Annotated in this window: 51 protein-coding genes and 1 pseudogene (2 of these 52 running past the window's edge); 30 read left to right on the top strand and 22 right to left on the bottom strand. The window is 73.8% G+C overall.

Annotated features, from left to right (window positions below):
* Positions 1 to 345, top strand: partial view of a YkvA family protein gene (locus KPL59_RS23620; RefSeq protein WP_020624642.1) — the 3' portion only. It extends 51 nt beyond the left edge of the window; 345 of the gene's 396 nt are visible here — the last part of the coding sequence; its start codon lies off the left edge, out of view; the stop codon is at positions 343 to 345.
* Here the strand turns inward: KPL59_RS23620 and KPL59_RS23615 are convergent.
* Positions 321 to 788, bottom strand: a complete 468-nt coding sequence (locus KPL59_RS23615; protein WP_043279148.1) for a hypothetical protein — start codon at positions 786 to 788, stop codon at positions 321 to 323. The genes KPL59_RS23620 and KPL59_RS23615 overlap by 25 nt on opposite strands.
* A 177-nt stretch (positions 789 to 965) precedes the next feature.
* Here KPL59_RS23615 and KPL59_RS23610 point away from each other — a divergent pair, with 177 nt between their 5' ends.
* Positions 966 to 2171 (top strand): RtcB family protein, encoded by a 1206-nt coding sequence (locus tag KPL59_RS23610; RefSeq protein WP_226361987.1) that lies wholly within the window; start codon positions 966 to 968, stop codon positions 2169 to 2171.
* A 100-nt stretch (positions 2172 to 2271) separates the two neighbouring features.
* Here KPL59_RS23610 and KPL59_RS23605 read toward each other — a convergent pair whose 3' ends face one another.
* From KPL59_RS23605 to KPL59_RS23580, 6 genes are all read right to left on the bottom strand, one after another.
* Positions 2272 to 3618, bottom strand: coding sequence for a hypothetical protein (locus tag KPL59_RS23605; RefSeq protein ID WP_226361986.1), 1347 nt, complete (start codon positions 3616 to 3618; stop codon positions 2272 to 2274).
* Positions 3615 to 4343, bottom strand: a complete 729-nt coding sequence (locus tag KPL59_RS23600; RefSeq protein WP_226352352.1) for an ATP-binding cassette domain-containing protein — start codon at positions 4341 to 4343, stop codon at positions 3615 to 3617. The genes KPL59_RS23605 and KPL59_RS23600 overlap by 4 nt, the downstream gene beginning before the upstream one ends.
* 88 nt (positions 4344 to 4431) lie before the next feature.
* Positions 4432 to 5079, bottom strand: coding sequence for a response regulator transcription factor (locus KPL59_RS23595; RefSeq protein ID WP_226352351.1), 648 nt, complete (start codon positions 5077 to 5079; stop codon positions 4432 to 4434).
* Entirely contained in the window at positions 5076 to 6317 is a 1242-nt protein-coding gene (locus tag KPL59_RS23590) for a histidine kinase (protein WP_226352350.1), read from the bottom strand. Before KPL59_RS23590 ends, KPL59_RS23595 begins: the two co-directional genes overlap by 4 nt.
* Before the next feature lie 59 nt (positions 6318 to 6376).
* Positions 6377 to 7204 carry a glycerophosphodiester phosphodiesterase family protein gene (locus KPL59_RS23585; protein ID WP_226361985.1) on the bottom strand — a complete coding sequence of 276 codons (828 nt, stop codon included), beginning with the start codon at positions 7202 to 7204 and terminating at the stop codon, positions 6377 to 6379.
* Between the two features lie 111 nt (positions 7205 to 7315).
* Complete coding sequence (locus KPL59_RS23580) at positions 7316 to 8134, bottom strand: SGNH/GDSL hydrolase family protein (protein WP_226361984.1); 819 nt, start codon at positions 8132 to 8134, stop codon at positions 7316 to 7318.
* 492 nt (positions 8135 to 8626) lie between these two features.
* Here KPL59_RS23580 and KPL59_RS23575 point away from each other — a divergent pair, with 492 nt between their 5' ends.
* Positions 8627 to 9610 (top strand): M23 family metallopeptidase, encoded by a 984-nt coding sequence (locus KPL59_RS23575; protein ID WP_226361983.1) that lies wholly within the window; start codon positions 8627 to 8629, stop codon positions 9608 to 9610.
* A 1-nt stretch (position 9611) separates the two neighbouring features.
* Here the strand turns inward: KPL59_RS23575 and sthA are convergent, their stop codons facing one another.
* Together sthA and KPL59_RS23565 are read right to left on the bottom strand one after the other, a co-directional pair.
* The gene (sthA, locus tag KPL59_RS23570; protein WP_226361982.1) at positions 9612 to 11042 is read right to left on the bottom strand and encodes a Si-specific NAD(P)(+) transhydrogenase; all 1431 of its coding nucleotides are present in this window, start codon (positions 11040 to 11042) and stop codon (positions 9612 to 9614) included.
* A gap of 57 nt (positions 11043 to 11099) precedes the next feature.
* The gene (locus tag KPL59_RS23565) at positions 11100 to 12593 is read right to left on the bottom strand and encodes an FGGY-family carbohydrate kinase (RefSeq protein WP_226361981.1); all 1494 of its coding nucleotides are present in this window, start codon (positions 12591 to 12593) and stop codon (positions 11100 to 11102) included.
* Between the two features lie 195 nt (positions 12594 to 12788).
* Here KPL59_RS23565 and KPL59_RS23560 point away from each other — a divergent pair, with 195 nt between their 5' ends.
* Positions 12789 to 13922 (top strand): DUF4192 domain-containing protein, encoded by a 1134-nt coding sequence (locus tag KPL59_RS23560; protein WP_226361980.1) that lies wholly within the window; start codon positions 12789 to 12791, stop codon positions 13920 to 13922.
* A gap of 104 nt (positions 13923 to 14026) precedes the next feature.
* Here KPL59_RS23560 and galE read toward each other — a convergent pair whose 3' ends face one another.
* Positions 14027 to 14995 carry a UDP-glucose 4-epimerase GalE gene (gene galE / locus KPL59_RS23555; RefSeq protein ID WP_020623755.1) on the bottom strand — a complete coding sequence of 323 codons (969 nt, stop codon included), beginning with the start codon at positions 14993 to 14995 and terminating at the stop codon, positions 14027 to 14029.
* Positions 14996 to 15010: 15 nt separating this feature from the next.
* The gene (locus KPL59_RS23550) at positions 15011 to 15727 is read right to left on the bottom strand and encodes a metal-dependent transcriptional regulator (RefSeq protein ID WP_075333573.1); all 717 of its coding nucleotides are present in this window, start codon (positions 15725 to 15727) and stop codon (positions 15011 to 15013) included.
* Between the two features lie 93 nt (positions 15728 to 15820).
* Between KPL59_RS23550 and KPL59_RS23545 the strand changes: the two genes are divergently transcribed.
* The 3 genes from KPL59_RS23545 to KPL59_RS23535 are packed head-to-tail and all read left to right on the top strand — an operon-like array spanning position 15821 to position 20680.
* Complete coding sequence (locus KPL59_RS23545; protein WP_226361979.1) at positions 15821 to 16738, top strand: sulfurtransferase; 918 nt, start codon at positions 15821 to 15823, stop codon at positions 16736 to 16738.
* 34 nt (positions 16739 to 16772) lie between these two features.
* A complete protein-coding gene (locus tag KPL59_RS23540) occupies positions 16773 to 17945 on the top strand; it encodes an acetoin utilization protein AcuC (RefSeq protein ID WP_226361978.1) in 1173 nt (390 codons plus the stop codon).
* 8 nt (positions 17946 to 17953) lie between these two features.
* Positions 17954 to 20680, top strand: a complete 2727-nt coding sequence (locus KPL59_RS23535; protein ID WP_226352099.1) for a bifunctional GNAT family N-acetyltransferase/acetate--CoA ligase family protein — start codon at positions 17954 to 17956, stop codon at positions 20678 to 20680.
* 134 nt (positions 20681 to 20814) lie between these two features.
* On the opposite strand, the gene KPL59_RS23530 is transcribed toward KPL59_RS23535, so the two are convergent.
* Positions 20815 to 22464, bottom strand: a complete 1650-nt coding sequence (locus tag KPL59_RS23530; protein WP_226352098.1) for a fumarate hydratase — start codon at positions 22462 to 22464, stop codon at positions 20815 to 20817.
* A 111-nt stretch (positions 22465 to 22575) separates the two neighbouring features.
* On the opposite strand from KPL59_RS23530, the gene KPL59_RS23525 reads away from it, so the two are divergent.
* The 3 genes from KPL59_RS23525 to KPL59_RS23515 all read left to right on the top strand — a co-directional run bounded on the left by KPL59_RS23525 (position 22576) and on the right by KPL59_RS23515 (position 26927).
* Positions 22576 to 24951 (top strand): xanthine dehydrogenase family protein molybdopterin-binding subunit, encoded by a 2376-nt coding sequence (locus tag KPL59_RS23525; RefSeq protein ID WP_226362133.1) that lies wholly within the window; start codon positions 22576 to 22578, stop codon positions 24949 to 24951.
* A 354-nt stretch (positions 24952 to 25305) separates the two neighbouring features.
* Complete coding sequence (locus KPL59_RS23520) at positions 25306 to 26145, top strand: fumarylacetoacetate hydrolase family protein (RefSeq protein ID WP_075307109.1); 840 nt, start codon at positions 25306 to 25308, stop codon at positions 26143 to 26145.
* Positions 26146 to 26192: 47 nt separating this feature from the next.
* On the top strand, positions 26193 to 26927 hold the full coding sequence (locus KPL59_RS23515; protein WP_226352095.1) for a maleylpyruvate isomerase family mycothiol-dependent enzyme: 735 nt from the start codon (positions 26193 to 26195) through the stop codon (positions 26925 to 26927).
* On the opposite strand, the gene KPL59_RS23510 is transcribed toward KPL59_RS23515, so the two are convergent.
* Together KPL59_RS23510 and KPL59_RS23505 are read right to left on the bottom strand one after the other, a co-directional pair.
* Complete coding sequence (locus KPL59_RS23510; protein ID WP_226361977.1) at positions 26910 to 27710, bottom strand: hypothetical protein; 801 nt, start codon at positions 27708 to 27710, stop codon at positions 26910 to 26912. The genes KPL59_RS23515 and KPL59_RS23510 overlap by 18 nt on opposite strands.
* 4 nt (positions 27711 to 27714) lie before the next feature.
* On the bottom strand, positions 27715 to 27882 hold the full coding sequence (locus KPL59_RS23505) for a hypothetical protein (protein WP_226352093.1): 168 nt from the start codon (positions 27880 to 27882) through the stop codon (positions 27715 to 27717).
* 182 nt (positions 27883 to 28064) lie between these two features.
* On the opposite strand from KPL59_RS23505, the gene KPL59_RS23500 reads away from it, so the two are divergent.
* Entirely contained in the window at positions 28065 to 29222 is a 1158-nt protein-coding gene (locus tag KPL59_RS23500) for a glutamate-cysteine ligase family protein (RefSeq protein ID WP_226352092.1), read from the top strand.
* 221 nt (positions 29223 to 29443) lie between these two features.
* Here the strand turns inward: KPL59_RS23500 and panB are convergent, their stop codons facing one another.
* The gene (gene panB, locus KPL59_RS23495) at positions 29444 to 30298 is read right to left on the bottom strand and encodes a 3-methyl-2-oxobutanoate hydroxymethyltransferase (RefSeq protein ID WP_226361976.1); all 855 of its coding nucleotides are present in this window, start codon (positions 30296 to 30298) and stop codon (positions 29444 to 29446) included.
* Between the two features lie 165 nt (positions 30299 to 30463).
* On the opposite strand from panB, the gene KPL59_RS23490 reads away from it, so the two are divergent.
* The 3 genes from KPL59_RS23490 to KPL59_RS23480 all read left to right on the top strand — a co-directional run bounded on the left by KPL59_RS23490 (position 30464) and on the right by KPL59_RS23480 (position 34026).
* Positions 30464 to 32104, top strand: coding sequence for an alpha/beta hydrolase (locus KPL59_RS23490; RefSeq protein WP_226361975.1), 1641 nt, complete (start codon positions 30464 to 30466; stop codon positions 32102 to 32104).
* 93 nt (positions 32105 to 32197) lie between these two features.
* A complete protein-coding gene (locus KPL59_RS23485; RefSeq protein ID WP_075307103.1) occupies positions 32198 to 33541 on the top strand; it encodes a glutamine synthetase family protein in 1344 nt (447 codons plus the stop codon).
* A complete protein-coding gene (locus KPL59_RS23480; protein WP_020626665.1) occupies positions 33538 to 34026 on the top strand; it encodes a cupin domain-containing protein in 489 nt (162 codons plus the stop codon). The genes KPL59_RS23485 and KPL59_RS23480 overlap by 4 nt, the downstream gene beginning before the upstream one ends.
* Here KPL59_RS23480 and KPL59_RS23475 read toward each other — a convergent pair whose 3' ends face one another.
* Positions 34027 to 35241: a flavin-dependent oxidoreductase gene (locus tag KPL59_RS23475; RefSeq protein WP_226361974.1), complete on the bottom strand. Its 1215-nt coding sequence runs from the start codon at positions 35239 to 35241 to the stop codon at positions 34027 to 34029.
* Between the two features lie 67 nt (positions 35242 to 35308).
* On the opposite strand from KPL59_RS23475, the gene KPL59_RS23470 reads away from it, so the two are divergent.
* Positions 35309 to 38344 (top strand): bifunctional [glutamine synthetase] adenylyltransferase/[glutamine synthetase]-adenylyl-L-tyrosine phosphorylase, encoded by a 3036-nt coding sequence (locus KPL59_RS23470; protein ID WP_226361973.1) that lies wholly within the window; start codon positions 35309 to 35311, stop codon positions 38342 to 38344.
* Here the strand turns inward: KPL59_RS23470 and KPL59_RS23465 are convergent.
* Positions 38323 to 39288 (bottom strand): MerR family transcriptional regulator, encoded by a 966-nt coding sequence (locus KPL59_RS23465; RefSeq protein WP_226361972.1) that lies wholly within the window; start codon positions 39286 to 39288, stop codon positions 38323 to 38325. The two genes, KPL59_RS23470 and KPL59_RS23465, sit on opposite strands and share 22 nt — an antisense overlap.
* Before the next feature lie 86 nt (positions 39289 to 39374).
* Here KPL59_RS23465 and KPL59_RS23460 point away from each other — a divergent pair, with 86 nt between their 5' ends.
* The 7 genes and pseudogenes from KPL59_RS23460 to KPL59_RS23425 all read left to right on the top strand — a co-directional run bounded on the left by KPL59_RS23460 (position 39375) and on the right by KPL59_RS23425 (position 44768).
* Entirely contained in the window at positions 39375 to 40220 is an 846-nt protein-coding gene (locus tag KPL59_RS23460; RefSeq protein WP_308187934.1) for a TIGR03619 family F420-dependent LLM class oxidoreductase, read from the top strand.
* A gap of 26 nt (positions 40221 to 40246) precedes the next feature.
* Positions 40247 to 40960 (top strand): M50 family metallopeptidase, encoded by a 714-nt coding sequence (locus tag KPL59_RS23455; RefSeq protein WP_226361971.1) that lies wholly within the window; start codon positions 40247 to 40249, stop codon positions 40958 to 40960.
* Positions 40961 to 40972: 12 nt separating this feature from the next.
* A complete protein-coding gene (locus KPL59_RS23450) occupies positions 40973 to 41395 on the top strand; it encodes a nitroreductase/quinone reductase family protein (RefSeq protein ID WP_226361970.1) in 423 nt (140 codons plus the stop codon).
* A gap of 32 nt (positions 41396 to 41427) precedes the next feature.
* Complete coding sequence (locus tag KPL59_RS23445) at positions 41428 to 41862, top strand: heme-binding protein (protein ID WP_226361969.1); 435 nt, start codon at positions 41428 to 41430, stop codon at positions 41860 to 41862.
* Positions 41863 to 42610: 748 nt separating this feature from the next.
* Entirely contained in the window at positions 42611 to 42892 is a 282-nt protein-coding gene (locus KPL59_RS23440) for a GlsB/YeaQ/YmgE family stress response membrane protein (protein ID WP_020626169.1), read from the top strand.
* A gap of 925 nt (positions 42893 to 43817) precedes the next feature.
* Positions 43818 to 44015 (top strand): annotated as a pseudogene (locus KPL59_RS23435) (cold-shock protein); the annotation flags it as partial.
* Positions 44016 to 44045: 30 nt separating this feature from the next.
* Positions 44046 to 44768: a cold shock domain-containing protein gene (locus tag KPL59_RS23425; RefSeq protein ID WP_308187942.1), complete on the top strand. Its 723-nt coding sequence runs from the start codon at positions 44046 to 44048 to the stop codon at positions 44766 to 44768.
* Positions 44769 to 44956: 188 nt separating this feature from the next.
* Here KPL59_RS23425 and KPL59_RS23420 read toward each other — a convergent pair whose 3' ends face one another.
* Complete coding sequence (locus KPL59_RS23420; RefSeq protein WP_226352087.1) at positions 44957 to 45823, bottom strand: aldo/keto reductase family oxidoreductase; 867 nt, start codon at positions 45821 to 45823, stop codon at positions 44957 to 44959.
* Positions 45824 to 46045: 222 nt separating this feature from the next.
* Between KPL59_RS23420 and KPL59_RS23415 the strand changes: the two genes are divergently transcribed.
* Positions 46046 to 46477 (top strand): helix-turn-helix domain-containing protein, encoded by a 432-nt coding sequence (locus KPL59_RS23415; RefSeq protein WP_226361968.1) that lies wholly within the window; start codon positions 46046 to 46048, stop codon positions 46475 to 46477.
* Between the two features lie 148 nt (positions 46478 to 46625).
* Here KPL59_RS23415 and KPL59_RS23410 read toward each other — a convergent pair whose 3' ends face one another.
* On the bottom strand, positions 46626 to 47711 hold the full coding sequence (locus KPL59_RS23410; protein WP_226361967.1) for an alcohol dehydrogenase catalytic domain-containing protein: 1086 nt from the start codon (positions 47709 to 47711) through the stop codon (positions 46626 to 46628).
* A gap of 88 nt (positions 47712 to 47799) precedes the next feature.
* Between KPL59_RS23410 and KPL59_RS23405 the strand changes: the two genes are divergently transcribed.
* Positions 47800 to 48693, top strand: a complete 894-nt coding sequence (locus KPL59_RS23405; protein WP_226361966.1) for a LysR family transcriptional regulator — start codon at positions 47800 to 47802, stop codon at positions 48691 to 48693.
* Here the strand turns inward: KPL59_RS23405 and KPL59_RS23400 are convergent.
* On the bottom strand, positions 48690 to 48833 hold the full coding sequence (locus KPL59_RS23400) for a hypothetical protein (protein WP_226352083.1): 144 nt from the start codon (positions 48831 to 48833) through the stop codon (positions 48690 to 48692). The two genes, KPL59_RS23405 and KPL59_RS23400, sit on opposite strands and share 4 nt — an antisense overlap.
* 41 nt (positions 48834 to 48874) lie before the next feature.
* Positions 48875 to 50296: a type I glutamate--ammonia ligase gene (glnA, locus tag KPL59_RS23395; RefSeq protein WP_020626170.1), complete on the bottom strand. Its 1422-nt coding sequence runs from the start codon at positions 50294 to 50296 to the stop codon at positions 48875 to 48877.
* A 184-nt stretch (positions 50297 to 50480) separates the two neighbouring features.
* On the opposite strand from glnA, the gene KPL59_RS23390 reads away from it, so the two are divergent.
* Positions 50481 to 50951 (top strand): RDD family protein, encoded by a 471-nt coding sequence (locus tag KPL59_RS23390; protein ID WP_226352082.1) that lies wholly within the window; start codon positions 50481 to 50483, stop codon positions 50949 to 50951.
* Between the two features lie 10 nt (positions 50952 to 50961).
* Here the strand turns inward: KPL59_RS23390 and KPL59_RS23385 are convergent, their stop codons facing one another.
* Complete coding sequence (locus KPL59_RS23385; RefSeq protein WP_226361965.1) at positions 50962 to 51639, bottom strand: GntR family transcriptional regulator; 678 nt, start codon at positions 51637 to 51639, stop codon at positions 50962 to 50964.
* A 122-nt stretch (positions 51640 to 51761) separates the two neighbouring features.
* On the opposite strand from KPL59_RS23385, the gene KPL59_RS23380 reads away from it, so the two are divergent.
* The 5 genes from KPL59_RS23380 to KPL59_RS23360 form a co-directional block, all read left to right on the top strand.
* Positions 51762 to 52805, top strand: a complete 1044-nt coding sequence (locus KPL59_RS23380; RefSeq protein ID WP_226352080.1) for a LuxR C-terminal-related transcriptional regulator — start codon at positions 51762 to 51764, stop codon at positions 52803 to 52805.
* Positions 52806 to 53063: 258 nt separating this feature from the next.
* The gene (locus KPL59_RS23375; RefSeq protein ID WP_149666046.1) at positions 53064 to 53465 is read left to right on the top strand and encodes a heme-binding protein; all 402 of its coding nucleotides are present in this window, start codon (positions 53064 to 53066) and stop codon (positions 53463 to 53465) included.
* Entirely contained in the window at positions 53462 to 54322 is an 861-nt protein-coding gene (locus KPL59_RS23370) for an MIP/aquaporin family protein (RefSeq protein WP_020626175.1), read from the top strand. The genes KPL59_RS23375 and KPL59_RS23370 overlap by 4 nt, the downstream gene beginning before the upstream one ends.
* A complete protein-coding gene (locus KPL59_RS23365) occupies positions 54319 to 54744 on the top strand; it encodes a diol dehydratase small subunit (RefSeq protein WP_020626176.1) in 426 nt (141 codons plus the stop codon). The genes KPL59_RS23370 and KPL59_RS23365 overlap by 4 nt, the downstream gene beginning before the upstream one ends.
* A 3-nt stretch (positions 54745 to 54747) precedes the next feature.
* Positions 54748 to 56405: the 5' portion of a propanediol/glycerol family dehydratase large subunit gene (locus KPL59_RS23360; RefSeq protein ID WP_226361964.1), read on the top strand. Its footprint extends 64 nt past the window's final position; only the first 1658 of its 1722 coding nucleotides appear in the window; it begins with the start codon at positions 54748 to 54750; its stop codon lies off the right edge, out of view.

The raw sequence follows: 56405 nt of genomic DNA, 5'->3' as shown, positions 1-56405 counted from the left end.
TTCGCGACGCTCTTCCGTGCCCTCACCCGTCGCGGCCGCCCCGGCGAGCCCGGACCCGTCGAACGGTTCCGGGCGCTGCCCGCCATGGTCGGCGACGCCTGGCGCGGCACCTACCCGCACCTGGGCAGGGGCCGGGTCGCCCTGTTCCTCGCCGCGCTGGCCTACCTGGTGTCGCCGGTCGACCTGGTGCCCGAGGCGTTCCTGACCGTGTTCGGCCTCGGCGACGACGCGATCGTCGCGATGTGGCTGGGTGGGGCGCTGCTGGTCGAGGCCGACCGCTACCTCGGGTGGCGGCGGACCGCACCGGCGGTCGTCGACGGTCAGGTGCAGGTCGACCGGACGTAGTCCCGGATCCGCTGTGCGGCGGCCTGGTACTCCGGGTCCGTCCGTTCCTGGGCGATCCCCGGGTCGCGGGCGACGGCGAGGGTGTCCCCGCCGTTGGCCTCCAGCAGCGCCAGCTGACGCTCGACGAGCTGGTCCACCCGTTCGAAGTCCGCGCGGATCTCCTGCGGTGCGAGCGAGGTGACCTGCTGGTTCGCCCGCCGCACGTTCGCGGTGACCTCGCCGACGTCGGAGATCGAACGGCCGATGCCCACCCCGCTGAACGGCTGGGTCGCGGTGCGGCTGGCCTCGACGGCGTCGCAGAACGGGCTGGAGGGACGGTTCTGGGTCGTGGTGACCGGGCGGGACGAGCTCGGCTGGGTCGCCAGCGAGCTGCCGCAGCCCGCCACCAGGAGCAGGGCCAGTACCGCCGGGACGAGCAGTCCTGGCCGCCGTACAGCCGTCATCCCCGATCCTCCGCTCACCGGCCGGGACGGTGCCCGATCCGTGAGTGAAGTCTAGGTCGCGGGGTGTGAGGTGGATGTCGTGGCCTGCGAAACCGGCTCGCCGGGGACACCCTCGGTCGGCGATCCTCGTTCCTCCCGTGGCACACGGCCGCGGGACGAACGAGAAGGAGACGAGGCGTGTACACCCTCACCGGCACCGCGGCGCCGGTTCGTCTGTGGACGGACCCGGAGACCGTCGAGCCGGGCGCACTGACCCAGCTGCGCAACTGCGCGGCACTGCCGTGGACCCACGGGGTCGCGGTCATGCCCGACGTCCACCAGGGCTACGGCGCGACCGTCGGCTCGGTGGTGGCGATGCGCGACGCCGTGTCGCCGGGAGCGGTCGGCGTCGACATCGGCTGCGGCATGTCCGCGGTGCGGACCGACCTGACCGCCTCCGACCTGCCGGACTCGCTGTCGCGGGTCCGCGCCCAGATCGAGCGCGACGTCCCGGTCGGCCGGGCCGGGCACCGCGAGGGCCCGGATCTGGCCCGCCTCGGGATGGACGACGAGCTCGACTGGGCCGGGTTCTGGCGCGGCTTCGACCAACTGCACCATCTGCGCGACGCGTCCTGGACGAGTGAGGACAAGCTGCGCGGCAAGGCGCACCAGCAGCTCGGCTCACTCGGGGGCGGAAATCACTTTGTAGAACTCTGCCTCGACGGCGACGACCGGGTCTGGCTGATGCTGCACTCCGGGTCGCGGGGGATCGGCAACATCCTGGCCAATCTGCACATCGAGAAGGCCAAGGCGCTGCCGCACAACCAGGAGCTGCCCGACCGCGACCTGGCCGTGTTCCTCGCCGGCACCCCGCAGATGGCCGCCTACCGGGCCGATCTGCACTGGGCGCAGGAGTACGCGCGGCTCAACCGCAGGGTGATGATCGAGTTGTTCAAGGCCGCACTGGTCCGGTCGCTGGGCCGCCCGATCGGCTTCGAGCCGGAGGTGTCCTGCCACCACAACTACGTGTCCGAGGAGATCTACGACGGCGTCGAGCTCATCGTGACCCGCAAGGGCGCCATCTCCACCGAGGGCGGCCGCAAGGGGATCATCCCCGGCTCGATGGGCACCGGGTCGTTCATCGTGTCCGGGCTGGGGAACGAGCAGGCTTACCGGTCGGCCTCGCACGGGGCCGGGCGCCGGATGTCGCGGGGCGCGGCGCGCCGGCAGTTCTCGGTCGCCGACCTGCAGGCCCAGACCGAGGGCGTCGAGTGCCGCAAGGACGCCGGTGTGATCGACGAGATCCCCGGCGCGTACAAGGACCTCGACACGGTCATGGCGCAGCAGACCGATCTGGTCCGGGTGGAGCACCGGCTGCGCACGGTGCTGTGCGTGAAGGGCTGACGACGGCCCTGAGACGGTGCTGACGACGGCGGCGGGGCCATCCGGTCCCGCCGCCGCCACCGTCGTGGGTGACCTGGGACCGTGACGGCCCGCCGCGGTCTCATCCGCGCGATGCGGTCCGGACGAAGCCGGTGCCCGTCACGACGGCGACCGCCAGCGACACCGCCACCGCGAGGACGGCCCGGTCCGGCGTCGCGGCGGAGAGGGTCCAGGCCATGGGCCCGGCCAGCCACAACGGCGTCGCGGCCAGGACGCTCCCGCCGAACAGCAGCCCACCGGTGATGCCGAGCAGCCCGGCCACCGCCGCGACCGCGACGTGCAGCCGCACCTGTAACCACAACGTCACCGCCAGCACCGCCCACCCGAGCGGAACGGCGACGGCCAGATGCAGCGCCGCGTCCCCGACCGGGGCGCCGGCCACGACGAGCAGACCTGCCACCACCACCGTCACGACGACCACCACCGCTCCCAGCACGGCGAGCAGGTCCCGCGGTGCGCGGGCGCCGCGGGTGAGCACCACCCGCCACGCCGGTTCCTGTGCCTGCCACGCCAGGATCGCCAGCGCGGCCGAGCCACCGGGCAGGACGGCGAGCCCGAAGACCGCCACCACCCGCTGCACCGGGTACACCACCGCCACCGCGACCAGCACGAGCAACACTGCCCCGGCCAGCGGGCCGATCGCGGTGCGGCGCAGTGACGTCGCGATCCCGGTGACCGGGCCGGTCCGGACCGGGCCTGCCACCGCCGCCGGAACGAGGACCGCCGCCAGCAGCGCCGAGGCGAGCACCGGCGGCCACCACGGCAGCGACCACACCGGCGAGCCCGGTTCCAGCGGGACTCCGTTGAAGTGGACGCCGATCAGCGGCAGCACCGGGCGCACCGCCCAGGCCGGCGGCACGAGCCACCATGTGTCGGACTCCGCGGACACGGTCCCCACCACCTGCCAGACGACACCCAGCCCGACGACCGGCCACGGCCCGAGCAGGCGGGCCGCCGCCGTCGCCGCGACCAGCCAGCACAGGCCCCCCGCCCACACCAGCAACGCCGCCGAGGCGAGCACCCCCACCGGTGCGGCGCCGAACCCGAGCAGCATCCCGGCGGGTGCGTAGGGCAGGAACACCAGCAGCGACGTCACCAGCGACAGCCCCGCCAGGACGACGAGCCGGGCCGCCCGCGTCGCCGACGGCCGGGTTGCCCGCCACCCGGTCCCGCCGCCGCGTGAGCGCCGCTCCCGCCGCTCGACGAACGCCACCAGCAGCGCGACCAGGACCGCCGCGAACGCGGTGACGTACCCGACGTGCCACATCAGCAGCGACGACCAGCTCCGCTGTCGTGACACCAGCAGCTGTCCGGCGACCGACAGCAGCGCGACGACCGGCCCCACCCACAGCAGGTACGCGGGGGTGCTGCGCCGGGTCCGCAGCAGCTCCGCCTGCAGCACGCTCACGCCGGCACCTCCGGCCCGGTCCCGCGGGTCAGGGCGAAGTAGGCGCGTTCCAGCTCGCCGTCGGGCGCGAGGCGGGCCAGCGGCCCCTCGTGCACGAGCCGCCCGCCGGACAGGACGCCCACGTCGTCGGCGGTGCGGGCCACCTCGCCGAGCTGGTGGGAGGACAGCAGCACGGTCCGGCCCCGCGCGGCGAGACCGCGGATCAGCTCCCGCAGCTCGACGACGCCCTCCGGGTCCAGCCCGTTCTGCGGTTCGTCGAGCAGTAGCAGCTCGGGGTCGGTGAGCAGGGCGACCCCGACGGCGAGCCGGGTCCGCATCCCGGTGGAGAACCGTGACGTCCGACGACGGCCGGTGCCGGAGAGCCCGACGAGGTCGAGCACCTCCTCGACCCGGCTCCGGGAGGTGCCGGTGAGCAGGGCGTGCACCCGCAGGTTCTCCGCGGCGGACAGATGGCCGTAGAGCGCCGGACCGTCGAGGGTCGCCCCGACCCGCGCCAGCATCGTGCGCCGCCACGGCTCGCCGAACAGCGCGACCGAGCCCGACCGCGGCCGGCGCAGACCGAGCAGCACCCGGAACGTGGTGGACTTGCCGGCGCCGTTGCGGCCGAGCAACGCGTAGACGGTGCCCGGCCGGACCTGCAGCGACAGCCCGTCCAGCACCCGTCGGCGGCCGAGGACGACCGACACGTCGTCACAGCGGACGGCGGGCGTGACGTGGATTCCCATGGCGCGCAGTGTCATCGCCGGCTGCGGGCCGCCGCCTCCTCCCGTGGGACGGTCCAGGGCCCCCGGCTCCTCCCGGGGGAGGACGGGGTCAGCGCGCCGTGGTGTGGGCGAGCACGACGAGCGCCACCCGGTCGCGACAGCCGAGCTTGGTGAGCAGGTTCCCGACGTGGGTCTTCACCGTCGTCTCCGCGATGTGCAGGCGCTCGGCGATCTCGGCGTTGCTGGCACCGGCGGCGATCTCCCCGAGCACCTCCTGCTCGCGCGCGGACAGCGGCGCCAGCGGGTCCGGCCCGGGTGCCGGCGCGCCCCGGGGCGCGCCGAGCCGGGCGCGGAGCAGCTCCGAGGGCTCGGTCCCACCGCCCAGCACAGCCCGGCCCTCGTGGACCGCCCGCACCGCGGCGACCAGCTCGGCCGGCTCGGCGTCCTTGAGCAGGTAACCCCGTGCCCCGGCCCGGGCCGCCGCGACGACGAACTCGTCGACGTCGAACGTGGTCAGCACCAGCACCCGTGGCCGTTCCCCGCGGGAGGTCAGCCGTCGGGTCGCCTCGACGCCGTCGAGCACCGGCATCCGCAGGTCCATCAGCACGACGTCGACATCGTGCTGCCGGCACAGCTCGAGGGCCTGGGCGCCGTCGTGCGCGGTGCCGACGACGGTGATGCCCGGTCGCCGGTCGAGGAAGGCGGCGAACGCCGAGGCCAGCAGCGGCTGGTCGTCGACGACGGCGACCCGGATCATCGGGTGCCGCTCGCGACCGGTGCGTCGGGCCCGGCCGGCGCCGCGTGGGGTGTGCCGGCCGGGGGCAGCCACACCGCGAGGACGTGCTCGTGGTCGTCGGCGTGCACGGTGACCCGGCCACCGACCGCGGCGACCCGTTGGCGCATCCCGGCGAGACCGTGCCCCGAGCCTCCCACCGCCGTGCCCGGGCGGTTGCGGACCTCCACCCGCACTCCGCCGCCACCGCCGTCGGCGTACAGGGCGGCGGTCACCGGCCGGGCACGGTCACCGTGCTTGACCGCGTTGGTCAGTCCCTCCTGCAGGACCCGCACCGCGACGAGCGAGGTGGCCGGGCCGAGCAGCGCGTCGACGTGGGCGAGTCCCTCGTCGTCGGGCACGTCGGCGTCGAGGAGGAGGCCGGTGTCCCGGATCCGGTCGAGCAGGGCCGGGACGGCGGTCCGTGTCCCGCCCGGGACGAGGTCGGCGGCGGCGGGGGAACGGAGCAGGCCGACCAGCGTGCGCAGCTCGGCCATCGCCTCCCCGGCGGCGTCCTTGATCGTGGCCAGGGCCCGGACGGCGTGCTCCGGCTCGTCCTCGGCGATGCACAGGCCGGTCGCGGCCTCGACCCGGATCAACGCGACGGTGTGGGCGACGATGTCGTGCACGTCGGCCGCGATCCGGTTCCGGTCGTGGGCGGCGACGAGCTCTGCGTGGGCCAGCGCCCGCGCCCGGACCTCGGCGAGCTCGGCGGTGTGCCGGTCGGCGACCTCACGTTGGCGCAGCGCCCACAGGTAGGCCACCGCGATCACCAGCACGTGCACGGCGATCATCGGCGCGAGCTCCCCGAGCCGCTCGAAGGGCTGCAGCCCCTGCCCCGCCCTGAACAACTGCAGCGCCGGGCTGACCGGGATCCCGGCCAGTGCCACGGCGACGGCGACCACGCCCCACCCGCGCCGGCGGCAGTAGCGGGTCACCGCGACGACGGTCAGCGGCGCGCAGAGCAGCAGCGGCGACACCCCCATGCCGACCGGTGCGGACCAGAAGTTCAGGGCCAGCACTCCCAGCAGCACCGCGGTGGCCACCGCGGAACCGGTGAGGTGCCGCCGGCGCACCGCGAGGGCGGCGGTCAGACCGGTCGCGACGAGCGCCTGGACGAGGTAGGCGGTCGCCCCCCACGTCCACCACTGGGCCCACTCGGCCAGCGTGCACACCAGTCCGGCCGCGGCCAGGCCGACGTCCAGCAGCGGGATCCTTCGCACCGGCCACCTCCTCCCGGGATCGCGTCAGTGCACCACGGGACACCGACGATCACCAGGATTCAGCCGGCGAGGACCTTCCGCAGCACCCGGGGCCGGTCGGTGATGATCCGGTCCACCCCGGTGGCCGCGACCTGCCGCATGTCGTCGGTGTCGTTGACCGTGTAGACCCCGGTCTGCATCCCGCGGGCCCGGACCTCGGCGACCAGGGCGGCGTCGACGACCCGGAACGACGGGTTGATCTGGGTGACCCCGTGCGCGGCGGCGTCGTCGAGCTGCGCCGTGGTCGGGCGCCCGCCGAACAGCCATCCGGCCGGGATCTCCGGGGCGGCCTCGGCGAAGCGGCGCATCGCGTCGTGGTCGAAGGACTGCACGACGACGCCGGAGCGGAGGCCGTCGACCTCGTAGGCGACCTCCTTCTCCACACCCGGGTACCGCGCCGGGTCCTTCAGCTCGACCAGCAGGTCCGCGCGGCCGCGGAGCCGGTCGGCGAACTCGGCGAGGGTCGGCACGCGCTCCCCGGCGAAGGCGGGGGAGAACCACGACCCGGCGTCGAGGCGGCGCAGCTCGGCGAGGGTGAACGTGCCGACGGGCGCCAGGGCGCGGGTGGGGAAGACCCGTTCGACGTCGGTGGTGCGGGCGAGCGTGGCGTCGTGGACGAGCACGAGGTGGCCGTCGGCGGTGCGCTGGACGTCGACCTCGACGGCGTCGGCCCGCTGGGCCAGCGCCTCGTCGGCGGCGGCGAGGGTGTTCTCCGGGGCGTCGGCGGAGGCGCCGCGGTGCGCGACGACCTCCGGGCCGGTCCGGGGACGGTCGGTGTCGGCGAGGGCGACCGTGGCTGTCGCGAGGAGGGCGGCGGGGACGAGAAGGGTACCGAGCAGGCGTCGCACGAGGTGAGTCCTCAGGATCGGGGGCGGTACCTGGGAACCATCGTGGCGCGGCCGGTCCGGCCGGTGTCGCGCGAGTGTCCTCCGGTGGACGACCCGGCGAGGACCTGGTGGTCAGGGTCGGGTGACGGCCGCCTCGAACGCGGGCAGGTAACCGTCGCGGTAACCCTGGGGGGTCGGGTGGTAAATCGCCGGGGCCGACGCCGGCGGGGGAGTGATCCACGGGTCGGCGGAGCAGACCCCGTGTCCGGCGAACGCGGCGCGGACGTCGACGAACTGGCCCCGGAAGCGTCCGGCCGCGTCGGCGAGGGCGGCGTCGAGGGTGTCGGCGGCCCGGTTCAGCGCCTCCCGGCGGACGGCGTTCGGGACGCCGGGGACGTCGCAGTCGGGGCCCGGCTCGAACAGTCGCGGGTAGCCCAGGACCAGGATCTTCGCCCCGGGGGCCTGCAGCCGGACACCGACGATCGTCGAGATCAGCCCGCCGGGAGCGATCCAGCGGGCGGCGCGCTCCCCGCCCCGGATGGCGCGCAGGCAGGTCTCGTCGTCGCGGGCGGTGCTGCAGACGGCCAGGATCGGCCCGAACCCGGTGTCGTTGCCGCCGACGGTGATCGTCACCAGGGTGGTGTCGGCGGAGACCGTGCGCACCTGCCGGGCGATCACCTCGCCGCTGGTGGCGCCGCTGCACGCGACGCTGACGAACGACGCCGGGTCGTGGCGGGCCGCCCACAGCGCCGGGTAGGACGCGGCGCTGCGCCGGCAGTCGCCGGTGGCCGGGTCCGGCCGGGCCCCGACCCCCGCGGCGTAGGAGTCGCCGAGCGCGACGTACCGGACGGGGGCCGCGGTCGCGACGGCCGGTGCCGGGTCGGCGAGTGCCGCCGGCGCCAGGACGACCAGCAACGCGCACGTCAGCAGGGGGACCAGGAGGCGGCGCACCCGTTCAGACAACCCCGGCGGCACCCCTGCGGCAATCCGGGCACCGGGTGAGGGGGTGCACGCGCCGTCGACGACGAGGTGCGCCGAACGGGTCCCGGCCGGGCCGCGTCCGCGGACGACACGCCGCGGAGCCGCCGCGCACGCGTCATCACTGTGGGTGAGTGCGCCCAAGGCGCCATGCCCGGCCACGACCACTCGACCCCGGCGCACTACAGGCGGAAAATCCAGCTCAGGGCCCTGTCCGAGGTGGACCGACCGGATCGGCGGCACGGTGAACGGCAGGTGGCCGGGGCGAGTGGCCGGCCTCGTCCGCTCACCGCCCGCAACGTCCCGTCGGTCTCGTGATCACCCGTTCGGGTTTGTCCGTCCGGTGCGTCCGGCTAGCGTCGGAATCAGATCACGGAACGGTCACGAACCGGACGCGGCTTCTCCCCAGGGGGCCGCCCGCTCCCCACGGGTTGTCCGCCGTTCCGCGATCCGGAAGGAATCGTCGTGGCACGGCATCGCTCCCCCCGGAGCCGTCGGACGAGCCTCGCGATCCCGGCCCCGCAGCTCGCGGTGGCCGGGATCGGGGCCCCGGTCGGCTCGTTCCCCGCAGGTCCCTACGTCCGGCGTGCCCGTGACATCCGGACCGAGGACGGTTCGCGCTGGTCGGCGTCCACCCGGATCGCCGCCGCCGTCGTCGCGGTGGGCGGCATCGCGGCCACCGCCCATGCGACCGTCGGCTCCGGCGACCTGCCCGGGACCGTGACGTCCTGGTTCGACGCGGCGGGATCGTCGTCCGTGTCGAACCAGGACGCCGCCCTTGCCGCCGCGGTGCCCGCGCCCCGGCCCGCCGCGGACACCGCGACCTCCCCGATCGCGGACCCGGCCACCATCGCCTCGCTCGCCGCCCCGGCCGCCGCCCCCTCCGCGGCCGCGCGCACCGTCGCCGCCGCGGACGCAGGCCGTGCCAGGGCCGCCTCCGCGGTCCAGGCCGCCACCGCCTCGGTCGACCAGGTCCGCAAGGCCGCCGAGGAGCGCGCCCGGGCGGTGGAGGCCGCCCGCGCCGCGGTCGCCACCGGCGCGCTGCAGTCCGCGTCCGCGGGCGGTGCGGTGTCGATCGTGACCGGCCGGGTCACCTCGGGCTTCGGATCCCGCTGGGGCACCCAGCACATGGGGCTCGACATCGCCGCGCCGATCGGTACCCCGATCCACGTGCCGCTCGCCGGCACCGTCATCAGCTCCGGCCCGGCCAGCGGGTTCGGCATGTGGGTCCGGGTCCGGCACGCCGACGGCACGGTCACCGTCTACGGCCACATCAACCGCTCGCTGGTCTCGGTCGGCCAGAAGGTGGCGGCGGGCCAGCAGATCGCCGAGGTCGGCAACCGCGGCCAGTCCACCGGCCCGCACCTGCACATCGAGGTCATGGACCCGAGCGGAACCAAGATCAACCCCAAGCCGTGGCTCGACGCGAACGGGTTCCGCTACACCTGAGTCACGAGCTCTGGACCGCCTCCAGCGCCCGGATCTTGTTCGTCGCGTCCAGCGCGGCGACCTTGTAGGCCTCCGACAGCGTCGGGTAGTTCAGGACGGTGTCGACGAGGTAGTCCACCGTCCCGCCGCAGCCCATGATGGCCTGCCCGATGTGCACGAGGTCGGTGGCGTTGGTGCCGAACACGTGCACCCCGAGCAGCCGGCGGTCCTCGGGCGACACCAGCAGCTTGAGCATGCCGTAGGAGTCGCCGACGATCGCGCCGCGGGCGAGCTCGCGGTAGCGGGACAGCCCGGTCTCGTACGGGATCGCCGCCGCGGTCAGCTCGGCCTCGGTCCGCCCGCAGAACGAGATCTCCGGGATCGTGTAGATGCCGATCGGCTGCAGCTCGTGCAGCTCGCGGACCGGCTCGTCGAACAGGTGGTAGGCCGCCAGGCGGCCCTGGTCCATGCTCGTCGACGCCAGCGCCGGGAACCCGATCACGTCGCCGACCGCCGCGATGTGCTCGACCGAGGTCCGGTACTGCTTGTCGACCTCGATGCGGCCCCGGTCGTCGGCCTGGATGCCCGCGGCGTCCAGGCCCAGCTCCTCGGTCATGCCCTGCCGGCCCGCCGAGTACATGACCATGTCGGCCGGGATCTTCTTGCCGCTGGCCAGGCTGGTCACCGTGCCGCGGCCGTTCACCTCGACCGAGGACACCTCCTCGCCGAACCGGAAGGTGACCGCCGAGTCCCGCAGGTGGAACTTCAGCGACTCCACGACCTCCGGGTCACAGAAGCCGAGCATCGAGTCCCGCTTCTCCACCACGGTCACCCGGGTGCCGAGCGCGGCGAACATCGAGGCGTACTCGATGCCGATGACCCCCGCCCCGACGACGACCATCGAGCCCGGCACCCGGCCGAGCTGCAGCACCTGGTCGGAGTCGACGACCCGCTCGCCGTCGAACGCGACGGTGTCCGGCCGGGCCGGGCGGGTCCCGGTCGCGACCACGAAGTGCGAGGCGGTGACCTGGTTGTGGTCACCCCGCCCCGACCCCTCGACGACGACGGTGTGCGGGTCGGCGAAGCGCGCCGTCCCGGTCAGGATGTCGACGTGGTTGCGCAGCAGCTGGTTGCGGACGATCTCGGTCTCCCGGCCGATCACGTGCCGGGTGCGGGCCAGCAGGTCGTCGATGGTGATCTCGGACTTGACCCGGTAGCTGGCGCCGTACATCTCGCGCTGGCTGAACCCGGACAGGTACAGCACCGCCTCGCGCAGCGTCTTCGACGGGATGGTGCCGGTGTTGACGCAGACGCCACCCATCATGTGGCCGCGGTCGGCGATCGCCACCCGCTTCCCCAGCTTCGCCGCGGCGATCGCGGCCTTCTGCCCGCCGGGACCGGAGCCGATCACCAGCAGGTCGTAGTCGTGGGCGGGTGACTCGTCGGCACTCACCCGCACAGCGTGGTGGTCGGGGTGCCGCGCGGCAACCGTGCGGGTGTGAACAGCGTGTCACGGCCGGTAGGAGCGTCTCCGCTCGTCGGCGAGGAAGTGCGCGGTCTCCCGGGTGGCGGTGTAGAGCGAGCGGTAGTGCGGGTGGAAGCGGTCGTACACCTCGCGGGCCGCCGGGTCCGGCTCGATCGTGCGGGCGACCGGGTTCCAGTCGCGCAGCCGCGGCTCGGCCCCGGTCGCGACGGCGGCCAGCCACGCGTCGCCGAGCGCGGCGCCGACGGTCTGCTCCGGCACGTCCTGCGGGACCCCGGTCACGTCGGTGACGATCCGGGTCCACAGCCCGCCCTGCACCCCGCCGCCCACGGCGACCAGGCGCTTCGTGCCGCCGCCCGCGGACCGCATGACCTCCAGGTTGTGCCGCACGCCGTGCGCGATGCCCTCCAGCGCGGCCCGGTAGACCTCGCCGCGGGTGTGCCCGGTGGTCAGCCCGGCGAGGACGCCGCGGGCGTCCGGGTCGAACAGCGGGGTCCGTTCCCCGGCGAAGTAGGGGAGCAGCAGCAGCCCGCCGCTGCCCGGGGGCACCTCGGCGGCCTCGGCGACGAGCTCGGTGAACCCCTCCCCGGTGAGGTCGCGCAGCCAGTTCGTGATCGCCCCGGAGGTCGCCATCCCGGCGGCCAGGGTGAACGACCCCGGTTCGACGCCGCGGGTCGTCCACATCGCCGGGTGCGGGTGCGGACGGTCGATGACCTCGATGAGGAACATCGTCGTCCCGTACATGACCATCACCTCCCCGGCGCCGGTGACGCCGGCGCTGGTGGCCTCGGCCCACGCGTCGACGGTGCCGGCGGTGACCGGCAGCCCCTCCGGCAGACCGGTCGCGGCGGCCGCCGCCGCGGTCACCCGCCCGGCGACCTCGGTCGGCCACAGCAGCCGGGGCAGCGTGATGCCCGGGGCGGTGCGCTCGGCCCAGTCGGGCGCCCAGTCCGCGGCGGTCAGGTCGTACATCGGGTCGCACTGGCTGGCCGAGTGGTGGTCGAGCACGTACTCGCCGGTGAGCCGGTGCACCAGGTACGACGAGCACATCAGGAACATCTCGGTGCGCGCGAACACCTCCGGTTCGTGCCGGGCCAGCCACCGCCACTTCGGCCCCACCGCCTGCGACGAGAGCGGTGTCCCGGCCCGGGCCAGGATCGCGTCGACGCCCAGCTCCGCGTTCAGCTCGTCGATCTCGGCGCCGGCGCGGGTGTCGACGCCGTAGAGGATGGCCGGGCGCAGCGGGCGGCCGTCGCCGTCGGCGGGGAGCAGGGTCGGCCCGATCCCCGACACCCCCAGCCCGGCGAGCTCGGCGCCGTCGTCGAGGGCGGGCAGCAGCTCCCGCACGATCGCGACGAAGTCGCCCCACCAGACGGCCTCGGCGTCGTGCTCGACGTGGCCGGGCACCGGCTGCGCGGTGTCGTGTGCCCGGTCGGTCCGGGCCAGCACCCGGCCGCCGGCGTCGACGAGGACGCCCTTCGAACCCGACGTGCCGATGTCGACGCCCAGATGCACGCGCATGGGACGTTCCTACCTCCCCCGGCCCGTGGTGCACACAGTGCGGGTGCAGAACGTTCGTGCAGGTCGACCTGCCGACCGACGCGCCACCCCGAACCATCCACGACACCCCCTCAGGAAGGGGTGTGACGCCCGGCTGTCCACAGCCGGGCGGGTGACGGTGTTCCGCACGCCCCGGCCCGGGCCGACCGTGGTGCCATGACCGCCTGCCCCCAGCCCGAACCCGCCCCGCCGCCGCCCGGGACGGCGGACCCGCCCGACCCCGGTCCACCGGAGCCGTTCGGCCCGCCGCCCCCGCTGGAGAGCCCCGCCGAGCTGATCGCCGCGATCCCGGTGCTGCTCGGGTTCCACCCCCGGGACTCGCTGGTCCTCGTCTCGCTCACCGGCTCGCGTCACGGGGGCGGGGTCGGGCTCACCGTGCGGGTCGACCTCCCGCGCTCGTCGGCCTCGGCACGCCGGGTGTGCCAGGAGGCGGTCGGGGTGCTCGTCGGCGAACGGCCGGCCCGGGCACTGGCACTGGTCGTGCGCGACCCGGGCCCGGGCGGGCCGAGCCCGCGCCGGAGCCGCCGGGACATGGGGTCCGCCGCGCGGCGGGCGCTGCTCGACGCCGGGATCGAGCCCGTCGCGGTGCTCTGGGCGACGGGCACCGGGGCGGGGGACCGCTGGGGCTGTTTCGACCAGCCCTGCACCTGCGGCGGCATCCTGCCCGACCCGGCGTCGACCGCCCTGGGGGTCACGGCCGCGGTCCGCGACGGCCGGGCCGTCCTGCCCGACCGCGCTGCGGTGCTCGCCCCGCTCGACGGCGACGCCGGCGCCCGCCGCCGCCGGGCCCGGCTGCGCGACACCGGCGCCGCGCCCGCCAGGGTCTCCGCCGCGGTCGGCACCGCGCTGCTCGACGCCTGCCTGGACGAGGCCGCCGCGAGCCGGCTCGTCGTCGACGACCGGCTGGCGCTGGCGCTGTGCGGCGCCCTCGACGTCGGTGACGTGCGCGACGAGGCGCTGCGCCGCTGCCTGGGCGGCCGCGCGGCGGACGCCGAACAGCTGTGGGCGGTACTGGCCGCAGCCCTGCCGTCACCGCAGCGGGCGCACCCGCTGGCGCTGCTCGCGGTGTGCGCCCTGCTGCGCGGTGACGGCGCCCTCGCGGCCGGGGCGGTGCAGCGGGCGCTGGCCGAGCGGCCCGACCACGTGCTCGCCGGGGTGGTGGCGAGCAGCCTGCACGGCACGCGTGACCCGAGCTCACCCTCCGCGCGGTGGGCGGGCCCGCGCGGACTGCGGCGGCTGCTCACCGCGATGCTCGACCCGGACGCGACCGACGACCCGGCCGCCCGGTGAGCCCGTCGGTCGAGGCGGCGGGCCGCTGCTCGGCCGGCCGGCACCCCGGTCGACCGACACCCCGCCGACCGGCACCCCGGCCGGGACACCGACGGCGGTCCGGGTCACCGGGACCGGGCGAACTCCCAGGCGTCGGCGACGATCTCGGCGATCGCGGTGCGCGAGGGCTTCCAGCCCAGCTGCTGCGCGGCCTGCTCGCTCGAGGCCACCAGCACCGCCGGGTCCCCGGCCCGGCGTGGCGCGACGACGGCCGGGATCGGGTGCCCGGTCACCGTGCGGCAGGCCTGCACGACCTCGAGCACGGAGAACCCCTGACCGCTGCCGAGGTTGTAGATGTCGTGCCGGCCCGCGACGGCGTGGGTCAGCGCGAGCAGGTGGGCCTCGGCGAGGTCGTCCACGTGGATGTAGTCGCGCACGCAGGAGCCGTCGGGGGTGGGCCAGTCGTCGCCGTAGACCGAGATCGACTCCCGGGTGCCCGCGGCGACCTGCAGGACCAGTGGGATCAGGTGGGTCTCGACCGCGTGCCGCTCCCCGAGCGGGGTGTCACCGGACAGGTGCGCCCCGGCCACGTTGAAGTACCGCAGGCTCGTCGCGGCCAGGCCGTGCGCCCGCGCATAGGAGGTGATCATGTGGTCGATCGCGAGCTTGCTCGCCCCGTAGGGGTTGGTCGGCCGGGTCGGCGCGGTCTCCGGGATCGGGACCTGCTCCGGCTCGCCGTAGGTGGCCGCGGTGGAGGAGAACACCAGCCGAGGCACCGCGTGCTCCCGGACGGCCTCCAACAGCCGGAAGGAGGCCACGACGTTGCCGTCCCAGTACTTCTCGGGCTGCTCGACGGACTCCCCGACCAGCGAGCGGGCGGCGTAGTGCAGCACGCCGTCGAACCCGCCGCGGCCCAGGACCTCCCCGGCGCGGGCGCCGAGCTCACCCTCGACGAACTCCGCCCCCGCGGGCACGGCGTCGCGGTGGCCGGTGGACAGGTCGTCGAGCACGACGACCTCGTGGCCGGCGTCGAGCAGGTGTGCGGCGCACACGCTGCCCACGTAACCCGCGCCGCCGGTGACGAGCAGCTTCACGTGTCCGGATCCTCCTCAGATCGCGCGGACGAGCACGGCGTGCGCGACCGGCGGAGCGACGGTCGACTTCTCGTCGTCCGAGCTCACCGGCACCGGGTCGCCGAAGCGGGAGATCGGGCCCACCTCGACCGCGTTGCCGGGCACGATCCCCGCGAGCTTCAGCTCGCCCATGAGGTCGGAGTCCAGCTGCACGTGCTCGGCGATCCGCCGGATCTCCACGCGACCGCCGCCGCGGCGGGCCAGCTCGTCGAGCCGCTGCAGGCCGACCTCGAGGGTGGGCGGCACCGACGACGACGCCGAGGTGTCGTCACCGCGCTCCAGCTCCTCCAGACCCGGGATCGGGTTGCCGTAGGGCGAGACGGTCGGCTTGTCGAGCAGGTGCAGCAGCTTGCGCTCGACGTCCTCGCTCATCACGTGCTCCCAGCGGCACGCCTCGGCGTGGACGAGCTCCCACTCGAGCCCGATCACGTCGATCAGCAGCCGCTCGGCGAGCCGGTGCTTGCGCATGACGGCGACGGCGCGGCCGCGACCCTCGTCGGTCAGCTCGAGGTGGCGGTCCCCGGCCACGACGACGAGTCCGTCGCGTTCCATGCGGGCCACCGTCTGGCTGACGGTCGGCCCGCTCTGTCCGAGGCGTTCGGCGATCCGCGCGCGCAGCGGGACGACGCCTTCCTCCTCGAGTTCGTAGATGGTGCGGAGGTACATCTCCGTGGTGTCGATGAGGTCGTTCACATGGGGCCCCTTCGTTCGACGTCCAGTCTACCCAGCGCGGCTCCCGCGCATGGCGAGCCCGTCCGGGGCAGGATGGGGCGCGTGTCCGGATCCATGATCCCCCCTTCGGAACTCGCTGGCCTGCTGGGGCCCGCCCCGGCCGCCGATACCGCGCGACCGGTGGTGCTGGACGTCCGGTGGCGTCTGGTCGGCCCGCCCGGCCGCGCGGACCACGAGGCGCACCGGATCCCCGGAGCGGTGTTCGTCGACCTCGACACCGAGCTGTCCGCCGGCCCCGCGCGCCCGGGGCCCGGCGGGCGCCACCCGCTGCCCGGAGCCGCTGCGCTGCAGGAGGTCCTGCGTCGGGCCGGGGTCCGTGACGACGCCGGTGACCAGCTCGTCGTCGCCTACGACGACCTCGACGGCTCGGTCGCCGCCCGCGCCTGGTGGCTGCTGCGCTGGGCCGGCGTCGCGCCCGGCCGGGTCCGGGTGCTCGACGGCGGGTTCGCCGGCTGGCAGGCCGCACGCCTGCCCGTCGCCGGGAACGCCCCGGGTGCAGGGGCACCGGAGCCGGAGCCCCTGCCGCCCGGTGACCTGGTGGTCCGGCCGGGCGGGATGCCCGTCGTCGACGCCGACGGGGCCGCCGCGCTGGCCCGCGACGGGGTGCTCCTCGACGCCCGCGCCGCCGCCCGCTTCCGCGGCGAGACCGAGCCGGTCGACCCGCGTGCCGGGCACGTCCCGGGTGCCCGCAACACCCCGGCCGCGGCGAACACCGGCCCGGACGGGCGCTGGCACCGCGCCGACGCGCTGGCCGAGCGCTTCCGCGCCGCCGGCGTCGCACCGGGCGTCGCGACCGGCGCCTACTGCGGGTCCGGTGTCAACGCCTGCGCCCTGGTGCTGGCGCTGGAGGAGTCCGGCCTCACCACGCCGGACGCCCCGGCCGCGCTGTACCCCGGGTCGTGGTCGGAGTGGAGCGCCGACCCGGACCGCCCGGCCGAGATCGGGGACCGGCCGTGGGCCGCGCGGGAGTGACCGCGCCCGCCGGCCTGGCATACGGTTCCGGCCCATGAGCGCTCGCACGTCGGTGGTGTGGACTCCGGAGTTCCTGACCTACCAGCTGTCCGAGGACCACCCCCTCAACCCGGTGCGGCTGGAGCTGATGATGGAGCTCTCCCGCGGGCTGGGCGTGCTCGACGGCGTCGACCTGGTCGTCCCGGAGCCCGCGGGCGAGGTGGACCTGACCCGGGTCCACCCCCCGGGCTTCCAGACGGCGGTCAAGTCCGCCCCCGAGTCGCCGTTCGGTGTCGGCCACGGGCTGGGCACCGCCGACAACCCGATCTTCTTCGGCATGCACGAGGCGTCCGCGCTGATCGCGGGCGGCTCGGTCGCCGCCGCCCGGGAGATCGCCGAGGGCCGCGCGGACCGCGCGGTGAACATGGCGGGCGGGCTGCACCACGCGATGCGCGACCGCGCCGCGGGCTTCTGCGTCTACAACGACTGCTCGGTCGCGATCGCCTGGCTGCTGGAGCAGGGCTACGAGCGGATCGCCTACGTCGACGTCGACGTCCACCACGGCGACGGCGTGCAGGACTGCTTCTACGACGACCCCCGGGTGCTGACGATCTCGATGCACCAGCATCCGCTCACCCTGTGGCCGGGCACCGGCTGGGCGGGGGAGACCGGCCGCGGTGCCGGCGAGGGGTACGCCGTCAACGTCTCGCTGCCCCCCGGCACCGGCGACGCGGGCTGGCTGCGGGCCTTCCACGGCGTCGTGCCGTCGCTGCTGGAGTCCTTCCGCCCGCAGGTGCTGGTCACCGAGTGCGGCGCGGACACCCACTCCGAGGACCCGCTGGCGAACCTGGAGCTGTCGGTCGACGGCCACCGGGCGATCTACCACGCGCTGCGCGAGATGGCCGAGACCACCGCGGGCGGCAAGTGGCTGGTCCTCGGCGGCGGCGGGTACGCGCTCTACCGGGTGGTCCCGCGCTCGTGGACGCACCTGATGGCCGTGGCGCTGGACCGTGACGTGGACCCGGACACCTCGATCCCCGCGGACTGGACGGCGCTCGCCGCGACCCGGACCCGGTCGCCGCTGCCGGTGTCGATGTCCGACGGCGCCGACCCGGCGTTCGAGCGGTGGGGCGGCTCGTTCGGCGAGCGCGTCGACTCCGCGATCCTGGAGACCCGTCGTGCGGTGTTCCCGCTGCACGGCCTCGACCCCGACGACCCGCGGGACTGAGACCGACCATGACCGAGACGACCGACGAGACCCCGGCCACCACCCCCGAGCATCCCTACCCGCGGCACTGGGAGGCCGACGTCGTCGCCTCCGACGGCGGGATCGTGCACCTGCGCCCCATCCTGCCCAGCGACGCCGACGCGCTGCTCGACTTCCACTCCAAGCTGTCCGACCGCACCCGCTACCTGCGCTACTTCGGCCCGTACCCGCGGATCTCGGCGCGGGACCTCGAGCGGTTCACCGTCGTCGACCACCGGACCCGGGTCGCGTTCCTGGCGCTGCTCGGCGACGAGATCATCGCCGTCGGCCGCTACGAGGGGCTGACCCCCGGCGGAGGAGCCGCCGCGCAGGACGGGGCCGGCACCGACAAGCCGGTCACCTCCGCGGAGGTGGCGTTCGTCGTCCGTGACGACCACCAGTCCCGCGGGCTCGGCTCGATCCTGCTGGAACACCTCGCCGCCGCCGCCCGGGAGAACGGGCTGTCCCGGTTCGAGGCCGAGGTGCTGGTGGAGAACCACGCCATGGTGCGGGTGTTCCGCGAGGCCGGCTACGGCGTCACGCGGGCCTTCGCCGAGGGCGTGCTGCACCTCGAGTTCGACATCGACCCGACCGAGAAGTCGATCGCGGTCCGCTACGCGCGCGAGCAGGCCGCCGAGGCCCGCAGCGTCGCGAACCTGCTGCACCCGACCTCGGTCGCGGTGATCGGCGCGTCCGCGGACGAGACCAAGATCGGGCACGCCGTCCTGCTGAACCTGCTGCGCGCCGGGTTCACCGGCCCGGTGTACCCGGTCAACCCCGACGCCCGCTCGGTGCGGGGCGTGCGTGCCTACCCGTCGGTGATCGACATCCCGGACGAGGTGGATCTCGCGGTCGTCGCCGTCCCGGCCGCGAACATCGACGAGGTCATGGACTCCTGCCTGGCCAAGGGCGTGAAGGTGCTGGTCGTCATCAGCTCCGGCTTCGCCGACGCCGGTGACGCCGGCGGCACCGTCGCCGAGCGTCGTCTGGTGGCCGAGGCGCGGGCGCACGGGATGCGGGTGGTCGGGCCGAACGCGCTCGGCGTCGCCAACCCCGACCCGGCGGTGCGGCTCAACGCCACCCTCGCGCCGCGGTTGCCCGGTCACGGGCGCACCGGGTTCTTCTGCCAGTCCGGCGCGCTCGGCAGCGCCATCCTCGCCAACGCCCGCACCCGCGGGCTGGGGCTGTCGTCGTTCGTGTCGGCGGGCAACCGCGCCGACGTGTCGGGCAACGACCTGATGCAGTACTGGCAGACCGACCCGAACACCGAGCAGGTGCTGCTGTACCTGGAGACCTTCGGCAACCCGCGCAAGTTCGCCCGCGTCGCCCGCAGGCTCGCCCGCACCAAGCCGGTCATCGCGGTGAAGTCCGGGCGGCACACCGGGACGCTGCCGTCGCTGGCCTCGGTCGCGGCGCCGATCGACGAGTCCAGCGTGCAGGCGCTGTTCGAGCAGGCCGGCGTCATCCGCGTGCAGACCCTCCCGCAGATGTTCGACACCGCCCTGCTCATCGCCCACCAGCCGCTGCCGAAGGGCCGCCGGGTCGCCGTCGTCGGCAACTCCACCGCGGTCAACCTGCTGGTCCTCGACGGGCTGCTCGACGAGGGTCTTGAGCTGGCGGGGGACCCGGTCGACGTCGGGACCCAGGCCTCCCCGGAGGCCTTCGCCGGCGCGGTCCGCGCGACCCTGGACGGCGACGTCCGCCCGGACGCACTCATCGCGGTGTTCGTCCCGCCGGTCGCGGTGGCGGGCCGGGACCACGCGCGCGCCCTGCGTGACGCGGCGGCCGGCGCCGGGGTCCCGGTCGTCGCGGTGTTCCTGGCCGCGGAGGGCATCCCGGCCGAGCTGTCGGTCCCCGGAACCGACGGCACCCCCGGCCGCGGGTCGGTGCCGAGCTTCGCCAGTCCCGAGCGGGCGACGTCGGCGCTGGGCCGGGTCAGCCGCTACGCGCAGTGGCGCGACACCGCCGTCGGGGAGTTCGTCGTGCCCGAGGGCATCGACGCCGACCGGGCGCGCGAGCTCGTGGCGTCGTTCGGGCCGGACGTCACGCACCCCCTCACCGACGACGAGGCGGTCGGCCTGCTCGCCTGCTACGGCCTGGAGGTGATCACCTTCCGCCGGGCGAAGGGCGCCGACGACGCCGTCGCCGCCGCCGGGGAGCTCGGCTACCCGGTTGTCATCAAGTCGACCGCGGACCAGTGGCGTCACCGCGGCGACTTCGTCGGGGTGCGCCTGGACCTGGTCTCGGAGGAGGCGCTGCGCGGCGCGCACGCGGAGCTGTCACGGGTCACCGGCTCCGACGAGGTCTACGTCCAGCGGATGGCGCCGAAGGGCACCTCGTGCACGGTGGAGGTCGTCGACGACCCGTCGTTCGGGTCGCTGGTCGCGTTCGGGCTGTCCGGGATGGCGACCGAGCTGCTCGACGACCGTGCCTACCGCGTCCTGCCGGTCTCGACCGAGGACGCGGCCCGGCTGGTGCGGGCCCCGCGGGCGGCGCCGCTGCTCACCGGCTACCGCGGCACCGACCCGGTCGACCTCGCCGCGCTGGAGGACGTCGTGCTGCGGATCGGACGGCTCGTCGAGGACCTGCCGCAGGTCCGCTCGCTCGCACTCGACCCGGTACTGGCCTCGCCGCAGGGCGCGTTCGTGGCCGGCGCACGGGTGACGATCGGCCCGGTTCCCGACCGGCGCGACGCGGGCCCCCGCCGCCTGCGCTGACCTCGACCACAGAGGACACCGTCGCACCCCGTGACTGCGCGTGGCACCCCGCGCGAGGGGTGCCACACGACGTCCCGGGGTGCGACGGCGCGGTGCCGGAGGGCCCGGCGGGGGCGCACCGGGCAGCGTCGGGCTCAGGTGCGGAAGGTGACCTGCAGCGTCGGCGCGCTGGTGTCGGCGAAGAAGTCGTTGCCCTTGTCGTCCATCACGACGAACGCCGGGAAGTCCTCGACCTCGATCTTCCAGACCGCCTCCATGCCGAGCTCCGGGTACTCGAGCACGTCGACCTTGCGGATGCAGTCCTGCGCCAGGCGGGCGGCCGGGCCGCCGATGGAGCCCAGGTAGAAGCCGCCGTTCGCGGCGCAGGAGTCCACCACCTGCTTCGACCGGTTCCCCTTCGCCAGCATCACCAGGGACCCACCGGCCTCCTGGAACTGCTTCACGTAGGAGTCCATCCGCCCGGCCGTCGTCGGCCCGAACGAGCCGGACGCGTAGCCCTCGGGGGTCTTGGCCGGCCCGGCGTAGTAGACGGCGTGGTCACGCAGGTACTGCGGCATCGGCTCGCCCGCGTCGAGCCGCTCGGCGATCTTGGCGTGCGCGATGTCGCGGGCGACGACCAGCGGCCCGGTCAGCGACAGCCGGGTCCGCACCGGCAGCTGCGAGAGCTGGGCGCGGATCTCGTCCATCGGCCGGTTCAGGTCGATGCGCACGACCTCGTCGGACAGGTCGCCGTCGGTGGTCTCGGGCAGGTACTGCGCCGGGTCGCGCTCCAGCTGCTCCAGGTACACCCCGGACGGGGTGATCTTGGCCTTGGCCTGGCGGTCCGCCGAGCAGGACACCGCGACGCCGACCGGCAGCGAGGCGCCGTGCCGGGGCAGCCGGATGACGCGCACGTCGTGGCAGAAGTACTTGCCGCCGAACTGGGCGCCGATCCCGAAGTTGCGGGTCAGCTCCAGGACCTGCTGCTCCAGGTCGGTGTCGCGGATGGCGTGCCCGAGCGGCGAGCCCTCGGTCGGCAGGGTGTCCAGGTAGCGGGCCGAGGCGAGCTTGGCGACCTTGAGGTTGAACTCCGCCGACATGCCGCCGACGACGATCGCCAGGTGGTACGGCGGGCAGGCCGCGGTGCCGAGGCTGCGCAGCTTCTCGTCCAGGAACGCGGCGAGCCGCTTGGGGTTCAGCAGCGCCTTCGTCTCCTGGTAGAGGAAGGTCTTGTTGGCCGAGCCGCCACCCTTGGCCATGACCAGGAACTCGTAGTACGGGTCCCGGCCCGGCTTGGCGTACAGCTCGACCTGCGCGGGCAGGTTGGTGCCGGTGTTCTTCTCGTCCCAGAAGCTGATCGGCGCCATCTGGCTGTAGCGCAGGTTCAGCTCCTGGTAGGCCTCGAAGACCCCGCGCGACACCGCGGCCTCGTCGTCGCCGCCGGTCAGCACGGTCTCGGTCTTCTTGCCGACGACGATCGCGGTGCCGGTGTCCTGGCACATCGGCAGCACCCCGCCCGCGGACACGCAGGCGTTGCGCAGCAGATCGGTGGCGACGAACCGGTCGTTGCCGGAGGCCTCGGGGGCGTCGATGATGGCGCGCAGCTGCTTCAGGTGCGAGGGTCGCAGCAGGTGCTGGATGTCGGAGACGGCCGCGCGGACGAGACCGGTGATCGTCTCCGGCGGGACCTCGAGGAAGGTGCGGCCCGCGGCCTCGGTCACGGTTCCCGCGGGCAGGTCGAGCTCGCGGTACTCGGTGTCGTCCGGGCCGAGCGGGAGCACATCGGTGTGGTGGAACTCGGGCATGGCGGCGACGCTACCGGCCGTCGCCGGGCGGGCACCGCAGGTGGAGACGCAGGCGACGTGTGAGACGCACTAAGCGGATGACCCTCCGGTTAGTGTTGTAGTGTGGACCACATGCCTGGCTCGATCCTGGGAACCTCCGTCCGCCGCGTCGAGGACGCCGACCTGATCACCGGTGCGAGCACCTTCGTCGGGAACCTGGTCCTCGGTGCCGACGCACCGGCGGGCCTCGCCCACGTCGCGTTCGTCCGCTCGCCGGTGGCGCACGCGCTGCTGACCGGCATCGACACCACCGCGGCCGCGGCCGCGCCCGGCGTCCTCGCCGTGTACACCGCGGCCGACCTCGACCTGCCCGCCCACCACGGCCTGATGGTCCTCAACCCCGCGCTGCCGCGCCCGCCGCTGGCGACCGACCGGGTCCGGTTCGTCGGCGAGGCGGTGGCACTGGTCGTCGCCGAGAGCCGCGCCGCCGCCGTCGACGCCACCGAGCTCGTCGAGGTCGACTACGACCCGCTGCCCGCGGTCACCGACATCGAGGCCGCGCTCGCCGACGACGCCCCGCTGCAGTTCCCCGACCAGGGCAGCAACCTCGCCGCGGGCGAGCGGGGGACCGGCGACCCGCTGCAGGGCGCGGAGGTCGTCGTCCGCGCGCGGATGGTGAACCAGCGCGTCGCGGCCGTCCCGATGGAGGGCAACGCGATCGTCGCCGACCCGACGACCACCGACTTCCCGCTGACCGTGCACGTCTCCACCCAGATGCCGCACGGCTTCCGCACCCAGCTCGCCGGGCTGACCGGGCTGGAGCCCGAGCAGGTCCGGGTGATCGCCCCGCACGTCGGCGGCGGGTTCGGCGCGAAGGCCGGGGTACTCGCCGAGCACACCGCGACCGTCGTCGCCGCCCGGGCCCTCGGGCGGCCGCTGGCCTGGATCGAGACCCGCTCGGAGAACCTCGTCTCGATGCCGCACGGCCGCGGACAGGTCGGCTACTACGAGCTCGGCCTCACCCGCGACGGCCGGATGACCGGCCTGCGCGTGCGGGTCGTCGGCGACTCCGGGGCCTACGCCGGGTTCGGCGGCGCGCTCCCGCTGCGCACGACCTACCTCATGGCGACCGGCGTCTACGACATCACGAACCTGCGCTACGACGCCGTCTCCGCGCTGACCAACACCACCCCGATGGGCGCCTTCCGCGGCGCGGGGCGCCCCGAGGCCGCCGCCCACCTGGAGCGCCTGGTCGACCTCGCCGCCGTCGAGCTGGGCATCGACCCGGTCGAGCTGCGCCGGCGGAATCTGCTCGCGCCCGACGTCTTCCCCTACACCACCCCGACCGGCGCCCGGTACGACGTCGGCGACTACGACCTGCCGCTGCGCGAGGCGCTGCGCATCGCCGGCTACGACGAGCTGCGTGCCGAGCAGGCCCGCCGCCGCGAGGCGGGCGACCCGGTGCGCCTGGGCATCGGCATCGCGGTCTACGTCGAGGTCACCGCGGGTGGCGGGGGTGGCGAGTACGGCTCGGTGACCGTGCACGCCGACGGCTCGGCGACGGTGTCGGCGGGCACCTCGGCGCACGGTCAGGGACACGCGACCTCGTTCGCGATGCTGGTGTCGGACCGGCTCGGCATCCCGATGGACCGGATCCGCTACGTCCAGTCCGACACCGCGCTCGTCCCGCGCGGCGCCGGGACCGGCGGCTCGCGGTCGCTGCAGCTCGGCGGGACCGCGGTGTCCGAGGCCGCGCACGAGCTCCACGAGCGGGCCCGCAAGCTCGCCGCGCACCTGCTGGAGGCCGCCGCGGAGGACGTCGAGATCACCGGCGACGGCACCTTCGGGGTCGCCGGGGTGCCCGGCGGGCCGACCGTGAGCTGGAGCGACGTGCACCGGCAGGCCGAGGCCACGGGGGAGGAGCTGCACGTCGGCCTCGACTCCGCGCAGGACGGCGCGACCTTCCCGTTCGGGGCGCACCTATCGGTCGTCGAGGTCGACACCGAGACCGGGCGGGTCACGCCGCTCCGGCACGTCGCCGTCGACGACTGCGGGCGGATCCTGAACCCGCTGCTCGTGGAGGGCCAGCAACACGGCGGACTCGCCCAGGGCGTCGCGCAGGCGCTGCACGAGGAGGTCCTGTTCGACGACCAGGGCCAGCCGCTGACCTCCAGCCTCGCCGCCTACACGATCCCGACCGCGGCCGACCTGTTCTCCTTCGAGACCTCGACGACCGAGACCCCGACCCCGCTCAACTCGCTCGGCGCCAAGGGCATCGGCGAGTCCGCGACGATCGGGTCGACGCCCGCGGTGCAGAACGCCGTGGTCGACGCGCTGTCGGACCTGGGTGTGCGGCACATCGACCTGCCCTGCACCCCCGAGCGGGTGTGGCGGGCGGTCAGTGCGGCCCGCGCCGGGGAGCCGGAGCAGGCGTGGCGGGAGCCGCCCGCGGTCTTCGACGACCTTCCGGTGCGCGGCGGTGGCGCCGAGGACGACGCCGCGATCTGACCCGGCACCGGCCCGGGCCGGTGACGCCGTGGCGGATCCACACCCGCTGTCCGGCATCCACACCTGCTGCAACGGGTGTGGATGCCGGACAGCGGGTGTGGTTGCGGAGCGCCACGCCGCCGGGCGGGCGGGGCGGGTGGCGGCGCGACGGCGGGGGCGGTTCCCGGACGGGGCCGTCGCTGTCGCCGGGCCGGCGGAACGGGGGTCGCGCTCCGTCGCGGAATCGCCCGTACGGGTGAGTTCGGCGCGTCCACCGGCCGGGACGCGCGCCAACCCACCCCCCGACTGTTCCGCGGCCCCCCGGTGGCGCAGACTCTCGCCGGACGGCAACCGATACCGGGAGGCACCCGCACGATGAGGCTCGCGACGATCCGGACCGCGACCGGGCACCGGGCGGTGCGCGTCGACGGCGACACCGCCGTCGAGACGGGGGAGGCGGACGTGCGGGCGCTGCTGGAGCGTCCCGACTGGGCCGAGCACGCCGCGGGCGCCGCCGGCCCGGTGCACGAGACCGCGGGCCTGGACTACGCGCCGCTGGTCCCGTCGCCCGAGAAGATCATCTGCATCGGGTTGAACTACCGCGACCACGTGCTCGAGATGGGCAACGAGCTGCCCGAGTACCCCACGGTCTTCGGCAAGTACGCACCTGCCCTGATCGGCGCGTACGACGAGATCGAGCTGCCCGAGCAGTCCGACCGCGTGGACTACGAGGCCGAGCTGGCCGTCGTCATCGGGCGTTCGGTCCGCCGCGCCGACCGCGAGGCTGCGGCCGCCGCCATCGCCGGGTACACCGTGCTCAACGACGTGTCGATGCGGGACTACCAGCGGCGCACGAAGCAGTTCCTGCAGGGCAAGACCTGGGAGCACTCGACGCCGCTCGGGCCGGTGCTGGTGACGCCCGACGAGCTGCCCGCCGACCCGGCTGCCGGCGGCGCGCTGCGGATCTCCTCGGAGCTGTCCGGGGAGACCATGCAGGACTCCACGACCGACCAGCTCGTGTTCGGCGCGGTGGACCTGGTGGTCTACCTGTCGGAGATCCTCACACTCAACCCCGGCGACGTCATCGCCACCGGCACCCCGGGCGGTGTCGGCGACGCACGCACGCCTCCGCGCTACCTCACCGACGGCGCCGAGATCGTCACCGCGGTGGAGGGGATCGGCGAGTGCCGCAACGTGTGCCGGGCCGTGCGGTGACGTCCGGACACCCACCCGGGGACGGCCGTGCCGTCGTCCCGCCGCCGGTGAGTGACGCACTGGCCTGGGCCGGCGACGGTCAGGCCCACCTGCGCGGGCTGATGACCCGGATGGCGGGCGAGGCGTTCCGCGCCCCGTCGGCACTGCCGGGCTGGACCCGCGCGCACGTGCTCACCCACCTCGCCCGCAACGCCGACGCCATGGTCAACCTGCTGACCTGGGCGCGGACCGGTGTCGAGACCCCGGCCTACGCCGACCTCGCGTCCCGCGACGCCGACATCGAGGCCGGCGCCGGGCGCAGCTCCGAGGAGATCCGCGCCGACGTCATCGCCTCCTCCGACCGGCTCGCCGATGCGGTCCGCGCGATGCCGGAGAAGGCGTGGTCGGCGACCGTGCGCAACCCGCAGGGCGTCGAGATGCCGGTGACGGCGGTGCCGTGGAACCGGGCCCGCGAGGTGTGGATCCACGCCGTCGACCTCGACGTCGGCGCCTCGTTCAAGGACCTGCCGATCCCCATGCGGGAGGTGCTGGTCGCCGACGTGGTCGCGCGGCTGGAGCGCAAGCCCGGCTGCCCGCACGTGCGGCTGGAGGAGGTCCGCACCGGCGCGACGCTGGAGTTCGGTCCGGGGCCCGCCGGGCCGGACGGGGCCGAGCCGCGTGATCTCGGCACGGTCCGCGGCAAGGCGCACGACATCATGGCCTGGCTGCTGGGCCGCCCGTTCGACAAGGGGCTGCGCGACGCCGACGGGAAGATCCCGCCGCCGCTACCGGTCTGGCTCTGACCCCGGCTCCGCCGCGGGCCGGTCGCGGCCCTCGAACTCGTCCAGGCGCGCGGTGGCCCGGCCGAGCTGGCGGGCCATCTCGTCGAGCCGGGCCTGCAGCAGCGCCATCTCCGCGGTGAGCACGGCGACCGCGCCCGCGGCAGCGACCGGGTCGCCGATCACCCCGTCGGCCGCCTCGTCCCCGTGCGGGTCGGGGCGCTCGCCGAACCCCGCCGCGTCGGGTGTCGTCAGCGGGCCCGCCGCGACGTCGTCGGGCAGCAGGGTGAGCTCGGCCAGCTCGGCGAAGCGCTGCGCCGACAGCACCGGACGCGCCCCGGCGCAGCGCAGGCACACCGGTTCCAGCCGGCGCCAGCCGTGCTGCCCGGAGCCGGTGTCGGCCAGCACCGCGACCCGTGCCCCGCAGCGGCACGGTCGCATCCGGACCGTGCGCACCCGCTGCCGGGCGTAACGCAGGCCCAGCTCGTAGCGGCGGAACCGGCCGGAGGCGGCCACCTCGAGCAGGACCGCGCCCTGGTGCTCGGGCGCACACGCCAGCTCGCGGGCGTCGTCGGCGGTGTGGAAGCAGTAGAAGCCGCAGTCGCACCACCGCGACGGGCAGGCGTGCCGGCAACCGTGCGCGCACACCGCGTCGTCGACGGTGCGGTAGACGTGCGCCCGCCCGAGTGTCACACCGCTGAAGCCCGCCGTCGTGCCGTCCGCGGACAGCATGGGGAAGGCCAGCTTGTGGCCCTCCAGCGGGCCGGTCGGGTACTCCAGCGGGGTTCGGCGGAACAGCCCGCGCACCCGGTCAGTCCTCGCGGGACCCCGAGTGCGCCGGCTGGTCGAGCGCCGGCGTCCACTCGGTGAACTCGGGCTCGACGGTGCGCCCCGGACGCGGGCGCTCCTGGGCGTCGGCCACCCGGTCGGCCTCGTGGTCCACGGCGAATCCCTCGGAGATCTTGCGGCCCAGCCTCATGACGCCTCCCGTGTGCTCCGGGTCCCGGCCACCTGGTGGACGTGGCCGCCATCACCAGGCTGACCGTTCGTCGCGGGGTTGTCCAGGGCGGAACGGGTGAGGAGCAGACGGGACGGATCACAGCCGGCGCCCGGACCGGCGTCGGTAACGTCATGTGCCGGGACGGGGACCGGGGGTCAGCGATGCGGGGCGAGGCGCGCTACGGGCTCGAGCACGAGCTCGCGCTGCTGCGGGACGACGGGACGGTCGCCGACCACCGGTCGCTGACCCACGCGGAGGTCGCGGCCGTCGTCGACGAGCTGCCGGAGCTGCCCGACGACCAGTCGGACCTGCGGATCGGCGACGCCGGCATCCGCTGCAAGCGCTGGTACGCCGAGGGCTACGAGCGTCTCGACCCCGACGGCGAGCTGCTCCGGTTCGAGCCCAAGGGCATCGAGATCCGGACCTGCGTGCACGACTCGGTCGAGGCCGCCGTCGACGCGCTGGCCGCCGACGCCGTCACCCTGTCCGGGGTCGCCGCCCGGCACGGGCTGCGACCGGTCGCGTTCGGCCACCACCCCGAGCTGTCGGCCTACCGGCTGGACCCGCCGCCCAACGCCCACGAGCGGGCCCTGATGGCGGCCTCGCCGGAGGAGCGGACCTCCCACCTGCACATGGTCACCTGGGGCCCGGACCTGAACCTGTCGTTCCCGGAGTCGGGGACCGATCCCCGTGTGCTGGCCGACGCGGCGGCAAAGCTGACCTTCTACAGCCCGTACCTGGTGCCGTGGTCGTTCTCCTCACCGTTCCGCGACGGCCGTCCGTGGGGCGGGCTGTCGGCGCGCACCGCACGCCGGACCGGCCCGCGCCCCGCCGCGCTGGCGTACCTGCCGCCCGGCGCCCCGCTGCTGGCGACCGACCCCAGCCTGGTGCGGCACGCGGGCATCCCCGGCGAGGTGGGGCGGATCGAGTTCAAGGCGTTCGACGCCGTCCCGGTGGTCGTGGGGGAGGAGCCCGCCGAGGGTGTGGGCACCGAGCTGCCCGCGGCGCTGCTGAGCCTTCTGACCGGCCTGCTGCGCGACGACACGCTGCCCGGCCGTCGTCGCACCCCGGACGCGGCGGCGCACCGCCGCTCGGCGCTGCGGGGCTGGTCGGACGCGGCGGTCCGGGTGGGGTCCCAGGCCGTCCTCGACGCCGCGACCGCGGCACTGGCCGGCGACGACGCCCACCTCGCGCGGCTGGCGTCGCTGGACCGGCGGCTGGCGCGCCGGGAGACCCCCGCGGACCGGATGCTGGCCCGCCACCGCGCGGGCGGCGGCATCCCGGGGCTCGGGCACCCGGTGCCACGCGGGACCGGCTGACCCGCGGTCCGGCCGACCCGTGGGCGGAGGCGGACCATATGACCCGCGGGCCGGCGCGGACCGGCTGACCCGCGGACCGGCTGACCCGCGGGCCGACGCGGACACGGCGGAGCCGCACGCCGGAGCGGGTCGATGCGGACCGGCGCGGACCGGCGCGGACCGGCGCGGACCGGCGCGGACCGGTGGGGCCCCGGCGACGCGCGCCGGGGCCCCGGTCCGGCTCAGCGGTAGCTGTGCTCCTCGGCGGGGTACTCGCCGTGCGCCACGTCGGCGGCGAACGCGGCCGCGGCGTCGTGCAGCGCCGAGCCCAGCTCCGCGTACTTCTTGACGAAGCGCGGCACCTTCCCGCGGTTCATCCCGGCCATGTCCGACCAGACGAGCACCTGGGCGTCGCAGTCGGGTCCCGCGCCGATCCCGACGGTCGGGATGCGCAGCTCCCCGGTCACCCGCTTGGCGACGTCGGCGGGCACCATCTCCAGCACGACGGCGAACGCGCCCGCCTCCTGCACGGCCAGCGCGTCCTCGACGAGCCGGTCGGCGGCGTCGCCGCGGCCCTGGATGCGGAACCCGCCCAGCGCGTGCTCGCTCTGCGGGGTGAACCCGAGGTGGCCCATCACCGGCACACCGGACGCGGTGAGCGCCTCGACCTGCGGCGCGAACCGCGCACCGCCCTCGAGCTTGACCGCGTGCGCCCCGCCCTCCTTCATGAACCGGAACGCCGTCTCCTGCGCCTGCGCGGGGGAGATCTGGTAGCTCCCGAACGGCAGGTCGGCGACGACGAGCGCGCTGCGGGCGCCGCGCACCACGGCCCGGGTCAGCGGGATCAGGTCGTCGACCGTGATCGGGATGGTGTTGTCGTGGCCGAACACGTTGTTGCCCGCGGAGTCGCCGACGAGCAGCACCGGGATGCCGGCGTCGTCGAAGATCTCGGCGGAGTAGACGTCGTAGGCGGTCAGCATCGGCCAGCGCCGACCCTCCTGCTTCCACTGCAGCAGGTGGTGGACGCGGGTCCGCTTCGGCGGGGTCGCGGGCGCCCGGTACGGGGCCGCCACCTCTCCGCTCTCCTGTGTGCTCACCGGTGAGCTCCTTCCGTGCCTCGAGGCCCACGCTGGTCGTGGGTCCCCGGGTTCGCCGTCGATGGCGGACGCCAGGGTGGCAGCGCAGGGCCCGGACCGCCCCGTGGTGTGGGCACCCTCACCCGCGCCGTGACCCGCGACCGGTCACCGTCGGAGGTCGGTGGCATGCTCACGGTCATGCTCCCTCGGCTGTTGCGACCACGTGCCCACCGACCAGAGGCACCGGCCCCGGCCGGCCGGCGGATGCGCCCGGCCGCGCTCGCCGTGCTCGGCGCCGCGACCCTCGTCCTGGTCGGTGCGTGCGCCGACGCGGGCACCGGTGACCGGTCGCAGGCCGCGCAGAACCCGCCGGAGCTCGCGCAGTTCTACGACCAGCAGCTGCAGTGGGGGCCCTGCAACGACTACGCCCCCACCGCGGCCGACGCGCAGACCTACGCCGACCCGCAGTTCGACTGCACCCGGGTGACCGTCCCGCAGGACTACGCGCAGCCCGGCGACGGGAAGACCATGCAGATCGCGCTGCTGCGCAAGAAGGCGACCGGCGCGAAGATCGGCTCGCTGTTCGCCGACCCGGGCGGCCCCGGCGCCTCGGGCACCTCGTTCGTCGCGCGCCAGGCCGCCACCTGGGCCACCAACGGCCTGGGCGACCGGTTCGACCTGGTCGGGTTCGACCCGCGCGGCACCGGAGCCAGCCAGCCGCGGATCCAGTGCCTCACCGACGCCGAGAACGACGAGGAGCGCACGAAGGTCTTCGCCGACCCCTCGCCCGCCGGGATCGCCGCCGCCGAGGCCGACAGCCGTCAGTTCGCCGAGCGCTGCACCCAGCGCACCGGCGCCGACGTGCTGGCCAACGTGGGCACCCGCGACGTCGCGAAGGACATGGACGTCATGCGGGCCGCCGTCGGCGACCAGAAGATGACCTACGCCGGCTTCTCCTACGGCACCGAGCTCGGCACCGCCTACGCCGAGGCGTTCCCGCAGAACGTCCGCGCGCTGCTGCTCGACGGCGCGATCGACCCCACGCAGTCGACCATCGACTCCACGGTGAAGCAGAACGCCGGGTTCCAGCTCGCGTTCGACAACTTCGCCAAGGACTGCACCAGCCGCCCCGGCTGCCCGCTGGGCACCGACCCCGCGAAGGCGACCCAGGCGTTCCAGGCGATCATGCGCCCGTTGATCGACCGGCCCGCGCGGGTGGGCGACGGGCGCATCCTGAGCTTCTCCGACGCCCAGACCGGGGTCAGCCAGGCGCTGTACGTGTCCCAGCTGTGGCCGGCGCTGCAGCAGGGGATCTCGCAGGTCGCGAACGGCAACGGCGACCTGCTGATGCGCCTGGCCGACCTCTACTACGAGCGCGACGAGCAGGGCCGCTACTCCAACATGCTGCAGGCCTTCCAGGCGATCAGCTGTGTCAACCAGCCGGCGATCACGGAGCCGTCGGAGGCACTGGAGCTGGCGAAGCGGGCCGACGAGGCCGCACCGTTCCGCTCCACCGGCCGCGGCCCGGTCGGCGCCCGCGACGCGTGTGCGTTCTGGCCGGTCCCGCCCACCAGCGAGCCGCACACGCCGAAGGTCGACGGGCTCCCGCCGGTCGTCGTGGTGTCGGTCACCGGTGACCCGGCCACGCCGTACCAGGCCGGGGTCGACCTGGCGCAGCAGCTGAACGGCAGCCTGATCAAGGTCAACGGCAACCAGCACACCGCATCGCTGCAGGGTGACGCGTGCACCGACAAGCTCGCGATCGACTATCTGGTGAACCTCACGCTCCCGCCGCAGGGCGCGGAGTGCACGCTCGCGCCCAGCTGAGGGCCGTCGCCGGGGGTGTGCGGGCGACCACGACCGGGTCGGCCGCACACTCCCGAAACATCCGTGTAACACGGGCTTCCTAGGCTCCGCCGCATGGACCGCCAGCAGGAGTTCGTGCTCCGCACGCTCGAGGAACGCGACATCCGTTTCGTCCGTCTCTGGTTCACGGACGTGCTCGGCTACCTCAAGTCGGTGGCGGTGGCCCCGGCCGAGCTGGAGGGCGCCTTCGCCGAGGGCATCGGCTTCGACGGCTCGGCCATCGAGGGTTTCGCGCGCGTCTACGAGTCCGACATGGTCGCCAAGCCCGACCCGTCGACGTTCCAGGTCCTGCCCTGGGAGACCGCCTCGGGCGAGCACTACTCGGCGCGGATGTTCTGCGACATCGCCATGCCCGACGGGTCGCCGTCCTGGGCCGACCCGCGCCACGTGCTGACCCGCGCGCTGAACAAGGCCGGCGAGGCCGGGTTCACCTGCTACGTGCACCCGGAGATCGAGTTCTACCTGCTCCGCGACCTGCCCGGCGACGGCAGCCGGCCCGTCCCGGCGGACTCCGGCGGCTACTTCGACCAGGCCAGCCACGACGTCGCCCCGCACTTCCGGCGCAACACCATCGAGACGCTGGAGTCGATGGGCATCTCGGTGGAGTTCTCCCACCACGAGGGCGGCCCCGGCCAGCAGGAGATCGACCTGCGCTACGCCGACGCGCTGACCATGGCCGACAACCTCATGACGTTCCGCTACGTCGTGAAGGAGGTCGCGCTCACCCAGGGCGTGCGGGCCTCGTTCATGCCCAAGCCGTTCTCCGAGCACCCCGGCTCGGCGATGCACACCCACTTCTCGCTCTTCGAGGGCGACCACAACGCCTTCCACGACCCGGACGACCCCTACGAGCTGTCCGCGACCGGCAAGGCGTTCGTCGCCGGGGTGCTCAAGCACGCCCGGGAGATCACCGCCGTCACCAACCAGTGGGTCAACTCCTACAAGCGCCTCATCACCGGCGGCGAGGCCCCGACCGCGGTGTCCTGGGGCCACGCGAACCGCTCCGCGCTGGTCCGGGTCCCGATGTACTCGCCGGGCAAGTCGTCGTCGCGCCGGGTGGAGGTCCGCACCCTGGACTCCGCGTGCAACCCCTACCTCGCCTACGCGGTCATCCTGGGCGCCGGACTCACCGGCATCCAGAAGGGCTACGAGCTGCCCCCGCCCACCGAGGACGACGTGTGGGCCCTGACCGACACCGAGCGCCGGGCGCTGGGCTACGAGCTGCTCCCGCAGAACCTCACCGAGGCGCTCGACGTCATGGAGAAGAGCGAGCTCGTCGCCGAGTACCTCGGCGAGCACGTGTTCGACTTCTTCCTGCGCAACAAGCGGTCCGAGTGGGACGCCTACCGCCGGAACGTGACACCGCACGAGCTCGCCACGTACCTTCCGGTCCTGTGAGCGGCTTCGACGAAGAAGAGATCATCCTCGGCCCGCTGCCGAAGGGCATCACGCGGGCCGGCGAGGGCCAGTACAAGCGGGTGTGGAACGTGCTGGGCCACACCTACTGGGCGAAGGCGGTCAGCGAGACCAGCTTCGCCTTCGAGACCCTCGACCCGCCGGGCACCGGGGTGCCGCCGCACGTGCACACCACCCAGGACGAGCACATCCACGTCCTGGACGGCGTGTTCACGCTCTACCTGGACGGGCAGTGGGAGAAGGCCGGGCCGGGCGACACCGTCCTCATGCCCAGGGGTCTGCCGCACGCCTACTACAACAAGGAGCAGGGCGACGCGCGCGCCCTGTTCTGGGTGAGCCCGGCCGGCCGGCTGGCCCACCTGTTCGACCGGCTGCACGACCTGACCGACCCGGCCGAGGTCGTCCGGCAGTCGGCCCTGCACGACGTCGACTTCCTGCCCCCGGGCAGCGTCCCGGGCGCCGACTAGTCAGCGGGTGTTGCCCGACGCCCGGTGGTAGCCGGCGAAGATCTCCTCCAGCTCCCCGGGCGTGATCACCGCGTCGAGGTCGTCGAAGCCGTCGGGCGCGCGGCGCTCGACCTCGTCGATGACCCGCTCCGGGCCGCCCGCCCGGTTGCGGAGCACGACGTCGGCGGTCATCGGCAGCCGCTCGGCCTCGTAGGCGGCCAGCGCCGCCACCGGGTCGCCGCCCGCGGCCAGGTGCCGGGCGAGGGACTCGGCGTCGAGGATCGCCTGCCCGGCGCCGTTGGAGCCCATCGGGACCATCGGGTGCGCGGCGTCGCCGAGCAGCGTGACCCGGCCGTGCGACCAGCGCGGCAGCGGGTCGCGGTCGCACATCGGGAACTCGAAGATCTCCGGTGTCGCCGCGACCAGCGCGAGGTGGTCGACGTCGTCGAGGTGGAAGCGGCGGGCGTGGGCGAGGGTCTCGTCGCGGTCGGCGGGCCGTGACCAGTCCTGACGCTGGGGGGCGGGGTCGCCGTCGGCCCCGGTCGCGATGCACACCGCCCAGTTCGTGAGGACCGTCCCCGGGGCGCTTCCGGCGCCGACCGGGTAGACCACCAGCTTGGCCGCGTTCCCGCCCGCGACGACCATCGAGCGGCCCCCGCGGAACGCCGGCCAGTCGGTCGCACCGCGCCACATCGACACCCCGTTCCAGTGCGGCGGTCCCTCGTCGGGGAACAGGCCCGCGCGCACCGCGGAGTGGATGCCGTCCGCGCCGACCAGCACGTCGCCGGTCACGGTGGGCAGCGCGTCGTCGGTGAACCGGACCAGGACGCCGTCCGCGGACCGCTCGACGCCGTCGACCCGGTGCCGGGTACGGATCGCGTCGGGCCCCAGCCGTGCGCGCACGGCGTCGGCGAGCATCCGGTGCACCCGGCCGCGGTGCCCGGCGACCTGCGGGAACGCGAACCCGGCCGCCACCCCGCAGGGCCTGCGCAGGATCGGCCGGCCGAGCCGGTGGGCGTAGGTGAGGTCGGTGGTCGCGACCCCGACCTCGGCCAGCTCCGCGGACAGGCCGAGCCCGTCGAGGACCCGCACGGCGTGCGGCAGCAGGTTGAACCCGACACCGAGCTCGCCCGCGCCGGAGCCCTGCTCGAGGACCGTGGACCCGATCCCGGCCCGCTCCAGCGCGAGGGCCGTGGTCAGTCCTCCGATACCCCCACCGACGATCAGGACGTGCATTCCCCGAGCCTGACCGCTGAGCGCCCCTGAGGGAAGGGCCGCCCGCGATGGGGCAGGATCACCGGTCATGGACCGTCGCACGGGGACCTCGCTGGCCCGGCTCGGCCTCACCGGTGAGGACGCGGCCACGACCCTGCGTGGTCTGGGCTGGTGGGCGACCGACGGACCGGTGCCCGGCTGCGAGGAGATCATGTGGGCGCTGGCCCGCAGCCCCGACCAGTCCCTCGCGCTGCGCGCGGTCGAGCGACTGGCGCAGACCGCCCCGTGGCCCGCGATCGACCGGGCGCTGCGCACCGACCGGGGGCTGCGCGGGCGGCTGTTCGCGACGCTGGGATCGTCGACGGCGCTGGGCGACCACCTCGTCCGCCACCCGGACCGCTGGCCGCTGCTGGCCGACACCGCCGAGCGCGGGGACCCACCGCCGGACCTGGCCCGGCGCACCGCGAACCTGCTGCGCGCGGTCGGCGCCGACCCGGATGCGCCGACGCCGGGGACGGTCGGGGGAGCGCGGGCGTCGCTGACCGGGGCCGAGGCCGTCGCCGCGCTGCGTACGGCCTACCGCGACGAGCTGCTCGGCCTCGCCTCGGCCGACCTGGCCGCCGTCGGGGACCCGGAGCTGCCGGTGATGGAGGTCGACGACGTCGCGGCCCAGCTCGCCGACCTCGCCGAGGCCGCGCTGGCGGCGTCGCTGGCGGTGGCCGCGGCCGAGCAGGACCCGCCGGACGAGCTGCGTCTCGCGATCATCGGCATGGGCAAGTGCGGCGGCCGGGAGCTGAACTACGTCTCCGACGTCGACGTCGTGTTCGTCGCCGAGCCCGGCGGGGACCTCACCCCGGCCGCGACGAAGCTCGCGTCGCGGGTCATGCGCGTCGCGGGGGAGGCCTGCTTCGAGGTCGACGCGAACCTGCGCCCCGAGGGCCGTCAGGGTGCGCTGGTGCGGACCCTGGACGGGCACGTGTCCTACTACCGGCGGTGGGCCAAGACCTGGGAGTTCCAGGTGCTGCTCAAGGCCCGTCCGATCGCCGGGGACCCCGAGCTGGGCCGCTCCTACGTCGAGGCCCTCGACCCGATGGTGTGGCAGGCGTGCACCCGCGACGACTTCGTCGCCGAGGTACAGGCCATGCGTGCCCGGGTCATCGAGAACATCCCCTCCGATCAGCGCGAACGCGAGCTGAAGCTCGGCCGCGGCGGGCTGCGCGACGTCGAGTTCGCCGTCCAGCTGCTGCAGCTGGTGCACGGCCGGACCGACGACACCCTGCACTCGGGCAACACCCTGGTCGCGCTGGCCGCCCTGTCCGAGCGCGGCTACGTCGGCCGCGACGACGGAGCCAACCTCGCCGCGTCCTACCGGTTCCTGCGCCTGCTGGAGCACCGGCTGCAGCTGCAGAAGCTGCGTCGCACCCACCTGCTCCCGGCCGTCGACGACACCGACGGCCTGCGCTGGCTCGCCAGGGCCGCGCGGATCCGCCCGGACGGGCGCCGCGACGTCGTCGGGGTGCTGGTCGACGAGTGGCAGCGCAACGCCCGCCGGGTGACCCGGCTGCACGAGAAGCTGTTCTACCGGCCGCTGCTGTCGGCGGTGTCCCGGCTGGCCGCCGACGGCGCCGACGCCGTGCTGACCCCGGAGGCGGCGAAGGCACGGATGAAGGCGCTGGGCTGGGCGTCGCCGGAGGGGGCGCTGGGGCACCTGCGGGCGCTCACCGGCGGGGTGTCGCGGGCCGCGTCGATCCAGCGCGCCCTGCTGCCGGTGCTGCTGGACTCGCTCTCGACCAGCCCCGACCCCGACCGCGGCCTGCTCGCCTACCGGCGGGTGTCCGAGGCGCTCGCCGACACCCCCTGGTACTTGCGGCTGCTGCGCGACGAGGGCGCGGTCGCGCAGCGCCTGATGACCCTGCTCGGCACCTCGGCGCTGGTCCCGGACCTGCTGGCCCGGGCTCCGGAGGTGCTGCGGATGCTCGCCATCTCCTCGGGGGTGCAGAGCCCGGAGCTGACCCGGGACCCGGCCGAGGTGTCGATGGCGCTGCGCACCACCGTGGCCCGGCAGGCCACACCGGAGATCGCGGTGGCGTCGGCGCGGTCCTACCGCCGGCACGAGATGCTGCGGGTCGCCTGCGCCGACCTGCTCGGCCTGCTGCCGGTCGACGCCGTCTGCACGGCGCTGAACTCGGTGAACGAGGCGGTGCTGGCCGCGACCCTGGACGCGGTGCTCCGCGCCGAGACCGAGCGCCCGGCCGCCCTGGCGGTGATCGGGATGGGCCGTCTCGGCGGTGGGGAGTCGAGCTACGGCAGCGATGCCGACGTCATGTTCGTCTGCGCGCCGGCCGAGGGGGTCGACGACCACACCGCGGTGCGGTGGGCGACCCGCGTCGTCGAACGGGTGCGACGGCTGCTGGGCTCGCCGAGCCCGGACCCCGCGCTGCCGGTCGACGCGGACCTGCGCCCGGAGGGTCGCTCCGGGCCGATGGTGCGCACCCTGGCCTCCTACCGCGAGTACTACGCCCGCTGGGGCGAGGTGTGGGAGGCCCAGGCGCTGCTGCGGGCCCGGCCGATCGCGGGGGACCGGACGCTGGGCCGCGAGTTCACCGCGCTGGTCGACCCGATCCGTTACCCGGCGGACGGGCTGTCGGCGGCGTCGGTGTCGGAGATCCGGCGGATCAAGGCCCGGGTCGACGCCGAGCGGTTGCCCCGTGGCGCGGACCGCTCCACCCACACGAAGCTGGGCCTGGGCGGGCTCGCCGACGTCGAGTGGACGGTGCAGCTGCTGCAGCTCCAGCACGCGGGCGACATCCCCGAGCTGCGCACCCCCTCGACGCTGGAGGGGCTGCACGAGGCCGCGGAGGCCGGTCTGATCGGCGCCGAGGACGCCGCCGAGCTGGAGGAGGGCTGGCGCACCGCCGCCGCGGCCCGCAACGCGATCATGCTGGTGAAGGGCAAGCCCGGCGACCAGCTCCCGCGTTCGGGGCGTGAGCTGGCCGCCGTCGCCGTCGCGCTCGGGTACCCGGCGGGCGGCGACCCGGGGGAGTTCCTCGACGACTACAAGCGCGTCACGCGGCGGGCCCGCGCCGTCGTCGAGCGGGTGTTCTACGGCTGGTCCGAGGACTGACCGACCGGTGCGGCGCGCAGGGCGGCGGCGAACCACTCGAACGCCGGGATCGTCGGCTCCCGGGCCGGCCACCCGTTGAGGACACCGAGCAGCGTCCAGTAGCGCTCGACGCGGCGGTCGGCGAAAAGGTCGACCGTGTCCGCCCGGGCGGCCCGATCGGCCACCGAGAGCCCGGCGACGCCGGGGATCCGCTCCAGCGCCACGGCCGCCGCGGGGGAGGCCGGGTCGACCCCCGCGGCGAGTGCGCCGCCGGCGTGTTCGGCCACCGCGGCCGGGTCGGCCTGCCGCTCGCGGTGCTCGGAGACGGTGGCGCCGGCGACGGCCATCTCCCGGCAGCGGGCCCGGAAGCCCGGGTCGCCGACGAGCTCGGCCAGCTCCACCCAGGCCCCGACCTGCTCGGGGGTCGGGTCGTCGGGCAGCTCCGCCGGCATCGACCGCATCGCGGTGGCGATGCCCGCGCCGGGCGCGTCGGCGTCGACGCCGGCGAAGGCCTCGTTCACGAAGTCGTCGATCAGGTGCTGCCGCTGGGCCGCGGACAGCCGGGCGAGGTCGTTCATCAGGGTCACGCTCCGTTCGTCGGGTGGGGTGTCGCCGTCTCCGGTGCGGGCCAGCAACGTGCACACCGCGCGTTGCGTCCGCAGCTCCCGGATCCGGTCGTCCAGGGCCCGGACGTGTGCCGCCGCGATCTCGCCGACCCCCCGTCGGCGGGACAGCACGGCGCGCACGTCGTCCAGGCCCAGCCCGAGCTCGCGCAGGGTGCGCACGAGATCGAGCCGTGCGACCGCGGCCGGTCCGTAGACCCGGTGGCCCGCGCCGTTGCGGTCGGCGGGGACGAGCCCCTCGTCGGACCAGAAGCGGAGCGTGCGCACGGGAACCTCGCTGCGCCGGGCGAGCTGCCCGATCGTCAGCGTGACAAGGTGGTCATCGGTACGTGGTGCGGTCACGGGGTACAGCCTCGGGGGTTCCAGCGACTGGAGGTCAAGTGCGAATCGGATTCGGGATCCCGCAGTTCGGTGCGGCCGCTGCCCACGTGGACGGGACCATGCGGTTCGCCGCGGGCGCCGAGGAGCGCGGCGCGGCGAGCCTGTGGGCCGGCGACCGGCTGCTGGTGGCCGTCGACCCGACGGTCGGCTACGGCGGCGGGCCCGGCGGCCCGGGCAGCGTGCCCGAGCAGTTCACCGCCGCGCACGACCCGCTGGCGCTGCTGACCGCTGCGGCCGCGGTCACCGAGCGGGTGCAGCTCGGTACCAGCACGCTCAACGCACCCTGGTACCCGGCGGCGCTGCTGGCCCGGCAGGCGGCGACGATCGACAACCTGTCCGGCGGCCGGCTGCTGCTGGGGCTCGGCACAGGCTGGTCGCCCGAGGAGTACGACGCCGTGGGTGTCCCGATGCGCGAGCGCGGCGCCCGGCTCGACGAGACCCTCGACCTGTTCGACGCCTGGTGGCACGACGACCCGGTGGAGTTCACCGGCCGCTTCGCGAGCGTCGCACCGTCGCACGTGCACGCCAGGCCGCAGCACGTGCCGGTCTACCTCGCCGGGTTCAGCCCCCGGGCGCGGCGGCGGATCGCCGAACGGGCCGACGGGTTCCTGCCGGTCGTCACCTCCGACGTCACCGACCTCGACGCCGCGGTCTCGGCGCCCTGGGCGGACCTGCGCGCCGCGGCGGCCGAGGCGGGCCGCCCCGCCGACGCGGTCGGCGCGGTGCTGCGGGTGAACCCGAAGCCGGGGGAGACCGCCGCCGACGCGGCCGCGCTGGTGCGCCGGGTCGGCACCGACACCGACGTCGACCACGCCTTCGTCGACCTCATGTACCTGGCCGAGGACACCGACTCGGCGCTGGCGGCGGTCGAGGAGATCCTCGGCGCGGTCTGACCGGACCCCGCTGGTTCACTGGGGCCGTGGCAGACCTGGACGTGATCACCCGCGGGTACGAGCTCGTCGCGGCCCGGCCGGCGTCGCTGCTGGCCGCGCTGCTGGCACTGGTGGTCGTCGCGTGGCGGCCGACCTGGCGGCTGACGCGGACCGCGGTCACGATCGCCCACGAGGGCGGGCACGCACTCGTCGCGGTGCTGGTCGGGCGGGGTCTGGCCGGGATCCGGCTGCACGCCGACTCCTCCGGGGTCACGCACTCCACCGGCGCCGGGCGTGGGCCCGGCGTGGTCGCGATGTTCTTCGCCGGGTACGTCTTCCCTCCGCTGCTCGGCCTCGGCGGCGCGGTCCTGGTCGCCGCCGACGCCGCGCAGGCGATGCTGTGGATCGCCGTGGTGCTGCTCGCGGCGACGCTGCTGCAGATCCGCAACCTCTACGGCGGGCTGGCCGTCGTCGCCACCGGGGCGGTGCTCGTGCTCGTCGCGCTGCGCGCCCCGGCCGACCTGCGCACCGGGTTCGCCGCCGCGCTGACCTGGTTCCTGCTGTTCGGTGGGGTGAAGGCCTGCCTGGAGCTGCGCCGGGGTCGTCGCGGGGGCAGGCTGCGGCACTCCGACGCAGACCGCCTCGCCGAGCTCACCCCGCTCGGCGGCGGGGCGTGGGCGGCACTGTTCGTCCTCCTCGCGGTCGCCGCCACGCTCGCCGCGTGCTGGGTCGTGTTCGCCCCCGGCGGGGCGCCGGCCTGACAGCATGGGGTCATGGCAGAGGACTTCAACACCAGGGTGATCCGCGAGTTCCGCGAGAACGACGGCCGGGTCGGGGAGCCGTTCACCGGGCTCCCGATGATCCTGCTCCACCACATCGGCGCGAAGAGCGGCACCGAGCGCATCGCGCCGCTGCGCTGGTTCGCCGACGGCGACCGCTGGGTCGTCGTCGCCTCCGCGGCGGGCGCTCCGAAGCACCCCGCCTGGTTCCACAACCTGCTCGCCCACCCCGACGTGATCGCCGAGATCTCCGACGGTCACGGTGTGGTCGAGACCGTCCAGGTGCACGCGGCCGAGCTCGACGACGCCGACCGCGACCGCGTCTGGACGTGGATCAAGGAGAACAACGGCGGCTTCGCCGACTACGAGCGCCGGACCGACCGCAGGATCCCGCTGGTCGGCCTCACCCGGCGCTGACCGTCGCCCGGGGTGATGGCAGGGTTCCCGGCATGACCATCTCCCTCGAGCAGGCCCAGACCATCACCGCCGCTGCCCTGGCCCACGGCACCGAGCAGGGCTTCAACCCGCTCACGGTCGCCGCGCTCGACCCGGGCGGCGCGATCGTCGCGCTGGCCCGCCAGGACGGTTCGGGCTTCCTGCGTCCCGACCTCGCCGTCGGCAAGGCCAGCGGGGTGCTCGCCCTCGGCATGACCAACCGCGCGATCGCCGCGCGCGCCGCGGACTCCCCGGAGTTCTTCACCTCGGTGGCGAACCTCGCCGGCGGCAAGATTCTCTCCGTGCCCGGCGGGGTCTTCGTCAAGGACGCCGATGGCACGCTGCTGGGTGCCGTCGGCGTGACCGGTGACGCCTCGCTGAACGACGAGGCGGCCGCCGTCGCGGGGATCGAGGCCGCCGGCCTGGTCGCGGTCACCGGCGCCGAGTAGTCCCCGCGGGCTGTTCCCACGAGTCCCTCAATGTGCCGCGCCCCCGGGCGACGAGGTCAACCCGGGGACGCGGAGGGGACACGATCCTGCCGCCGAGGAAGGATCGTGCACGTGCGTGGTCGCCCCGGAGGGCACGGAGCGAGGCTGCGGTGTGCGCGTGGCCGGTGCCGTTCCTTGGACACCCGGTCGATGTCATCGAACGGAGTGGGTGGGCCGGTGTGGCCCGCACTCCGTGTGACCTGGAACACGGTAGGTCTGAGTCAAGCATCCGAGTTCCGCTCCTGTCAACGAGTCCGCGGACGCGGTCGGTGAGAGGAGCGCTGCACCGATTCCGCGTTTGGGATGCTCCGAGCGGCCCTGACCACGAGCGGGTGTCGCCGGCCCGGTCGTGCCGGTCGCGTGACGCGTGCACATCGGGGAGGACCCCGACCGTGGGAACTCCGGCACCTGATGGTGGGGCAGGGGTGTTCCGCGATGTTCCCGTGACCGTCGGTGGTTAGCGTCGTCGACATCCTACACGACATCGGGAACTGCGTGGTGGCGACGGGTGTACACCGGCGGCACCGGGCGTCTCCACGGTGCCGTTCGGAGCAGTCGGAGCTGACTGAGGTCCTCTCGTCCTCTGATCGCGTCCGAACGGTGACCATTGGGGACGTTTCGCCGCGAGCCCTACGGGTCACTCGGTGTCAGCTTGGTCCGGTACGCCAGACCGCTGCTCGTTCCACACGCCGCACAGAGGAGACACACCATGCTCTGGACCATTCTCATCGCCATCGTCGTCGGTCTGATCGCCGGTTTCCTGGCTCGCGCCATCGTCCCCGGCAACGACAAGATGGGCATCCTCCCCACGATCGTCCTCGGTATCGTCGGCTCGCTCGTCGGTGGGCTGCTCTGGTCGCTCATCTCCAGCGGTGGCGCTGGCCAGTTCATGAGCTTCTCGATCGGGGGCATCTTCGGCTCGGTGATCGGTGCGATCATCGTTCTGGTCATCTACAACGCCATCACGGGTCGCAAGAAGGTCGGTCGCTGATCTAGCTCTGCACCACGCCTCCAGCGCCGCCCGATCTCCGGATCGGGCGGCGCTGAGCTGTATCCGCTTGATCACTCGGGGCGTGCGATCGGTGCCACGACAGCCGAAGCTGCTACCGGCCGCACTGGCGGTGTCGTCGACCAGCCATGACGGCAAGGCCGTTGGTGATTGCCGCCGGGCCCGTGTCGATGTGCGTTTTGCACCTGGCAGCCAGTGCTTCATGAGGCTTATTCAGGGCCGCCTGGCGGGCTACCTCGCTGCGGTCCCGACCTGGAGAAACACCGCACTTCATGATCACCCTGAATAAGCCTCCATGCAGAATCCAGGCGAGCAGGCGTCCTACAAGGAGGCTTATTCAGGGCCGCCTGGCGGGCTACCTCGCTGCGGTCCCGACCTGGAGAAACACCGCACTTCATGATCACCCTGAATAAGCCTCAAGATGCCTCGTGTCGCTGACGCGGATGAGACCAGCACATCTTTCGGTGGACCTATTGTGTGCTGAGAGGGTCCCTGCACGTGTTCCCGGAGTTCCTGTTCGGGATCGAGCGGCCGGGTCGGCTTCAGGCCACCGTTGGGGTGAACCCAGCTCCTTCTGCAGTTCCTGGTGACCTCAGAGTGATGCTCGGTAGTCGAATCTGCCGCGGTGCGTTCAGTGTCCGCCCGGAGCTTGTTGTACAGGCGTCCTCCGATGCGTGGCCGACTCGTCCGCCGCCACTGCGCACCAGGCGGCCGGAGGGGCGCTTGGTGTCATCGTGAGGCCGAGCAGCGCGCTGGTTCCCATGGGCAGGCGCCGGCCAGTGCGACATCTCAGCACCTGCGTGTCGGAGGCTGACTCGTCCCGCCTCTTCGTGGGCCCGGCCCGTCGCACCGCGAGGGCCGTCGGGGAGACTGGGCCGGTATCCGACCTTCCGATCTGGAGCTCTTCATGCCGCACGGGACCGTCCGCTGGTTCGACGCCGAACGGGGTTTCGGCTTCCTCGCCCCCGAGGACGGTTCGCCGGACGTGTTCGTGCACGCCTCGGAGATCGTCGGGGGCGGCGGCGCACCCGTGCTCCGCGAGGGCCAGGCCGTGGAGTTCGAGCTCGGCGAGAACGACCGCGGCCCCCAGGCGCTGCGCGTCCGGGTCACCGCCGACGCGGCCGCCGGCAGCGCCGTGGGCCTGCTCGGCACCGTCAGCTGGTACGAGCCGGCCAAGGGCTACGGCTTCGCGACGCCGGACGGCGGCGGCGGCGCCGACATCTTCGTGCACAGCTCCGCCATCGTGACCGGCGGCGTGGTCGCCGAGGGCCAGCGGGTGGCCTTCCTGATCGTCGAGGGTGAGCGCGGCCCACAGGCCGGGCACGTGATTCCGCTGGGGGAGGGGGCGGGCCTGCCCGCCGCGAACGGCGGGGCGGACGGCGACGACGGCGCCGACGGGACGGTGACCTGGTACGACGAGGGCAAGGGCTTCGGCTTCGTCACCCCCGACTCCGGCGACGAGGACGTCTTCGTCCACGCCAGGGCACTGGCCGAGGGACTGACCTGGCTCGCGGAGGGCGACCGCATCGCCTTCGAGGTGGCCCAGGCGGAGAAGGGCCCCCAGGCCCGTGACGTGCACCTGGTCCGCAGCGGCGAGCCCACGACGCCGCGCCGGCCCGCTCCCGCCGCCGGACCGGCGTCGCGGGACGTTCCGGCACGGGGCGGCGAGGGCGTCGTCGTGCGCTACGACGAGGAGCGTGGCTTCGGGTTCATCTCCCCGGACGCCGGCGGGGACGACCTGTTCGTCCACGTGTCCGTGATCCGGGACGCTGAGGCGCTGCAGAAGGGCGACCGGGTCCGGTACGCGGTGCGCCAGAGCGACCGGGGTCCGCAGGCCGACCGCGTCGAACGTCTCTGACGTCTCGAACGCCTCCGACGAGGCGGCCCGCCGACCGGTCGCACACCGGGCCGCACGCACCGAGGCCCGGCTCCCTCACGGGGCCGGGCCTCGGCGTGACCTGGTTCAGGTGCGGAGCACACGTCGTAGGAGTGATCGGGCCCCGGGCTGAACCGAACACTCCTCGTCCGGCTCGAGCGATGCCCTGCTCAGCGGCCGATGCTGTCCAGCTCGGCGAGGTCCCGCTCCGACAGCGAGAGGTTGGCTCCGGCGATGTTCTCCCGCAGGTGCGCGACCGAGGAGGTCCCGGGGATGAGCAGCACGTTGGGCGAGCGCTGCAGCAGCCACGCCAGAGCGACCGACATCGGGGTCGAGTCCAGTCGGGAGGCGACAGTGGACAGTGCCTGGGACTGCAGTGGGGTGAAGCCTCCGAGTGGGAAGAACGGCACGTAGGCGATGTCGTCCGCGGCGAGCTGGTCGATCAGTTGGTCGTCGTGCCGGTGGGCCAGGTTGTACATGTTCTGCACGCACACGATCTCGCCGATGCTGCGCGCCTCCGCGACCTGCTCGGTGGTGACATTGCTGACCCCGAGGTGTCGGATCAGGCCCTCCTCCTGGAGCTCGAGCAGTGTGCCGAACGCCTCCGCGATCGATCCCGGCTGGGGGCCGTTGGCATCGCCCATGCGCATGTTGACCAGGTCGAGGACGTCGACCTTGAGGGACTCAAGGTTCTCCTGGACCTGTCGGCGCAGGTCGTCGGGGCGTCGCGCAGTCGGCCAACCGCCCTGTTCGTCACGTCTCGCACCGACCTTGGTGGCGATGAGCAGCGACTCAGGATAGGGATGCAGGGCCTCAGCGATCAGCTCGTTCGTGAAGCGCGGTCCGTAGGCGCCGCTGGTGTCGATGTGGGTGATACCTGCCGCCACAGCGGTGCGGAGCACCGCCACCCCGCCATCGTGATCGGCCGGTGGCCCCATCACCCAGGGGCCGGCCAGTTGCATGGCGCCGTATCCGAAGCGGGTGATGGGCGTCCCGCCCAGGTCCCATGTACCGCCGGGAAGGGAAGGGTGAGCCATGGAGTGCCTCTCGTCTTCGGTTGGGGGTGGCGTCTCGTGCCACCGTCGTCCAGTATCAGTGCGCAACTTCCCAACAGGAAGAGACTTATTCAGGGTGATCATGAAGTGCGGTGTTTCTCCAGGTCGGGACCGCAGCGAGGTAGCCCGCCAGGCGGCCCTGAATAAGCCTCGAAGTAGGCACTTACGAGTGCGTAACTCACCGACAAGGCAAGGTTGGACGCCATGGTGACGACGAAGGCAGCGCAGCGGGCGCAGGCGAAAGCGGAGTACAACGCCTTCTTTGCTACGTGTCCCAGCCGGCAGCTGCTCGACAGGCTCTCCAACAAGTGGGTCGTGCTCGTCCTCTGCGCCCTCGGGGATGAGGCGGATGGCGGCGACGGCCCGCGCTCGCGCACGATGCGCTACTCGGAACTCGCCCGCCTGCTGGCCGGGGTCAGTCAGAAGATGCTCCCCCAGACCCTCCGCAGCCTCGAAGCCGACGGTCTGGTCACCCGCACGGTGACCCCGACCGTTCCCGTCACCGTCGAGTACGCACTGACCGAACTCGGGGGCTCACTGCTCGACCTGACTCGTGGTCTGCGACTGTGGGCCCAGGACCACATGGACGAAGTCCTGGCCCACCGCAGCGCCGTGAGCGCGAGCACTGCGCCCTGATCCGGGAAGAGCCCCAGCGGCTCAACTCCACATGTCGTCGGGAGACGTCACACGTCACGTCAGCGCAGCACGGGGAACCGCGACCGGTAGGTGACCAGTCCCCTCCCCGCACGAACGGCCCGGGCTCGCACATCCGGAGCAGCAGTCCTCACATCGACGGGACGAGGACGGTGCGGTCGAAGGGGCCACCGTGTGCGGCCGCGTGGGCGACGGCGTCGTCGACCCGGTCGAGCCCGAAGCGTGTGACGCGTTCGTGGGTGAGTTCGAGGGCCCCGGTCGCGACGAGCCGGATCAGGCCGACGTTCGCGGTGCGCGGATACATCCATTGGCCCCGCACGGTGACCGAGTTTCGCATGATCCAGGGGTAGGGGAGCGCGAAGTCCGCTCCGCCGAGCATGCCGACGCCCCCCATCAGCACGACTCGCCCGTGTTCACGAACGGTCATGGCCGCCGCACGTGCGGTCGAGCTGGGTGCCTGGGGCGGCAGGAGGTCGAGAACCATGTCGATCGGTCGGTCCGCCGCCAGGACCATCGTCGCGCGGTCGGCGGTCTCGTCCCCGCTGAGCTCGACCGGGCTGACCCGCCCGCCGAACCGTTCGGCGAGCAGGTCGAGCGCAGCCCGATTTCGGCCCGGTGCGACCACGTGACCGGCGCCCATCGCCAGTGCGACGGCGACCGCGCTGCTGCCGAGGTTGCCGGTGGCCCCGCTGACCAGCACCGTCTCCCCGGCTGACAGTCCGCCGGCCAGGAGGCCGCCGTAGGGGATGAGATGGATGCCCAGTGCGGACCAACGGGCGGGGTCGTCCGTGGCCGTGCCGGGCAGGAGATGCACGTTCTCGGTGGGGACGCGCATGAGCTCGGCGAACGGGCCGTCGTGCAGATGCCGGGCCAGTCGCGCGCCGCCGTCGCCACGAGAGCTCCACCCCTGCAGCATGATGTCCGGTGTCAGGGCGTCGTCGCGTGCGCGGACCGTCGGGTCACACCAGACGAGATCTCCCGCCCGCAGCCTGGTCGCGTCGGGTCCCACCTCGACCAGGCGGCCGATTCCGCCGAGTCCCGGTACGACGGGTGGTTCGAGGGGGTAGCGCCGCGTTCCGTCGAAGACCTCGGAGGCGTACGGGAGCACACAGGTCGCCAGCACCTGCACCAGGACCTCGCCGTCGCCGGCTTGTGGATCAGGGACGTCGTGGACGACGAACGGGGAGCCGAAAGCGGTCAGTGTCGCTGCGCGCATGGAATGTCCTCTCTCTCGTCGGACACGTTAGGGCGACGCAGGGCATGCAGGAAGCGACGATCGAGCACATCTGGTATGCGTAGTCAGCATGGACTTGTCGAGCGTGGGGCTGCGGGTGCTGTGTCGGATCGCCGAGTCGGGCAGCTTCACCGCCGCCGCAGCTCAGCTGGGCTACACCCAGTCCGCGGTCTCACGTCAGGCGGCGGCGATCGAGCGCAGCGTCGGCGCCACGCTGTTCGAGCGGCGCACCGACGGGGTGCGGCTCACCCGGGCCGGGATGACGCTGCTGCGCCACGCACGGGCGATCCTGGATTCGGTGGACGAGGCAGAACGCGACCTGACCGGCGAGGCTCCGCCGACCGAGCTGGTCAGGCTCGGGTTGGTTCCGGGCGCCGGGCTGATGATGCTGCCCGCCCTGTTGAGGCGTCTGGCCGAGACGGCGCCCGGGATCCGGGTCCACACACGCGACGGCACCACACCCGGTCTGGCGCGGGCACTGCGTGCCGGGTCGCTGGACGTCGCCGTGCTCACGGCGCGCCCGCCCTACCGTCCGCCGGACGGTGAGTCGCCTCGCCTGCACGTCACCGCGGTCCAGGACATCGAGCTCCGCCTGGCGGTTCCGGCCACCGGCGCGTTCGCGGGGCGAACCTCGGTGCATGTCGACGAGCTGCTCGACGCGTCGTGGATCGTCACCCCGTCCTCGAGTGCCGAGCCGCTGCTCGGTGTCTGGCCGGGGCTGCCCGGGCGGGCACGCATCGTCCACCGCGCCCACGACTGGTCGACCAAGTTGCAACTGGTCGCGGGTGGTTTCGGGGTCACCACGATCCCGGAGGGACTGTCGTCCGTCATACCTGCGGGTGTGATCACCGTGGATGTCCAGGGTGCTGCGCCCGAGGTTCGTCGGGTGCTCGTGGCTCGGCTACCTGGTGCCGCCACGCCCGCCGTCGAATCCGTCATCGAGGCGATCGGGTCGACCGTCTAGGTGTCCCCGCCGACGAACACGTCGTCGGTGGCCACCGTCCTGGCGGCCGGGCACGACGACGGCCCGTCCACCCCGGAGCAGCCAGGGGAGAACGGGCCGGTCGTGTGGACGTTGGACGGGCCTGGTGAGGGCCTGATCATGGCGCCCGACCCTGTGTCACCAGGTCGGGCGCCATGGTCGGTCACACGTCGTAGTACAGGGCGAACTCGTACGGGTGCGGGCGCAGCCGCAGCGGGTCGATCTCGTTCTCCCGCTTGTAGGAGATCCAGGTCTCGATCAGGTCCGGGGTGAACACGCCGCCCTCGAGCAGGTAGTCGTGGTCGGCCTCGAGCTTGTCGATGACCGCACCCAGCGAGGACGGGACCTGCGCGATGTCCTTGGCCTCCTCGGGCGGGAGCTCATAGAGGTCCTTGTCGATCGGCGCCGGCGGCTCGATCTTGTTCTTGATGCCGTCGAGACCGGCCATCAGGATCGCCGAGAACGCCAGGTACGGGTTGCCCGACGAGTCGGGGCAGCGGAACTCGACGCGCTTGGCCTTCGGGCTGTCACCGGTCAGCGGGATCCGGATGCAGGCCGAGCGGTTGCGCGCGGAGTAGACCAGGTTGACCGGCGCCTCGAAGCCCGGGACCAGGCGGTGGTAGGAGTTCACCGTCGGGTTGGTGAACGCCAGCAGCGACGGCGCGTGGTGCAGCAGGCCGCCGATGTAGTAGCGGGCGGTGTCGGACAGGCCGCCGTAGCCGGACTCGTCGTGGAACAGCGGCTGGCCGTCCTTCCACAGCGACGAGTGCACGTGCATGCCCGAGCCGTTGTCGCCGAACAGCGGCTTCGGCATGAAGGTGGCGGTCTTGCCGTTCTGCCACGCCACGTTCTTCACCAGGTACTTGAAGAGCATGACGTCGTCGGCCGCACGCAGCAGCGTGTCGAACTTATAGTTGATCTCGGCCTGGCCGGCGGTGCCGACCTCGTGGTGCTCGCGCTCCACCTCGAAGCCCGACGCCTGCATCGCGGTGACGATGTCGGCGCGCAGGTCGGCGTAGTGGTCGACCGGCGGGACGGGGAAGTAGCCGCCCTTGTAGTTGACCTTGTAGCCCAGGTTGCCCCCGACCTCCTCGCGGCCGGTGTTCCACCAGCCCTCCGCGGAGTCGATGTGGTGGTAGGCCTGGTGCGGGTCGGTGCCGAACCGGATCGAGTCGAAGACGTAGAACTCCGCCTCGGGCGCCATGTAGGCGGTGTCGGCGATGCCGGACGCGGCCAGGTACTCCTGCGCCTTGCGGGCCACGTTCCGCGGGTCCCGGGAGTACGGCTCACCGGTGATCGGGTCGTGGACGAAGAAGTTGATGTTCAGCGTCTTGTGCTTGCGGAACGGGTCGACGCGCGCGGTGGTGGTGTCCGGGAACAGCGCCATGTCGGACTCGTTGATCGCCTGGAAACCGCGGACGGAGGAGCCGTCGAAGGCGGCGCCGTTCTCCAGGAGGTCGCCGGCCGTCTTGGCGGGGACGGTGAGGTGCTGCATGACGCCGGGCAGGTCGCAGAACCTGATGTCGACGTACTCGACCTTCTCGTCCGAGATGTACTTGAGTACCTCTTCGGCGTTGCTGAACACTCTCTCGGGCTCCTTCATTCGCTGGTGGAGATCGTGGGTGACGGTAGGAGCGGCGTGTTGCTCACCCATCACTCATCTGTTTCACCGACGTTAACTGACCCGACCGCGAGATCGATCACGTTCGTCATCGGTGTCCGGTCCGGTCCCGCTCGGTGCTGCGGTTACGCCGCCTACGCTAGAGAGCATGGCCCGTTGGATCGAGTCCTGGCTCCCCGGTTCATCCGCAGGAGGTTCCGCCTCTGCCGGACACCCCGGCGAGCGCTTCGGGCTGCCCGCGACCGGCCACTACTCGGTCGCCGGGTTCGGGCGCCGGATCGCCGGCGTCGTCCTCGACTGGTTCCTGGCCTACCTGCTCGTGCTGCTGGTCGCCGGGGTCGACGCGCTCGGCTCCCCGGAGTTCGGCTGGTGGGTCCTCGGGACCTGGTTCGTGATCACCGCGCTGACCGTGTCGGTGCTCGGCACCGCGCCGGGGCACCTCGCACTCGGCATGCGCGTCGCGCGCACCGACATGGCGACCCACGTCGGCGTGCCGCGGGCGCTGCTGCGCACCGCGATGATCGCGGTGGTGCTGCCGCCGTTCCTGCGCGACGCCGACGGCCGCGGCTGGCACGACCGCGCCAGCCGGACGGTCGTCGTGCGGGTGCTGTGGGGCTGAGCCCGCCGGGTCACACGCTCACCGGGGGAGTGCCCAGCACCGACGCCCGGGTGCCGGCCAGGTGCCCCCGCAGCACGGCCACCGCCGCCTCGGTGTCGCGGGCGCGCAGCCCGGCGAGCAGCTGCCGGTGCTCCGAGACCAGGCGCTCGGCGCGGCCGGGGAAGCGCCCGCCGAGGGCGCCCATGTTCATCCGCAGCTGCCGGTCGCGCAGCGAGCCGTAGACCTCCAGCAGGATGCTGCGGCACCCGGCCCGCACCAGCACGGTGTGGAACGCCCGGTCGGCCTCGACGAAGGCGAGCTCGTCGCGGGAGGCGACGGCGGCGAGCTGGTCCTCGATCGCGGCGTCCATCGCGGCGGCGATGTGGGCGAGGGTCTCGTCGTCGACTCCGACGACGGTGGCGATCGCGTGCGACTCGATCACGTCCCGGGCCTCGACCACGGCGTCCACCTCGCCGGGGGAGACCGGCACGACCAGCGCGCCGCGCTTCGGGAAGAGCTTCAGCAGCCCCTCGGCCTGCAGCTGCAGGAACGCCTCGCGGACCGGGGTCCGGCTCAGCTGCAGCGGCCGCGCGACCTGGCCCTCGCTGATCAGCTCGCCCGCGGGCAGGGTCCCGTCGAGGATGCCGGCCTTGGTGAACCGGTACGCCCGTTCGGCGGCGGTCCCGCCCGCCCGTGACCCGTCGTCCACGTCCGAATCATGCCTGACCGCGCCCGCCCCGGATCCGAGAGGCTTGCCCGCCCCGGTCGACGTCCCTACCGTTCATCCCCAAGGACACGGCATAGATGCAAGATGGATACCGGGAGGACCGGGTGATCCTCGCTCACGGTGCGGTGCAGGACCGGGGTGTGACGCCGCTCCTCGACGACCTCGTCCGGCGCACCACCCAGCGCCTCGGCGGAGGTGGCGGGGCCGTGACGCTGCTCGGTGACCGGGCGCCGGTGGTCCACCGCGAGCCCCTGCCCCCGGTCGACGACGTGTTGGCCCGGCTGGTCCGGGAACCGCGCACCCTCCTGATGGAGGGGGACGGCCCCGGCAGGTCGGACGTGCTCGGCACCCCCCTCTGGTGGGACGACGAACTGCTCGGGGCCTGTGCTTTCGGTGGGGGTGGATCCTTCTCCGCCAGCGACGTCGCCGCGGTCGAGGGATTCGCCGCACAGGCCGCCGTCGCGGTGATGGCGGCACGGCTGCTCACCGAGGCCCCGGTCGCTGCGACCGCGGACGCCGGGCACCGGCTGCTCCCCGAGCTGCGGGCCGAGCTGGACCGTGCCCTGCGCGCGCTCGGGGCCCGGGGCGGCGTCGTCACCCTGGGCACCGAGCGGGTGCCGGACCCGGTCGTCGCGACCGGGGTGCGCGAGGTCGCGCGGCTGCTGCTCGACAACGCGGTGCTCCACTCCGGCGCGGGCACGGTGCGGGTGGGGCTGGCGTTCGAGGCGGGCGAGGTCCGCCTGCTCGTCGACGACGACGGCCGCGGCTTCGACCCCGTCACCGCGCCCCGGTCCGGGCTGGACCGGGTCGAGTCCACCGTGCGCGCCGCGGGTGGCCGGCTGGAGATCGACAGCGTCCCGGGCTGGGGGACGCGGGTGCGGGCCTGCTGGCCCGACCCACCCACCCCGTACGCGGCCGGCCCGCTCGCGGCGCCCCCCACGGGCCTGCAGCCGGCCCGCGGCCAGCACCTGCTGACCCTGCGCGAACGGGAGGTCCGCGCGCTCGTCGAGCAGGGCCTGGCGGACAAGCAGATCGCCACCCGGCTGGCCATCTCGGTCAAGACGGTGGAGAAGCACGTCGGCGCGGTGCTGCGCAAGACCGGCGCCCGCAACCGGACCATGCTCGCCCGCTTCGGCGCGGCCACCTGAGCATCCCCGGCTCCCCGAGCACGCCCGGCCACCCGCCGCGGATCCCCTGGGCGAGGGCGTTCCGGTACCCCACACGGTCACCCCGCACGATCGAGGCGTCCGTGCCGGACGGCTGGGCCGGACGGCCCTCCCCGGAGGGTGTGGGGGTGGGGGTGAGGTAGGGAGAGTCCTCATACCTCGCGGGTCCCCGCGCTCCTAGCGTCGTCGACGTACCCGGTACGGACCGGGTCGCCCGACTCGACGAGGAGTGAGGCCCGGATGGCACGACTGACCCTCCAGGACGCCGAGAAGGCGCTGGCCGCCGGACTGGCGAAGGCGACCGAGATCGGCCAGCCGATGAACGTCGCGGTCGTCGACGACGGCGGTCATCTGCTGGCCTTCGCCCGCCAGGACGGCGCGATCCGCGCGAGCATCGACATCGCCCAGCGCAAGGCGCGCACCTCGATCCTGATGGACCTGCCGACCGCCGCGCTGACGCCGCTGGTGCAGCCGGGCGCCGAGCTCTACGGCCTGGAGCACACCGCGGGCGGGATGGTCGCCTTCGGCGGCGGCATCCCGGTCCACCGCGACGGCGAGCTGGTCGGCGCGGTCGGGGTCAGCGCGGGCTCGGTGGAGCAGGACGTGACGGTGGCCGAGGCCGCCGTCGCGGCACTGGCGTGAGCCGGGGGGACGCCGGCGAGCTCGCAGCCGAGTTCGCCGGGACGTTCGTCCTGATCCTCATCGGCTGCGGCACCGTCGCCCAGGTCGTCACCTCCGACGGCGCCGCGGGCGACTGGTCGACGCTGGTGTGGGGCTGGGGCGTCGCGGTCACCATGGGCGTCTACGTCGCCGGCCGGGTGAGCGGCGCCCACCTCAACCCGGCCGTCACCCTGGCACTGGCGGTGTTCAAGGGCTTCGCCTGGCGCAAGGTCGCGCCCTACTGGCTGGCCCAGACCGCGGGCGCGTTCCTCGCCGCGCTGGTCGTGCGTGCCGTCTACGCCGGCCCCATCGCGGCGGTCGACCCCGGCCACACCGTCGCCACCCAGACCATCTTCTCGACCCTGCCCGGTGAGCACGTCTCGATCCTCGCCGCGTTCGGTGACCAGATCGTCGGCACCGCCCTGCTGGTGTTCGTGATCTTCGCGCTGACCAACGCGCTCAACAACCCGCCCGGCGCCAACATGGCCCCGTTCATGATCGGCTTCCTGGTCGTCGGCATCGGCATCGCCTTCGGTGCCAACGCCGGCTACGCCATCAACCCGGCCCGTGACCTGGGTCCGCGTCTGGCCTCGTTCGTCACCGGCTACGACACCGCGTTCGTCACGAGCACCGGCGTCCCGTACTGGTGGCTGCCGATCGTCGCCCCGCTGCTCGGCGGCCTGATCGGGGGCGGCGCGTTCGTCCTGCTGGTCGAGCGCTTCCTCGCCCCCGCCGAGCTGGAGGCCGCCGCCACCGGCGACGTGCCGGTCGGCCGCATCCCGCACCCGGAGGTCCCGGCCGAGCCGGCCGTGGCGTCCCGCCTGGAGGAGACCCGATGAGCACCACCCTCGGCCCCGCCGACTACCCGCTGTCCGTGCAGCGGCCCGACCTGCTGCGCACCCCGACCGGTCGGCCGCTCTCGGAGGTCACCATGGCCGCCGTCGTGTCCGGGGAGATCCGCAACGAGGACCTCCGCATCTCGGCGGAGACGCTGACGCTGCAGGGCGAGATCTCCGACGCCGTCGGCCGCCGCCAGCTCGCCGAGAACATGCGGCGCGCCGCGGAGCTGACCACCGTCCCCGACGAGGAGGTCCTCGCGATCTACAACGCGCTGCGGCCCCGCGCGTCGTCGGCCGCCCGGCTCGCGGAGATCGCCGACCGGCTGGAGAACGACTACGCCGCCACCACCTGCGCCGCGCTCGTCCGCGAGGCCGCGCAGGTCTACGCGGCCCGCGACCTGCTCGCCCGCGAAGGAGACTGACCGATGACCAGCACCCTGCCCGAGGCGGCCACCCCGGCGACCGGGGCCAGGACCTCGAAGCGCACCGACATGCTCGAGTCCCGGCCGGTCAACCTCGACGGGTTCGTCGAGGAGTGGCCCGAGAAGGGTCTCGTCGCGATGGAGAGCGACTTCGACCCCGCGCCGAGCGTGCGGGTCGAGAACGGCGTCATCGTCGAGATGGACGGTCGCGAGCGCGCCGCGTTCGACTTCATGGACACCTTCATCGCCGACCACGCGATCGACGTCGAGGTCGCCGAGCGCGCCACCGCGATCCCCTCGACCGACATCGCCCGGATGCTCGTCGACCCGGGTGTGACCCGGGCCGAGCTCCTCGACATCACCCGCGGCCTCACCCCGGCCAAGCTCCTCGACGTCGTCAAGCTGCTCAACGTCGTCGAGATCATGATGTCGATGCAGAAGATGCGGGCCCGCCGCAGCCCCGCCAACCAGGCGCACTCCACCAGCGCCCGGGACAACCCCATCCAGGTCGCGGCCGACGCCGCCGAGGCCGCGCTGCGCGGCTTCGCCGAGATGGAGACCACCCTCGGGGTCCTGCGCTACGCCCCGCTCGTCGCCATCGGCCTGCAGATCGGCGCCCAGTCCGGGCGCGGCGGCGTCATCACCCAGTGCGCGCTGGAGGAGGCCACCGAGCTCGACCTGGGCATGCGCGGCATCACCGGCTACGCCGAGACGATCTCGGTCTACGGCACCGAGTCCGTGTTCGTCGACGGCGACGACACCCCGTGGTCGAAGTCGTTCCTCGCCAGCGCCTACGCCTCCCGCGGCATCAAGATGCGCTTCACCTCGGGCACCGGGTCGGAGGTCCAGATGGGCAACGCCGAGGGCCGCTCCATGCTGTTCCTCGAGATCCGCTGCATCCTGATGGCCAAGGGCGCCGGCGTGCAGGGCCTGCAGAACGGCTCGATCAGCTGCATCGGCGTACCGGGCGCGGTCCCGGGCGGCATCCGCGCCGTCGCCGCGGAGAACCTGGTCTGCAACATGGTCGACCTGGAGTGCGCGGCCGGCAACGACCAGTCGTTCTCGCACTCGGCGATGCGCCGCACCAGCCGGCTCATGCCGCAGCTGCTGTCCGGCCAGGACCTGGTGTGCTCCGGCTTCTCCGGCGTCCCGAACTCGGACAACATGTTCGCCGGGTCGAACCTCGACGTCGAGGACTACGACGACTGGAACACCATCCAGCGCGACCTGCAGATCGACGGCGGCCTGCGCCACGTCCGGGAGCCGGAGATCCTCGCCGTGCGGGAGAAGGCCGCCCGCGCGATGCAGGCCGTGTTCGCCGAGCTGGACCTGCCGCGGATCACCGACGAGGAGGTCGAGGCGGCCACCTACGCCAACTCCAGCGCCGACTACCCGCTGCGCGAGGTCCTGGAGGACCTCAAGGGCGCCCAGTCGGTCATGGACCGCGGCATCACCGGACTCGACCTGGTCAGGATCCTGGAGCGCACCGGCTTCCACGACGTCGCGGAGAACCTGCTGCAGGTCCTGCGCCAGCGGGTGTCGGGCGACCTGCTCCAGACCTCGGCGATCCTCGACGAGAACTTCGTCCCGCAGGCCGCGATCAACGACGCCAACGACTACGCCGGCCCGGGCACCGGCTACCGCCTGACCGGTGAGCGGTG

This window comes from Pseudonocardia sp. ICBG1142 (assembly GCF_020496255.1).
Lineage (GTDB): Bacteria > Actinomycetota > Actinomycetes > Mycobacteriales > Pseudonocardiaceae > Pseudonocardia.
This window is presented reverse-complemented; position numbering and strand designations above follow the sequence as displayed.

Excerpts from the sequence above, each read along its gene's own strand:
- KPL59_RS23615 (WP_043279148.1), bottom strand. The coding sequence starts at position 788 with ATGACGGCTGTACGGCGGCCAGGACTGCTCGTCCCGGCGGTACTGGCC.
- KPL59_RS23600 (WP_226352352.1), bottom strand. The coding sequence starts at position 4,343 with ATGGGAATCCACGTCACGCCCGCCGTCCGCTGTGACGACGTGTCGGTC.
- KPL59_RS23595 (WP_226352351.1), bottom strand. The coding sequence starts at position 5,079 with ATGATCCGGGTCGCCGTCGTCGACGACCAGCCGCTGCTGGCCTCGGCG.
- KPL59_RS23565 (WP_226361981.1), bottom strand. The coding sequence starts at position 12,593 with ATGCGCGTGCATCTGGGCGTCGACATCGGCACGTCGGGTTCGAAGGGC.
- KPL59_RS23560 (WP_226361980.1), top strand. The coding sequence starts at position 12,789 with ATGACCGCCTGCCCCCAGCCCGAACCCGCCCCGCCGCCGCCCGGGACG.
- KPL59_RS23545 (WP_226361979.1), top strand. The coding sequence starts at position 15,821 with ATGATCCCCCCTTCGGAACTCGCTGGCCTGCTGGGGCCCGCCCCGGCC.
- KPL59_RS23540 (WP_226361978.1), top strand. The coding sequence starts at position 16,773 with ATGAGCGCTCGCACGTCGGTGGTGTGGACTCCGGAGTTCCTGACCTAC.
- KPL59_RS23535 (WP_226352099.1), top strand. The coding sequence starts at position 17,954 with ATGACCGAGACGACCGACGAGACCCCGGCCACCACCCCCGAGCATCCC.
- KPL59_RS23530 (WP_226352098.1), bottom strand. The coding sequence starts at position 22,464 with ATGCCCGAGTTCCACCACACCGATGTGCTCCCGCTCGGCCCGGACGAC.
- KPL59_RS23525 (WP_226362133.1), top strand. The coding sequence starts at position 22,576 with ATGCCTGGCTCGATCCTGGGAACCTCCGTCCGCCGCGTCGAGGACGCC.
- KPL59_RS23520 (WP_075307109.1), top strand. The coding sequence starts at position 25,306 with ATGAGGCTCGCGACGATCCGGACCGCGACCGGGCACCGGGCGGTGCGC.
- KPL59_RS23505 (WP_226352093.1), bottom strand. The coding sequence starts at position 27,882 with ATGAGGCTGGGCCGCAAGATCTCCGAGGGATTCGCCGTGGACCACGAG.
- KPL59_RS23500 (WP_226352092.1), top strand. The coding sequence starts at position 28,065 with ATGCGGGGCGAGGCGCGCTACGGGCTCGAGCACGAGCTCGCGCTGCTG.
- KPL59_RS23490 (WP_226361975.1), top strand. The coding sequence starts at position 30,464 with ATGCTCACGGTCATGCTCCCTCGGCTGTTGCGACCACGTGCCCACCGA.
- KPL59_RS23485 (WP_075307103.1), top strand. The coding sequence starts at position 32,198 with ATGGACCGCCAGCAGGAGTTCGTGCTCCGCACGCTCGAGGAACGCGAC.
- KPL59_RS23475 (WP_226361974.1), bottom strand. The coding sequence starts at position 35,241 with ATGCACGTCCTGATCGTCGGTGGGGGTATCGGAGGACTGACCACGGCC.
- KPL59_RS23470 (WP_226361973.1), top strand. The coding sequence starts at position 35,309 with ATGGACCGTCGCACGGGGACCTCGCTGGCCCGGCTCGGCCTCACCGGT.
- KPL59_RS23450 (WP_226361970.1), top strand. The coding sequence starts at position 40,973 with ATGGCAGAGGACTTCAACACCAGGGTGATCCGCGAGTTCCGCGAGAAC.
- KPL59_RS23445 (WP_226361969.1), top strand. The coding sequence starts at position 41,428 with ATGACCATCTCCCTCGAGCAGGCCCAGACCATCACCGCCGCTGCCCTG.
- KPL59_RS23440 (WP_020626169.1), top strand. The coding sequence starts at position 42,611 with ATGCTCTGGACCATTCTCATCGCCATCGTCGTCGGTCTGATCGCCGGT.
- KPL59_RS23420 (WP_226352087.1), bottom strand. The coding sequence starts at position 45,823 with ATGGCTCACCCTTCCCTTCCCGGCGGTACATGGGACCTGGGCGGGACG.
- KPL59_RS23415 (WP_226361968.1), top strand. The coding sequence starts at position 46,046 with ATGGTGACGACGAAGGCAGCGCAGCGGGCGCAGGCGAAAGCGGAGTAC.
- KPL59_RS23410 (WP_226361967.1), bottom strand. The coding sequence starts at position 47,711 with ATGCGCGCAGCGACACTGACCGCTTTCGGCTCCCCGTTCGTCGTCCAC.
- KPL59_RS23405 (WP_226361966.1), top strand. The coding sequence starts at position 47,800 with ATGGACTTGTCGAGCGTGGGGCTGCGGGTGCTGTGTCGGATCGCCGAG.
- KPL59_RS23400 (WP_226352083.1), bottom strand. The coding sequence starts at position 48,833 with ATGATCAGGCCCTCACCAGGCCCGTCCAACGTCCACACGACCGGCCCG.
- KPL59_RS23390 (WP_226352082.1), top strand. The coding sequence starts at position 50,481 with ATGGCCCGTTGGATCGAGTCCTGGCTCCCCGGTTCATCCGCAGGAGGT.
- KPL59_RS23375 (WP_149666046.1), top strand. The coding sequence starts at position 53,064 with ATGGCACGACTGACCCTCCAGGACGCCGAGAAGGCGCTGGCCGCCGGA.
- KPL59_RS23365 (WP_020626176.1), top strand. The coding sequence starts at position 54,319 with ATGAGCACCACCCTCGGCCCCGCCGACTACCCGCTGTCCGTGCAGCGG.